59 protein-coding genes (2 of these 59 only partly in view) are annotated in these 55089 nt (G+C 66.9%); 21 read left to right on the top strand and 38 right to left on the bottom strand.

Annotated features, from left to right (window positions below; genetic code table 11):
• From OCQ_RS11625 to OCQ_RS11605, 5 genes are all read left to right on the top strand, one after another.
• On the top strand, positions 1 to 441 hold the 3' portion of the coding sequence (locus OCQ_RS11625; protein ID WP_008256518.1) for an enoyl-CoA hydratase-related protein. Its footprint begins 228 nt before the window's first position; 441 of the gene's 669 nt are visible here — the last part of the coding sequence; its start codon lies beyond the left edge, outside the window; it ends in the stop codon at positions 439 to 441.
• 153 nt (positions 442 to 594) lie between these two features.
• Positions 595 to 1521: an alpha/beta hydrolase gene (locus tag OCQ_RS11620; RefSeq protein WP_008256517.1), complete on the top strand. Its 927-nt coding sequence runs from the start codon at positions 595 to 597 to the stop codon at positions 1519 to 1521.
• A gap of 189 nt (positions 1522 to 1710) precedes the next feature.
• Complete coding sequence (locus OCQ_RS11615) at positions 1711 to 2319, top strand: TetR family transcriptional regulator (RefSeq protein ID WP_008256516.1); 609 nt, start codon at positions 1711 to 1713, stop codon at positions 2317 to 2319.
• Positions 2320 to 2618: 299 nt separating this feature from the next.
• A complete protein-coding gene (locus OCQ_RS11610) occupies positions 2619 to 3053 on the top strand; it encodes an MmpS family transport accessory protein (RefSeq protein ID WP_269147570.1) in 435 nt (144 codons plus the stop codon).
• Positions 3050 to 5953 (top strand): MMPL/RND family transporter, encoded by a 2904-nt coding sequence (locus tag OCQ_RS11605; protein WP_008256513.1) that lies wholly within the window; start codon positions 3050 to 3052, stop codon positions 5951 to 5953. The genes OCQ_RS11610 and OCQ_RS11605 overlap by 4 nt, the downstream gene beginning before the upstream one ends.
• 73 nt (positions 5954 to 6026) lie before the next feature.
• On the opposite strand, the gene OCQ_RS11600 is transcribed toward OCQ_RS11605, so the two are convergent.
• The 5 genes from OCQ_RS11600 to OCQ_RS11580 form a co-directional block, all read right to left on the bottom strand.
• The gene (locus OCQ_RS11600; RefSeq protein WP_014384665.1) at positions 6027 to 6818 is read right to left on the bottom strand and encodes an SDR family oxidoreductase; all 792 of its coding nucleotides are present in this window, start codon (positions 6816 to 6818) and stop codon (positions 6027 to 6029) included.
• Positions 6819 to 6896: 78 nt separating this feature from the next.
• Positions 6897 to 7826: a TIGR03564 family F420-dependent LLM class oxidoreductase gene (locus OCQ_RS11595; RefSeq protein ID WP_008256508.1), complete on the bottom strand. Its 930-nt coding sequence runs from the start codon at positions 7824 to 7826 to the stop codon at positions 6897 to 6899.
• A 78-nt stretch (positions 7827 to 7904) separates the two neighbouring features.
• On the bottom strand, positions 7905 to 8771 hold the full coding sequence (locus OCQ_RS11590; protein ID WP_008256507.1) for a hypothetical protein: 867 nt from the start codon (positions 8769 to 8771) through the stop codon (positions 7905 to 7907).
• Positions 8768 to 10015 carry an acyl-CoA dehydrogenase family protein gene (locus OCQ_RS11585; protein WP_014384663.1) on the bottom strand — a complete coding sequence of 416 codons (1248 nt, stop codon included), beginning with the start codon at positions 10013 to 10015 and terminating at the stop codon, positions 8768 to 8770. The genes OCQ_RS11590 and OCQ_RS11585 overlap by 4 nt, the downstream gene beginning before the upstream one ends.
• Positions 10016 to 10094: 79 nt before the next feature.
• Positions 10095 to 10484: a DUF1801 domain-containing protein gene (locus tag OCQ_RS11580; RefSeq protein WP_014384662.1), complete on the bottom strand. Its 390-nt coding sequence runs from the start codon at positions 10482 to 10484 to the stop codon at positions 10095 to 10097.
• Between the two features lie 125 nt (positions 10485 to 10609).
• On the opposite strand from OCQ_RS11580, the gene OCQ_RS11575 reads away from it, so the two are divergent.
• The 3 genes from OCQ_RS11575 to OCQ_RS11565 all read left to right on the top strand — a co-directional run bounded on the left by OCQ_RS11575 (position 10610) and on the right by OCQ_RS11565 (position 13104).
• Positions 10610 to 11416, top strand: a complete 807-nt coding sequence (locus OCQ_RS11575) for an acyl-CoA thioesterase (RefSeq protein WP_014384661.1) — start codon at positions 10610 to 10612, stop codon at positions 11414 to 11416.
• 62 nt (positions 11417 to 11478) lie between these two features.
• Positions 11479 to 11997 carry a nuclear transport factor 2 family protein gene (locus OCQ_RS11570; RefSeq protein WP_008256487.1) on the top strand — a complete coding sequence of 173 codons (519 nt, stop codon included), beginning with the start codon at positions 11479 to 11481 and terminating at the stop codon, positions 11995 to 11997.
• Positions 11998 to 12003: 6 nt separating this feature from the next.
• Positions 12004 to 13104, top strand: a complete 1101-nt coding sequence (locus tag OCQ_RS11565; protein ID WP_008256485.1) for an NAD-dependent epimerase/dehydratase family protein — start codon at positions 12004 to 12006, stop codon at positions 13102 to 13104.
• On the opposite strand, the gene OCQ_RS11560 is transcribed toward OCQ_RS11565, so the two are convergent.
• Entirely contained in the window at positions 13101 to 14078 is a 978-nt protein-coding gene (locus OCQ_RS11560) for an NAD-dependent epimerase/dehydratase family protein (protein WP_014384660.1), read from the bottom strand. The genes OCQ_RS11565 and OCQ_RS11560 overlap by 4 nt on opposite strands.
• Positions 14078 to 15049, bottom strand: coding sequence for an aldo/keto reductase (locus tag OCQ_RS11555; RefSeq protein WP_014384659.1), 972 nt, complete (start codon positions 15047 to 15049; stop codon positions 14078 to 14080). The genes OCQ_RS11560 and OCQ_RS11555 overlap by 1 nt, the downstream gene beginning before the upstream one ends.
• 96 nt (positions 15050 to 15145) lie before the next feature.
• On the opposite strand from OCQ_RS11555, the gene OCQ_RS11550 reads away from it, so the two are divergent.
• Positions 15146 to 16453: an acyltransferase family protein gene (locus tag OCQ_RS11550; protein WP_014384658.1), complete on the top strand. Its 1308-nt coding sequence runs from the start codon at positions 15146 to 15148 to the stop codon at positions 16451 to 16453.
• Positions 16454 to 16465: 12 nt separating this feature from the next.
• On the opposite strand, the gene OCQ_RS11545 is transcribed toward OCQ_RS11550, so the two are convergent.
• From OCQ_RS11545 to OCQ_RS11500, 10 genes are all read right to left on the bottom strand, one after another.
• Complete coding sequence (locus OCQ_RS11545) at positions 16466 to 17380, bottom strand: formate/nitrite transporter family protein (protein WP_014382505.1); 915 nt, start codon at positions 17378 to 17380, stop codon at positions 16466 to 16468.
• Positions 17377 to 17646 (bottom strand): hypothetical protein, encoded by a 270-nt coding sequence (locus OCQ_RS11540; RefSeq protein WP_008256475.1) that lies wholly within the window; start codon positions 17644 to 17646, stop codon positions 17377 to 17379. The genes OCQ_RS11545 and OCQ_RS11540 overlap by 4 nt, the downstream gene beginning before the upstream one ends.
• Positions 17643 to 18263, bottom strand: coding sequence for an RNA polymerase sigma factor (locus OCQ_RS11535; RefSeq protein WP_014384657.1), 621 nt, complete (start codon positions 18261 to 18263; stop codon positions 17643 to 17645). Before OCQ_RS11535 ends, OCQ_RS11540 begins: the two co-directional genes overlap by 4 nt.
• Before the next feature lie 10 nt (positions 18264 to 18273).
• Positions 18274 to 19341, bottom strand: a complete 1068-nt coding sequence (locus tag OCQ_RS11530) for an acyl-CoA dehydrogenase family protein (RefSeq protein ID WP_014384656.1) — start codon at positions 19339 to 19341, stop codon at positions 18274 to 18276.
• On the bottom strand, positions 19338 to 19823 hold the full coding sequence (gene cynS, locus OCQ_RS11525) for a cyanase (protein WP_014380078.1): 486 nt from the start codon (positions 19821 to 19823) through the stop codon (positions 19338 to 19340). The genes OCQ_RS11530 and cynS overlap by 4 nt, the downstream gene beginning before the upstream one ends.
• Positions 19824 to 19847: 24 nt before the next feature.
• Complete coding sequence (locus OCQ_RS11520; RefSeq protein WP_014384655.1) at positions 19848 to 20372, bottom strand: OsmC family protein; 525 nt, start codon at positions 20370 to 20372, stop codon at positions 19848 to 19850.
• 163 nt (positions 20373 to 20535) lie between these two features.
• Positions 20536 to 21852 (bottom strand): iron uptake transporter deferrochelatase/peroxidase subunit, encoded by a 1317-nt coding sequence (efeB, locus tag OCQ_RS11515; protein WP_014384654.1) that lies wholly within the window; start codon positions 21850 to 21852, stop codon positions 20536 to 20538.
• A gap of 2 nt (positions 21853 to 21854) precedes the next feature.
• Positions 21855 to 22937: an iron uptake system protein EfeO gene (gene efeO, locus OCQ_RS11510; RefSeq protein WP_014382499.1), complete on the bottom strand. Its 1083-nt coding sequence runs from the start codon at positions 22935 to 22937 to the stop codon at positions 21855 to 21857.
• A gap of 164 nt (positions 22938 to 23101) precedes the next feature.
• Complete coding sequence (gene efeU, locus OCQ_RS11505) at positions 23102 to 24670, bottom strand: iron uptake transporter permease EfeU (protein WP_014384653.1); 1569 nt, start codon at positions 24668 to 24670, stop codon at positions 23102 to 23104.
• 85 nt (positions 24671 to 24755) lie between these two features.
• On the bottom strand, positions 24756 to 25589 hold the full coding sequence (locus OCQ_RS11500) for a DUF3097 family protein (protein ID WP_014382497.1): 834 nt from the start codon (positions 25587 to 25589) through the stop codon (positions 24756 to 24758).
• Positions 25590 to 25812: 223 nt separating this feature from the next.
• Here OCQ_RS11500 and OCQ_RS11495 point away from each other — a divergent pair, with 223 nt between their 5' ends.
• Entirely contained in the window at positions 25813 to 26100 is a 288-nt protein-coding gene (locus tag OCQ_RS11495) for a DUF3349 domain-containing protein (RefSeq protein ID WP_009956367.1), read from the top strand.
• Positions 26101 to 26121: 21 nt separating this feature from the next.
• Here the strand turns inward: OCQ_RS11495 and OCQ_RS11490 are convergent, their stop codons facing one another.
• The 6 genes from OCQ_RS11490 to OCQ_RS11465 form a co-directional block, all read right to left on the bottom strand.
• The gene (locus tag OCQ_RS11490) at positions 26122 to 27087 is read right to left on the bottom strand and encodes a patatin-like phospholipase family protein (protein ID WP_009956368.1); all 966 of its coding nucleotides are present in this window, start codon (positions 27085 to 27087) and stop codon (positions 26122 to 26124) included.
• Positions 27088 to 27153: 66 nt separating this feature from the next.
• Positions 27154 to 28224 carry an ABC transporter ATP-binding protein gene (locus tag OCQ_RS11485; protein WP_008256437.1) on the bottom strand — a complete coding sequence of 357 codons (1071 nt, stop codon included), beginning with the start codon at positions 28222 to 28224 and terminating at the stop codon, positions 27154 to 27156.
• Between the two features lie 2 nt (positions 28225 to 28226).
• Complete coding sequence (locus OCQ_RS11480) at positions 28227 to 29021, bottom strand: carbohydrate ABC transporter permease (protein ID WP_014384650.1); 795 nt, start codon at positions 29019 to 29021, stop codon at positions 28227 to 28229.
• Positions 29022 to 29055: 34 nt separating this feature from the next.
• Complete coding sequence (locus OCQ_RS11475) at positions 29056 to 30027, bottom strand: carbohydrate ABC transporter permease (protein ID WP_009956371.1); 972 nt, start codon at positions 30025 to 30027, stop codon at positions 29056 to 29058.
• Positions 30024 to 31349, bottom strand: coding sequence for an ABC transporter substrate-binding protein (locus OCQ_RS11470; RefSeq protein ID WP_009956372.1), 1326 nt, complete (start codon positions 31347 to 31349; stop codon positions 30024 to 30026). The genes OCQ_RS11475 and OCQ_RS11470 overlap by 4 nt, the downstream gene beginning before the upstream one ends.
• Positions 31350 to 31361: 12 nt before the next feature.
• Entirely contained in the window at positions 31362 to 32333 is a 972-nt protein-coding gene (locus OCQ_RS11465) for a sigma-70 family RNA polymerase sigma factor (RefSeq protein WP_014384649.1), read from the bottom strand.
• A gap of 165 nt (positions 32334 to 32498) precedes the next feature.
• Between OCQ_RS11465 and OCQ_RS11460 the strand changes: the two genes are divergently transcribed.
• Complete coding sequence (locus OCQ_RS11460) at positions 32499 to 32849, top strand: DoxX family protein (protein WP_009956374.1); 351 nt, start codon at positions 32499 to 32501, stop codon at positions 32847 to 32849.
• Between the two features lie 11 nt (positions 32850 to 32860).
• On the opposite strand, the gene OCQ_RS11455 is transcribed toward OCQ_RS11460, so the two are convergent.
• Together OCQ_RS11455 and pncA are read right to left on the bottom strand one after the other, a co-directional pair.
• Positions 32861 to 33661 (bottom strand): nuclear transport factor 2 family protein, encoded by an 801-nt coding sequence (locus OCQ_RS11455; protein ID WP_009956375.1) that lies wholly within the window; start codon positions 33659 to 33661, stop codon positions 32861 to 32863.
• The gene (gene pncA / locus OCQ_RS11450; protein WP_158020468.1) at positions 33661 to 34221 is read right to left on the bottom strand and encodes a pyrazinamidase PncA; all 561 of its coding nucleotides are present in this window, start codon (positions 34219 to 34221) and stop codon (positions 33661 to 33663) included. Before pncA ends, OCQ_RS11455 begins: the two co-directional genes overlap by 1 nt.
• Positions 34222 to 34316: 95 nt before the next feature.
• On the opposite strand from pncA, the gene OCQ_RS11445 reads away from it, so the two are divergent.
• Positions 34317 to 35384: a DoxX family protein gene (locus OCQ_RS11445; RefSeq protein WP_014384646.1), complete on the top strand. Its 1068-nt coding sequence runs from the start codon at positions 34317 to 34319 to the stop codon at positions 35382 to 35384.
• Positions 35385 to 35403: 19 nt separating this feature from the next.
• Here OCQ_RS11445 and OCQ_RS11440 read toward each other — a convergent pair whose 3' ends face one another.
• From OCQ_RS11440 to OCQ_RS11425, 4 genes are read right to left on the bottom strand one after another with little or no spacing between them, the layout of a single operon-like run.
• Positions 35404 to 35982 carry a zeta toxin family protein gene (locus OCQ_RS11440; protein ID WP_014384645.1) on the bottom strand — a complete coding sequence of 193 codons (579 nt, stop codon included), beginning with the start codon at positions 35980 to 35982 and terminating at the stop codon, positions 35404 to 35406.
• 24 nt (positions 35983 to 36006) lie between these two features.
• A complete protein-coding gene (locus OCQ_RS11435) occupies positions 36007 to 36396 on the bottom strand; it encodes a TA system antitoxin ParD family protein (RefSeq protein ID WP_009956380.1) in 390 nt (129 codons plus the stop codon).
• A 57-nt stretch (positions 36397 to 36453) separates the two neighbouring features.
• Positions 36454 to 36741, bottom strand: a complete 288-nt coding sequence (locus tag OCQ_RS11430; protein WP_232065595.1) for a hypothetical protein — start codon at positions 36739 to 36741, stop codon at positions 36454 to 36456.
• Positions 36742 to 36768: 27 nt separating this feature from the next.
• Complete coding sequence (locus OCQ_RS11425; protein ID WP_232065594.1) at positions 36769 to 37773, bottom strand: SAM-dependent methyltransferase; 1005 nt, start codon at positions 37771 to 37773, stop codon at positions 36769 to 36771.
• Between OCQ_RS11425 and OCQ_RS11420 the strand changes: the two genes are divergently transcribed.
• On the top strand, positions 37763 to 38374 hold the full coding sequence (locus tag OCQ_RS11420) for a TetR/AcrR family transcriptional regulator (RefSeq protein ID WP_014384642.1): 612 nt from the start codon (positions 37763 to 37765) through the stop codon (positions 38372 to 38374). The two genes, OCQ_RS11425 and OCQ_RS11420, sit on opposite strands and share 11 nt — an antisense overlap.
• A 70-nt stretch (positions 38375 to 38444) precedes the next feature.
• Here OCQ_RS11420 and OCQ_RS11415 read toward each other — a convergent pair whose 3' ends face one another.
• The 3 genes from OCQ_RS11415 to OCQ_RS11405 are packed head-to-tail and all read right to left on the bottom strand — an operon-like array spanning position 38445 to position 42481.
• Positions 38445 to 38945, bottom strand: coding sequence for a gluconokinase (locus OCQ_RS11415; protein ID WP_014384641.1), 501 nt, complete (start codon positions 38943 to 38945; stop codon positions 38445 to 38447).
• The gene (locus tag OCQ_RS11410) at positions 38942 to 40945 is read right to left on the bottom strand and encodes a DUF7064 domain-containing protein (protein WP_014384640.1); all 2004 of its coding nucleotides are present in this window, start codon (positions 40943 to 40945) and stop codon (positions 38942 to 38944) included. The genes OCQ_RS11415 and OCQ_RS11410 overlap by 4 nt, the downstream gene beginning before the upstream one ends.
• Before the next feature lie 18 nt (positions 40946 to 40963).
• Entirely contained in the window at positions 40964 to 42481 is a 1518-nt protein-coding gene (locus OCQ_RS11405; protein WP_041784972.1) for a carboxylesterase/lipase family protein, read from the bottom strand.
• Between the two features lie 80 nt (positions 42482 to 42561).
• On the opposite strand from OCQ_RS11405, the gene OCQ_RS11400 reads away from it, so the two are divergent.
• Complete coding sequence (locus OCQ_RS11400) at positions 42562 to 43230, top strand: hypothetical protein (RefSeq protein WP_179960073.1); 669 nt, start codon at positions 42562 to 42564, stop codon at positions 43228 to 43230.
• Between the two features lie 73 nt (positions 43231 to 43303).
• On the opposite strand, the gene OCQ_RS11395 is transcribed toward OCQ_RS11400, so the two are convergent.
• Positions 43304 to 44527 carry a cytochrome P450 gene (locus OCQ_RS11395; protein WP_026071599.1) on the bottom strand — a complete coding sequence of 408 codons (1224 nt, stop codon included), beginning with the start codon at positions 44525 to 44527 and terminating at the stop codon, positions 43304 to 43306.
• 92 nt (positions 44528 to 44619) lie between these two features.
• On the opposite strand from OCQ_RS11395, the gene OCQ_RS11390 reads away from it, so the two are divergent.
• On the top strand, positions 44620 to 45249 hold the full coding sequence (locus tag OCQ_RS11390) for a TetR/AcrR family transcriptional regulator (RefSeq protein ID WP_014384636.1): 630 nt from the start codon (positions 44620 to 44622) through the stop codon (positions 45247 to 45249).
• A 12-nt stretch (positions 45250 to 45261) separates the two neighbouring features.
• Here the strand turns inward: OCQ_RS11390 and OCQ_RS11385 are convergent, their stop codons facing one another.
• The 4 genes from OCQ_RS11385 to OCQ_RS11370 all read right to left on the bottom strand — a co-directional run bounded on the left by OCQ_RS11385 (position 45262) and on the right by OCQ_RS11370 (position 48747).
• Entirely contained in the window at positions 45262 to 45882 is a 621-nt protein-coding gene (locus OCQ_RS11385; RefSeq protein ID WP_014384635.1) for a hypothetical protein, read from the bottom strand.
• A gap of 111 nt (positions 45883 to 45993) precedes the next feature.
• On the bottom strand, positions 45994 to 46746 hold the full coding sequence (locus tag OCQ_RS11380) for a mycofactocin-coupled SDR family oxidoreductase (protein ID WP_014384634.1): 753 nt from the start codon (positions 46744 to 46746) through the stop codon (positions 45994 to 45996).
• Between the two features lie 67 nt (positions 46747 to 46813).
• Positions 46814 to 47896 carry an NAD(P)H-dependent amine dehydrogenase family protein gene (locus OCQ_RS11375; protein ID WP_036458891.1) on the bottom strand — a complete coding sequence of 361 codons (1083 nt, stop codon included), beginning with the start codon at positions 47894 to 47896 and terminating at the stop codon, positions 46814 to 46816.
• Between the two features lie 62 nt (positions 47897 to 47958).
• Positions 47959 to 48747: an SDR family NAD(P)-dependent oxidoreductase gene (locus OCQ_RS11370; RefSeq protein WP_009956396.1), complete on the bottom strand. Its 789-nt coding sequence runs from the start codon at positions 48745 to 48747 to the stop codon at positions 47959 to 47961.
• A 209-nt stretch (positions 48748 to 48956) separates the two neighbouring features.
• Between OCQ_RS11370 and OCQ_RS11365 the strand changes: the two genes are divergently transcribed.
• Positions 48957 to 49556 carry a TetR/AcrR family transcriptional regulator gene (locus tag OCQ_RS11365; protein WP_026071596.1) on the top strand — a complete coding sequence of 200 codons (600 nt, stop codon included), beginning with the start codon at positions 48957 to 48959 and terminating at the stop codon, positions 49554 to 49556.
• A 7-nt stretch (positions 49557 to 49563) separates the two neighbouring features.
• Here the strand turns inward: OCQ_RS11365 and OCQ_RS11360 are convergent, their stop codons facing one another.
• Positions 49564 to 50667 (bottom strand): NAD(P)H-dependent amine dehydrogenase family protein, encoded by a 1104-nt coding sequence (locus tag OCQ_RS11360; RefSeq protein WP_014384632.1) that lies wholly within the window; start codon positions 50665 to 50667, stop codon positions 49564 to 49566.
• Between the two features lie 390 nt (positions 50668 to 51057).
• Between OCQ_RS11360 and OCQ_RS11355 the strand changes: the two genes are divergently transcribed.
• From OCQ_RS11355 to OCQ_RS11335, 5 genes are all read left to right on the top strand, one after another.
• A complete protein-coding gene (locus OCQ_RS11355) occupies positions 51058 to 51705 on the top strand; it encodes a hypothetical protein (RefSeq protein ID WP_009956400.1) in 648 nt (215 codons plus the stop codon).
• Positions 51706 to 51924: 219 nt separating this feature from the next.
• Positions 51925 to 53454, top strand: coding sequence for a nitric oxide reductase activation protein NorD (locus OCQ_RS11350; RefSeq protein ID WP_014384631.1), 1530 nt, complete (start codon positions 51925 to 51927; stop codon positions 53452 to 53454).
• Positions 53455 to 53476: 22 nt separating this feature from the next.
• Complete coding sequence (locus OCQ_RS11345) at positions 53477 to 54271, top strand: CbbQ/NirQ/NorQ/GpvN family protein (RefSeq protein WP_014384630.1); 795 nt, start codon at positions 53477 to 53479, stop codon at positions 54269 to 54271.
• Between the two features lie 17 nt (positions 54272 to 54288).
• A complete protein-coding gene (locus OCQ_RS27200) occupies positions 54289 to 54417 on the top strand; it encodes a hypothetical protein (protein WP_009956405.1) in 129 nt (42 codons plus the stop codon).
• On the top strand, positions 54414 to 55089 hold the 5' portion of the coding sequence (locus OCQ_RS11335; protein WP_009956407.1) for a hypothetical protein. 50 nt of this gene lie beyond the right edge of the window; 676 of the gene's 726 nt are visible here — the first part of the coding sequence; it begins with the start codon at positions 54414 to 54416; its stop codon lies off the right edge, out of view. Before OCQ_RS27200 ends, OCQ_RS11335 begins: the two co-directional genes overlap by 4 nt.

The following is a 55089-nucleotide window of genomic DNA, read 5'->3' as shown; positions in this document are numbered from 1 at the left end:
CGGGTGCACCGGCTGCTCGCGCGCGTGCTGACGCTGTCCGTTCCCACCGCCGCCGCCGTGGTCGGTCACGCGTTCGGTGCCGGAGCAATGCTGGCGATCGCGCACGACTTTCGCGCCATGCGCGACGATCGCGGGTACTTCTGTTTTCCCGAGGTCGACATCCGCATTCCGTTCAACCCGGGCATGGCCGCGCTCATCCAGTCCAAACTCACTCCTCGCGCCGCGGTGGCCTCGATGACTACGGGCCGTCGGTTCACCGGGCCCGACGCAGCACAATTCGGCCTCGTCGACGTCGCCTGTCCGGCGGACGCGGTCACCGGCACGGCCGTCGACCAGATTCGCCCATTCGGAGGCAAGGACCCGGGCACGCTCGGAGCGATCAAACAGACGATGTTCGGTCACGTCGTGCGCGCACTGACCGACAGCGACGAGGCGCTCTGAAACGGGCTGTGCCGCTTGGCCAATGCGTCCGCAGCCGGGCCGACACGTGACGGCGCGAATACCGCTGAAACTCGTTCAAATTCCCACGCATGGACATTACCTGCGTCCTGTATGGTCAGCATGTCTGCCGGCGCGAGGGAACAGAGGCATCCGATGGCAAACGGCCTTCCCGATAACGCCTACACGTCGCCCCATGTCTTGGATCCCGGTCTTCGCAAAGTGGCTCGATTCCTGCCCCGGGGTTACGCCTTGCACCGCGGTCTGAAGCTGCAGCGCGCCATCATGAACCTGATGGGCAACGCCGGCCGCATCCGCACCGTGCCGGTGGCCGCGGTCAACGAGCACGTCAGCGTCCGCCTGCACCGTCCGGCCGGCCTTGCCGACCACGCACCGGCGCTGCTGTGGATCCACGGCGGCGGCACCATCATGGGCCACGCCGCCCAGGACGACAAGTATCTGCGCCAACTGTCTCAGCTCACCGGCGTCGCGATCGCGGCGGTCGAACACCGGCTAGCCCCCGAACACCCCTACCCGATACCGGTCGAGGACTGTTATGCGGCCCTGCTCTGGCTGGCGCGCCAGCCATGGGTGGACCCGGATCGAGTCGCCGTCGGCGGCGCCAGCGCCGGCGGGCATTTCGCCGCCGCGGTGGCGCAGCGGGCGCACGACCGCCAGGACGTCAAAATCGCTTTCCAAATGCTGGTGTATCCGATGCTCGACGATCGCACCGGCGCCCGGCGTGACGGCCCCAGGCGGATCATGTGGACCGAATCCGATAACCAATTGGCCTGGCAGTGGTACCTCAATGGGGCCGATCCCGAAGAGGCGGCACCGGCCCGCCGCAAGGATTTGTCGGGCTTGCCGCCCGCCTGGATCGGCGTGGGAACGCTGGACCTCTTTTACTCCGAGAGTCTGGAGTACGCGCGACGCCTGCGCGAGGCGGGCGTCCCGGTGCAGGAGGAGATCGTTCCGGGCGCGTTTCACGCGTTCGACCAGATCGCCGACAAGGCGGCGATCTCGGCGAAGTTCTTCCAAAGCCAATGCGACTATTTGCGGGGCGCCCTCACCCCCAGCGGATGACCGGCCCGAACCCACCTCTTGCACCACAGCGGCTGGCCGAATGATGTTGCGCAAGAACAGGGCTGGTGCGAGGCGGCGAGAACGCGGAACGCCGCCGCTCGCCCTGGACGGTGCCGGGCGGCCTCGCCTCCGCACCGCCAGATGGCACCTTTTGACTGCAAACTGTGCACAACGTGCAACTATATGAGCATGGCCAATCCCCTGGGGCTACGCGAGCGCCGCCGCCGGCAGACGAGCGCCGACATCCGCGACGCCGCCGTACGGCTCACGCTGGAACGGGGATTCGACAAGGTCACGGTCGACGAAATCTGCGCCGAAGCCGGCGTCTCGACCCGCACGTTCTTCAATTACTTCCCCAACAAAGAGTCCGCACTCGCCTACGGCCCCTCTGACATACCCGCCGAGCTGGCCGAGGATTTCGTCGCCGCCGGACCCGCCCCCTACTCGGTCGTCCTCGCGGAACTGATCACCCTGGCGGCACACCACCTGCGCGACGTCCCCCCTCGGCGCGAACACGCAGCTCACATGCTCGAACTCGCGAAGACTTCGCCCGCCGTCCTGGCGGCGTTCCTCGCCGATCTGGAACGATTCCAGAACCAGTTGACGGACATCATCGTCCGCCGCCAGGCGATGCAGCCCGACGACGAGATGGCCGCGCTGATTTCCGCGCTGGCGCTGACGGCGGTGCGGTCGGGCCTGGAACGCTGGGCGAGCGGGGAGGCGAGTGAAACCGCCGACACGCCGATGCCCTATGTTGAGCGTGCCGCCGCGCTGGTGAACAGCATCTTCACGAAGTGACCTGAAACACCAGCAGCAAATGTTGCATACACTGCAAGGTATGCACATCATGTACTATGCGCTGGTGGCGTTACCCGGGGAGGCTTCAGCAACAAGGTGAGCCGGGTGTCGCCGCCGGGGACGTCGGCAGTGGGGATGGGCGACTTTCACCGCGTTTGACGGTCTTGCGCGCACGAACCAAGCAATCCACGCAATTCGTTGTTGATCGGTGCGACTGTGGGCACTCACCTGTCCACGACCTCCAGTCGCGCAAACGCTGATCCGCGTCACGTCCGCGTGATGAGGAAGGGATCACCCAGGTGCAGATATCGAGACTTGTGCGCAACGCCTGGCTGCCGCTGTTGATCGTGGCGGTGGTGCTGGTCGGCGGGTTTGCCGTCGTTCGGGTCAAGTCGTTCTTCGGCGCGCACGACACGGGCGTCATGACCAGCCCGCGACTCGATGAGTCCAAGCCGTTCAAGCCCAAGGTCGTCAAATACGAGGTCTTCGGCTCGGCCGCCCAAGCCAACGTGAACTACCTGGATCTGTCCGCCGACCCGAAGCGGATCGACGGCGCGCCACTGCCGTGGACGCTGGTCCTGAGCACCACCGCCCCTTCGGTGTTCCCGAACCTCTCGGCACAAAGCGACGGCAACTCCCTCGGTTGCCGCATCACCATCGATGACGAAGTCAAGGACGAGAACCTCACCCACGGCGTACACGCCCTGACCTTCTGCATGGTGAAATCCGCATGAGCACAACGTTCAACGACGCCCGCACCGACACCATCCCCGTTGTCGACGAACCCGTTCGGGACAAGATCCCCCGGCTCATCCGGACGTTCGCCGTACCGATCATTCTCGGCTGGATCGCGATCATCGCGGTGCTCAACGTCTCCGTCCCCCAGCTGGAGGAGGTCGGCAAGATGCGCTCGGTGTCGATGGCACCGGATGACGCGCAGTCGGTCGTCGCCACCAAGCGCATGGGCGCGGTGTTCAACGAGTACAAGTCCAACAGCTCGGTGATGATCGTCCTCGAGGGCCAGAATCCGCTGGGCGCGGACGCGCACGCCTACTACGACGACATCGTCAAGAAGCTCGACGCCGACACCAAACACGTTGAACACGTACAGGATATGTGGAGCGATCCACTCACCGGAGCGGGCGCGCAGAGCAACGACGGCAAGGCCGCCTACGTCCAGGTCTACCTCGCCGGTAACCAGGGCGAGGCCTTGGCCAACGAGTCGGTGGAATCCGTCCAACACATCGTCAAGAGTGTGACCCCACCCAAAGGGGTGAAGGCCTACGTCACCGGTCCCGCGGCGTTGTCGGCGGACCAGCACGAGGCCGGCGACCGCAGCATGCAGCTCATCACCGCGGCCACGTTCACCGTCATCATCGCGATGCTGCTGTTGGTCTATCGCTCCGTCATCACGGTGCTGCTCACGCTGGTGATGGTGGTGCTCGAGCTGTCGGCCGCGCGCGGAATGGTCGCGTTCCTAGGCTATTTCCAGCTCATCGGGCTCTCGACGTTCGCCACCAACCTGTTGGTCACCTTGGGGATCGCGGCCGCCACCGACTACGCGATCTTCTTGATCGGCCGATATCAGGAAGCCCGCTCTATCGGCGAGTCCCGAGTAGATGCGTACTACACGATGTACAAGGGCACCGCGCACGTGGTGCTCGGGTCGGGCTTGACCATCGCCGGCGCCACCTTCTGCCTGCACTTCACCAACCTGCCCTACTTCCAGACGCTGGGTATCCCACTGGCGATCGGCATGGTGGTCGTCGTCGCGGCGGCGTTGACGCTGGGTCCCGCGGTCATCTCCGTGGTAATCCGCTTCGGTAAGACACTGGAACCCAAGCGCACGCAACGCATTCGGGGGTGGCGCAAGGTGGGTGCGCTCGTTGTGCGCTGGCCCGGCCCGATCCTGGTCCTCACCATCGGCGTGGCGTTGGTGGGCTTGCTGACCCTGCCCGGGTACCGGACCAACTACAACGACCGCAACTACCTACCGACGGACCTGCCGGCCAACGAGGGGTATGCGGCCGCGGATCGCCACTTCTCGCAGGCGCGGATGAACCCCGAGGTGCTGATGATCGAAAGCGACCACGATCTGCGGAATTCGGCGGACTTCTTGGTGATCGACAAGATCGCCAAGACGGTCTTCCGGGTCCCGGGCATCGGGCGCGTGCAGGCGATCACCCGCCCGCAGGGCACGCCGATCGAACACACGTCGATTCCCTTCCAGATCAGCATGCAGGGCGTCAGCCAGCAGATGAGCCAGAAATACCAAGAAGATCAGATGGCCGACATGCTGCACCAGGCCGACATGATGCAGACGACCATCGACAGCATGGAAAAGATGTCCAGCATCACCGTGCAGATGGCCAACGACATGCACGTCATGGTCAGGAAGATGCACGACATGACCATCGACATCAACGAATTACGCGACCACATGGCCGATTTCGAGGACTTCTTCCGGCCGATGCGCAGCTACTTCTACTGGGAAAAGCACTGCTATGACATCCCGGCGTGCTGGTCGCTGCGCTCGGTGTTCGACGGCCTCGACGGCATCGACACCATGACCGACGACATCGAAAGTCTGCTGCCGGTCATGGACCACCTGGACACCCTGATGCCCCAGATGGTGGCGCTGATGCCTTCCATGATCGAAAACATGAAGGCGATGAAAACGACCATGCTGACCATGTATTCGACCCAGAAGGGCCTGCAGGATCAGCAGAAAGAGGCGCAGAAGAACTCCAGCGCCATGGGTAAGGCGTTCGACGCCTCCAAGAACGACGACTCGTTCTACCTGCCCCCGGAGACCTTCAACAACAAAGAGTTCAAGAAAGGCATGAAGAACTTCATCTCCCCCGACGGGCACGCCGTGCGCTTCATCATCAGCCATGACGGCGATCCGATGTCGCAGGAAGGCATTTCGCACATCGGGGCGATCAAGAAGGCCGCCTACGAGGCGCTCAAGGGCACGCCGCTGGAGGGCTCCAAGATCTACCTCGCCGGCACCGCGTCGATCTACAAGGACCTCAGCGACGGCAACACCTACGACCTGTTGATCGCCGGAATCGCTTCGCTGTGCCTGATTTTCATCATCATGCTGCTCATCACGCGCGGTGTGGTGGCCTCGGCGGTCATCGTGGGAACGGTTTTGCTGTCGCTGGGCGCGTCCTTCGGACTGTCGGTGCTGATCTGGCAGCACCTCATCGGCATCGAACTGCACTGGATGGTGCTCGCGATGTCGGTGATCATCCTGCTGGCCGTGGGCGCCGACTATAACCTGCTGTTGGTCGCGCGGTTCAAGGAAGAGATCCACGCCGGCCTGAACACCGGCATCATCCGCTCGATGGGCGGCACCGGCTCGGTGGTCACCTCAGCCGGCCTGGTGTTCGCCTTCACGATGATGACGATGGCCGTCAGCGAGTTGACGGTCATCGGCCAGGTGGGGACCACCATCGGGCTGGGTCTGCTGTTCGACACCCTGATCGTGCGGTCGCTGATGACACCATCGATTGCGGCGCTACTGGGCAAGTGGTTCTGGTGGCCACAGCACGTGCGTCAACGGCCGGTCCCCTCGCCGTGGCCCAAACCCGCCGCCAAAGAACGCGAATCGGTAACCGCGCACGCCTGACGCTCGAGAGTGCACCTGCCGACGGTCCCACTCGGGATCCCGTCGGCAGTTGCGCTTTCGCGGCAGATGACTCCTACGTGACCCAGTCCGGCTGCGCGTCGGTCTCCACGTTGGCGAAGTCCTTGTGCCCCAGTCCGGCGGTGGTGCCGCCGTCGACGACGAACTCCGAGCCGGTGGAGTAGCTGGACTCGTCGCTGGCCAGATAGACCACGAGGTTGGAGACCTCCACGGGTTGGGCGGCCCGGCCCAGCGCCGTTTGGAAGATGTCGTCGGGGACCCAATCGGTCATCGGGGTCTTGATGAGCCCGGGGTGAATGGAGTTCACCCGGATTCCGCTGGGCCCCAGTTCCAGTGCGGCCGACTTCGTCAGCCCGCGCACCGCGAATTTGGTTGCGGTGTAGCCGTGGCAGGCGATGGTGCCGGCCATGCCTTCGATCGAGGAGATGTTGATGATCGATCCCCGGCCCGCTTCCTTCATCGGCTTCACCACGGCGCGGATGCCGAGAAACACCCCCGTCAGGTTGATGTCGAGAATGCGCTGCCACTCCGAGAGCGCGTAGTCCTCCAGCGTGCCGATGTTGATGATGCCCGCGTTGTTGACCAGCACGTCGATGCGGCCGAACTCGCCCAGGGCGGTCGCCACCGCCGCGTCCCAATCCTGCGGCTTGGTCACGTCGAGGTGCAGGTAGCGGACCGCTTGGAAATGGGGGTCGACCTCGGCCGCCACCGCCTTGCCCTCGTCGTCGAGGATGTCACCGAACACCACCCTGGCTCCCTCGGCGACCAGCGACCGCACGTGCGATGCACCCATCCCCCGGGCGCCGCCGCTGATGAGCGCGACCTTTCCCGCCAACCGTTCTGCCACTGCGCTTCTCCTGTCCTCTGAGTTCGTCTCTGCACCATACGTTCCGGAGGCAATGTATGGCCATAGCCAAACGCCGGGTCAGGAGTCGTAGGCGCGCAGCAGCGCCCGAGTGCGGGCCCGGCCCTCCGGTGACGGATCGAATGCCGCCGCAACATACTCGTCGACGCCCGCGGCGCGCAGCTCGTCGAGCCGGCCGCGCACGGTGTCCTCGTCGCCGATGATGGCGGCATCCTGCGGCCCCGCGTAGCCCTCGCGGTCGAGCATCGCACGGTACGACGGCAACTCGCCGTAGATGGCGAACTGTTCGGCCGCCTGCTTGCGGACGGCGTCGACATCGTCGGTGACGCTGACGGGCAACGACGCGGCGACACGCACCTCGTCCTCCCGGCCGGCATCGGCGGCCGCCCGCCGCAGCGTCGGGCCGACATGTTCGGCCAGCGTCTTGGGGCCGGTCATCCAGGTGCAGGTGCCCGACGTGCGCCGCCCGGCGACCTTGAGCAGCTGCGGGCCCAGGGCCGCGATGTACACGTCGGGCTTCGGCGCCCCGGTGATCATCAGGGCACCGCGGGTGGTCACAATCTCCCCCGCGGCGGCGGCGGGTTCACCGGCCAGCAGGGGCAACAACCCGTCAAGGTACTCGTTCAGCCTGCGCACCGGCTTGTCCCACGGGATGCCCCACATCCCTTCGGTCACCGCCTGATGGGTCATGCCGAGCCCGAGCGTGAACCGACCACCCGAGGCGAGGCTCAGCGTGAGGGCACGCTGCGCCATGAGCATCGGATGCAGATTCTGGATCGGCACCACACCGCTGGCCACCTCGATCGTGTCGACCTCGTGCAGCGCGATGGCCAGAATCGTGAGAAGGTCTGGCTCATAGGGCAATTGGCTCATCCACACCCGCGTGAAGCCCTCGTCGCGCAGCATAGCGAGGTTGGCGATCGTCGCGTCGATCGGCGATTGACCGCCCGATCCGCTGAGTTGCCCGAACATGGAGATCTGCATGACCATCACGCTCCTTCGCGTCGCCTTCGGGAAGGTTATCGCCCTTCCCCGGGGCGCACCCGAGCGGAGGTCGCCAAGCCCGGCTCAGCCGACGACGTCGAAGACCGCGGCAGCGGAGGTGACGGCCTTGTCGGCGTTGCCTTCGTCGTGCAGCAGCATGCGCACGCCGACGCGCCCGGGCCCGCCAGGATGCGCGGTGCCCTCGACCCGGAATGGACCCACCTTGCCGCGCGACATGAACATCACGTGCCAGCTCACGACCTGCAGCTTTCTGCTTCCCGCGACCTCGGCGGCCAAATCGATTGCGGCGGTCTCGAGAACGACGTGCTGGGGTCCGATGTGCAACGCCGCATCCGGTGACGCGAGTTCGGTGCTGAGCTCGGGCAGGACCCAATGGCCGTCGCCGCGACGGCTGGCGCCGAAGGCCCGCCACAGCGGCGGCAGATCCGGAGAGTCCTCGATCACCAGCTCCGTGCCCGAAACATCCATCCTGTCCAGGCCTTCGGGCGGGATGCCGATGATCGCTCCCTGCCCCTCATTGAACGCGATCACCCGCTGCGGGTTATCGGCGTCGACGATCGTGCAGCGCCCGTAGCCCATGGTGCGGCCCTGGTGCACGATGCCAGACCCGACGATCTCCACCCGCGTCACGTCGTAGCCGGGGTCGACGATCTGTACCGACGCGATCACCGGGTTGGGCACGGCGACCATGTCGGTCTGACAACCCTCCGGGGAGGAAATGGCCAACGGCGCCACCATGATTCCGCCCGCCTCGTTGCGCATGTCGCGGCGGATGGTGACGGTGTCGTCGGTCTCGCCGAGATTCATCGACGAGTGTTTGCGGCCGATGTAGCGGTAGCTCAGCAGGCCCGTCCAGCGTCGGTACAGTTCGTCGCGGTAGGCGTCGGTGTCCCCCGCCAACTCTCGGATGTCACGAAGCTGGTCGCTCAATTCCGTTCTCCTCCCGGGCTTTTGCCGCGTCGCACCTGATTGAACGGCACGCCCCGGTCATCGGCGCGCTCGCGCGGAAAATTCAGCACCCGCTCGCCGATCACGTTGCGCGCCATCTCGGTGGTGCCACCGCCGATGCTGGCGGTCTGCCGGCCCAGATAGCGCGTCCCGATGTCGAGGAGTGCACCGTCGTCCGCGACCACGGCCGACGTCCCGGACACGGCAAGGGCGGTGTCGGTTTCCACGTCGTGCACCGCGGCCATGGATAGCCGGATGATCGATCCCGCGGCTGGCGGCAGGGCGCCGCCGGCGACGGCATGAAAGACGTGCTCGCTGAGCTGGCCGTGGACCGTGCGGTGAACCAGGGCCCGACCGATCATCTCCCGGACCCGCTCGCTGTCGTGCTGGTCGGTCTTGTCGACCAATGCCAGCAGGTCGACCGAAACATCTTCGGCCTCAGCGATTCCCGGCCCGCTGGTGTACTCCGAACCGTCGCCCATGCTGCGGCGCTCGTGGTAGAGCTGGCGCGACGCAACCTCCCAGCCCTTGCCCGGCTCGCCGACAACGGCGTCATCCCCCACGTCGACGTCGTCGAAGAACTCTTCGCAGAACTCGATCGACCCGTTGACCTGTTCAACGCGGTTGATCGTGATGCCGGGATGCCGAAGCGGCACCAGGAACATCGTGAGACCGTCGTGCTTGGGCACGTCCCAGTTGGTGCGGGCCAGGCACAGCCCGTAATCGGCGGCGAATGCCCAGGTGCTCCAGGTCTTGGCGCCGTTGATGATCCACCGGCCGTCGCGGCGTTCGGCGCGGGTGATGACGCCCGCCAGGTCAGATCCCCCGCTGGGCTCCGAGAGCAGCTGCACCAGTACCTCGTCGCCGCGCAGCGCGGCCGGGATGTGGGTTTGCTTTTGCTCCTCGCTGCCCATATCGAGGATCGTGGCGCAGCAGATGGCGAAGGACGGGACGTTGAGCAGAAGCGGCGTCTCATAGCCGAGCGACTCGGCGTCAAAGGCCTTCTTGTATTCGTAGCTCAGCCCCAGGCCGCCATACTCACGCGGGAAACAGATGCCGGCGAATCCGCCCTCCCACAGGAGCTTCTGCAATTCGCGGGCCCGGTGCCAGGCCGGCAGCTGATCTCGCTGAAGCGACACCGCCTCGGCCGGATCGAGTCGCGGCATGTTCGCGGCGAGCCAGGCCCTGGCCCGGCGCCGAAATTCCTCGACCGACTCGGAAGTCACCGGCTGGCCTCTCACTCGACCGTCGTCCTTGTGCTGGGCGACTGTACAGCAACGGCGACGGCGCTGTACAGGTGGCGCCCTACGACCTGTTCAGGTCGACCGCGGCCCGAATGAGCGCCGTCAACGCGTTCTCGTCGATCGTGTCGCCCTCGTGGAAATCGATTGCGCGTCTGGTGTTGCCGTCGAGGCTCGAATTGAACAGACCCGCGGGATCCTGCAGCGACGCCCCCTTCGCAAACGTCATCTTCACGACGTTCTTGTACGTCTCGCCAGTGCAGATCATCCCGTCGTGATACCACACCGGAACGCCACGCCACTTCCACTCTTCAATTACGTCGGGGACGGCCTCCTTGATCAGTTGCCGGATCCGGGCGAGCGTCTCGCCGCGCCAATCCCCCAGTTCCTCGATCCTGGCATCGATCAACTCGGCGGGAGATTTGGCTGCGGCTTCGTGCTTGGAGTTGGTCATCGCGGTTCGCTTTCGTTCAGGCTGTCGCTCGCCGGACCGTATCAGGGGAGGTGATTCGCCGGTCGGGTGCAACGACCCCGTGTCCAGCGGCGAGTTCGACCGCAAGTAGTCTGCCGTCGACCAACATGACCGACACACATCCCTTCGACGAAGCCGTCCGCCTCGACACCGTCAGCGCGGACGTCCGACGCGGTCGCACGCACGCGGAGTGGGCCAACATGGTCGGGCCATTCGGCGGGATCACGGCCGCCGTCATGCTGGCCGCCGTCGAAGGGCAGCCCGACCGCATCGGCGAGCCGCTCGCCCTGACCGTCAACTTCGCCGCACCGATCGCCGACGGCGACTTCGACATCGCGCTTCGGGCCGCGCGCACCAACCGCACCAACCAGCATTGGATTGTCGAGCTCAGCCAGGATGGGGTGGTCAAGACCACGGCGACCGCGATCTTCGCGATCCGGCGCGAGAGCTGGGCCGACACGGAAGCGCACCCGCCGAGCGCGCCCGCCCCGGAGCAGTTGTCCGCCGTCGATCCGGGCCTCGTGCGATGGACCGGCCTCTACGACACGCGCTACGTCGAGGGGGCGATGCCCGGCAAAGGCGGGGACCCCAGCCCCTCTTCGACCACCACGCTGTGGGTGCGCGACCGCGCGCGCCGCCCGGTCGACTACGCGGCGCTCGCGGCGCTGTGCGACATCTTCTACCCGCGGGTGTTCCTGCGTCACGGCGGCTTCCTCCCGTCCGGAACGATCTCACTGACCACGTACTTTCACGCCGATCAGCAGCAACTCGAGGCCGTCGGAGACGACTTCGTGCTGGCCACCGCCCACGCCAACCGCTTCGCAAACGGCTATTTCGATCAGAGCGCGCAGGTGTGGACCCGGGCGGGCGGACTGCTGGCCACCACACATCAGATCGTCTACTTCAAGGGCTGACAGGTTTACACTTCGCCAGTGAAACGTCACGCCGGGGCCCTTACGAGCAGAATCGAGCCGCAATGACAGAGCGCGCGGAAAACCTGGTCACCGACGGCTTGCCGGCGATCGAGTCCATCAAGCAGCTCAAAGCGCGCTACTGCCGCTACCTGGACACCAAGGATTGGGCGGCCTGGCGAACGATCTTCGCCGACGACTTCGTCAGTGACACCTCCGAAGCGGGCGGCAAGGTGATCGCCGGCGCCGACGACTTCGTCGCCTTCACCCGCCAGGCCCTGGGCCGACCCACCCAGGCCACCGCGCACCAGGTGCACACCCCCGAAATCGAGCTCACGTCGGCAACGACGGCGCGTGGGATATGGGCGCTGCAAGACGTCGTTCGGTTCGGGCCCGGGGCAACCTTGGTCGGCTACGGCCATTACCACGAAACCTATGAAAACGTCGCGGGTCGCTGGCTTATCAAGAGCTCCAAGCTAACTCGGCTCCGCGAGGACATCGTGACCCCGTTATTCTCGATTTACGTGTCCCCCCGAATCCGCACGGCGATCGCCAAGATCGCCGGCCGGCTGATGGATCGGTGACGCGTCGTGGCTGTCGACACCGTTCTGGTCACGGGCGCATTCGGACAAGTCGGTAGGCGCTGCACGCAGCTCCTGCTCGACCGGGGGCACACCGTCGTTGCGATGGATCTGCGCAACGACAACACCGTGGCCGTCGAGAAAGAACTGGCCGCCGCGGGCCAATCCGGGACGCTGATCCCCGCCTACACCGATTTATTGGACGCCGACGCGGTGCGCGATCTGGTCGCCGCCCACCGTCCCGGGGCCGTCGTCCACCTGGCCGCCATCGTCTCCCCGCCGTCGTATCGCAACCCCGCATTGGCCCGGCGCGTCAATGTCGGCGGCACCGAGAATCTCTTGGCCGCCTGCGCCACGCTCCCGCGCCCACCGCTGTTCCTCATGGCGTCCAGCGCAGCGGTGTACGGATCGCGGAATCCCTTCCGCCAGCCCGAGCGGATCACCCCGGATACCCCGGTGAATCCCATCGATCAATACGGCCAGGACAAGGTGCTTGCCGAGGCGGCGATCCGTGCCAGTGGCCTGCCCTACGCGCTCTACCGGCTTGCGGGTGTCATCTCGCCGGACACCCAGGCCGGCATCAACGGTGACTACCTCGTCCTGATGCGGTCGATGCCGAGCGATAACCGCATTCACGCGGTGGATGCGCGCGACGTGGCACTGGCGTTCGCCAACGGCGTCGACCGCGAAACGGCCATCTCCGGCAAGGTGTTGCTCATCGGCGGCAACGAGACGTATGTGATGCTGCAGCACCGGCTGCAAGACGACCTCATGACCGCGGCGGGGCTGGGCCCGCTCGGCCCCTCGGCCGGCCTGCCCGGCGACCCGGGCGACGATCGCGGCTGGAGTTTCACCGGCTGGTACGACACCACCGAAGCGCAGGCGCTGCTCGAGTTTCAAGAGCACGACTGGCAGCAGACGGTGGCCTGGCTCGCCGACTCGCAGGGCCCTGTGCGCAACGTGCTGCGGCTGCTTGGCCCGCTATTGCGGCCGATTCTGCGCGCCGTCTTCGTGGTGCAGCGCCGGCTGGAAGGGCGCGGCCCCTACGCCGACCCCTGGGGATTGATCGAAAAGAAGTACGGCACGGCGGCATTGGCCAGCGTCGACTAGCGCGACGCAAACCAGACGGCGGCCTTACGGATCGAGTCCTCGACGGGTTCGGGCGTCCATCCCAGTTCGCGGGTGGCCTTGGAGTGGTCCAGCGGCGACATCAGTTCGGCCATCCGGATTCCCGCGTAGGCGAACGGCAGGTCGCGGCCCAGCAGCCAAGCCGCCGCGTCGTTCACCCGCGCCCCGGCCCGCAGCACCGACATCGGGATGCCGATGCGCGGCGATCGCCTTCCGACGGCGGTGGCGGCGATCTCATGCAGCTCCCGGATGCTCATGTACCTGTCGGACACGATGTAGCGTTCGCCGTCGCGCGCGTGCTCGGCGGCGAGAAGCATTGCCCGGGCGGCGTCTTCGATGCCCACCACTTCGGACGAGTAGTCGAAATAGAACGGAAAACGGCCCTTGGCGACCCGGGCGAGCAGCGCACCGTGCGGGGTCGGCGCCCAGTCGCCCGGCCCGTAGGTGGTGGAGATGCACATCGCCACGCCCGGCAGGCCCTTGTCCCGCGCGTACGACAGCAGCAGGTCTTCGCCGGCCACCCGCGCTTCGATGTAGGCGCCGCCCTGATCCCAGTTGTGCGGGTCCTCCTCGGTGACCGGCTTGCCGTCGCTGATCGCCAAAGAGCCTGTGGTGCTGGTGTATACGAATCTCTTCAGGTCGGCGCCCAGGGCCGCGTCCAGAACATGGCGCAGGCCCTCGACATTGGTGCGGAACAGCGGCGCCGGATCACGCAGCCACATTCTGGCGTCGACGACGCAGTAGTAGACGACGTCGCAGCCCGCCATCGCGGCGCGCAGCGCGGCGTCGTCGAACACGTCGCCGTAGCAGCGCTCGACGTCGAGATCGTCGATGCCCGCGGTGGAGCTGGTGTGGCGCACCATGACTCGCACGTCTTCACCCGCCGCCACCAGTTGCCGTGTGACATGTGATCCCAGAAACCCGCTCGCGCCGATCACCAGCTTCTTGTCGGCCACTAGCGGTCTATCCATGCCATTTGCGCCTGCGCGTGATGCCCTCCCACGGGTGGGGTGAGGCGGTCGAGCCGCGCCAGTTGGTCCGGGGTCAGCTCTAGCGCGTCGGCCCCGACGTTTTCTTCCAGGCGGGTGACCCGTTTGGTGCCCGGGATGGGCACGATGTCGGGCCCTTTCGCGAGCAGCCACGCCAATGCGACCTGGGCCGCCGTGGCGCCGACGTCAGCGCCGATCTCGCGCACTTCGTCCGCGCATCGCAGGTTGTGCTGGAAGTTCTCGTCGAAGAACCGCGGATTGGTCTTGCGGTAGTCGCTGTCGGGGAGCTCCTCGGTGGAGCGGACCGTACCGGTGAGGAAGCCGCGGCCCAGCGGTGAGTAGGCGACGAAACCGATTCCCAGCTCGCGCAGCAACGGCAAGATCGCCGGTTCTTGGTCGCGCGTCCACAGCGAATACTCCGATTGGACGGCCGTGACGGGATGCACCGCGTGCGCGCGGCGGATGGTGTCGACGCCGACTTCGGAAAGGCCGATGTGCCGGATCTTCCCTTCGGAAACCAGCTCGGCCAGCGCGGACATCGTTTCTTCGATCGGGGTCTGTCGGTCGAGGCGATGCTGGTAGTACAGATCGATGTAATCGGTTTCCAGCCGCCGCAGCGAACCGTCCACGGCCAGGCGGATATTGGCGGGGCTGCTGTCGAGCCCGTCACGGCCGGTATGCGAGATGAGACCGAACTTGGTTGCCACCACCACCTGATCGCGACGGCCCCGCAGGGCACGCGCCAGAAGTTCCTCGTTGACGTAAGGGCCGTAAACCTCGGCGGTGTCGATCAGGGTGACACCCAGGTCGATGGCGCGATGGACGGTGCGGATCGATTCGGCGTCGTCGCTTCCGGCGCCGGCATAGGCGACCGACATTCCCATCGCGCCCAGTCCCAGGCGCCCGACCCGCAGCTCACCGAGTTGAGCCTGTTTCATGGCCCTTCTCCTCTTCTTGACGTGGTTCAGCGAGGCCTCGCTGAGCGCTGGACGGTACCGTGGCGCTGTGTCCCGCGTCGAGCTTCCCCCGATCTGATGGGCGGCGCAATCAGCCCGCGCCCGGCCCGCGATCTGGCGGTTGACTATTACCGCGTATCCGGAGTGGTGCTGATCGTGCTGGGACACTGGCTGGCCGGGTCGGTGACCTACCACGACGGACAGTTCGGCCGGCAGAACCCGCTCGTCGACATGCCCTGGACCCAGTGGCTGACCTGGCCCTTCCAAGCGGTTCCGACGTTCTTTTTGGTGGCGGGTTACGCCGGCGCGGTGTCGTGGACGCATCGGCGCGACACCGGCGGAGTCTCGCGCCAGACCTGGTTACAACACCGGCTGGCCCGGGTGCTCGGGCCGACCGCGGCGTACACCGCGTTGGTGTCGGTGGCGGTGGTTGTGCTGGGCGCGTGCGGTGTCGCGGGTTCGGTGCTCGAGTACGCCGGCTGGGCGGTGGCGATGCACCTCTGGTTCCTGGCGGTGTATCTGGTGGTGGTGTCGCTGACGCCGGTTGGGATTGCCGCACACCGCCGTTGGGGCCTTCGGGCGCCCGCGGCGCTCGTGTTGGGGGTCGCGGTCGTCGATGCCGCCAGGCTCAGCACTCACGTGCACTACCTCGACTGGCTGAACTACCTGTTGGGCTGGGGAGCCCTGTATCAGCTCGGAATCGCCTGGCGCGGTGGGCTATTGACGGGCCGCAGGCCCTGGTTGCTGGCCGGTGCCTCGGCGGCGGGGCTGGCGGGGTTGATCTGGCTGCGAGTCTATCCGGTCAGCATGATCGGCGTTCCCGGCCAGACCATCGACAACACGACACCGCCTACCGTGGCGCTGATGGGCTTTGGTGGCGCGCAAACGGGCATCGTCATGGCGCTCGCGCCCATGCTCAACCGCGCGCTGCGCGCGGCCCGCGTCGAGCGGGCTCTGTCCATCGCCAACAACAACATCATGGCCCTCTATCTGTGGCACATGATTCCCGTCGTGATCGTGGCGATCGTCGGGTATCCGGCCGGACTCTTGCCGCAACCCCCGGAAGGAAGTGCCGCCTGGTGGCTGGCCCGGCTGGAATGGGTGGCCATCCTCAGCGTCGTGACGGCAGCCGAGATCGCGCTGTTATGGTGGGCGCGAAGGGTTTTCGCCGCTCCCCTGCCACTGCTCGGTGTCCCGCTCAGCGAGCGCCGGGCCGAGCCCGTGATGCTCACCGGCGCCGCGATGACCGCCTACGCCCTGGCCGTGGTCGCCGCCAAGGGCTTCGCCCCAGACGGGCGGTTTCCGTGGGTGATCGCGGTGGTCTTCGCCGCCGGGGCGCTCTTCGCGGCGTTGCGCCCCACGGCCCGGCGCACGAACGCTACATGACGACGCCGGCAATCAGATTTGGCGGTGCTGCAGCCGCGCGATGATCCAGAACGGCAGCGCCACGAAAACCGTACCCCCGATGAGGTTGCCGACGGTGGTGATGCCGATGTTGGTGAGCAAGCCGTGCGCGCCGAACCCCCAGCCGATCGCGCCGCGGGGCGCGGTCGGATGGAAGAGGTTGAGCAACAACGGAAGACCGAGGAATCCGACATTGGCAATCACGTGCTGGGTGCCGCCGATCACGAATGCGAACGGGCCATAGAACGCGAACGTCATCCTCGCGACGTCGCTGCGGGCCTTGAAGAACATGCACATCGAGGTCTGCAGGAACCACGTGCAGACGACGGCGAGCAGGAGCGCGGTCCAGAAGGGCTGGCCCGCCTTGAGGGTGCCGACGGTCGCGGCGCGCTCGGCAAAGGCGCCCAGGTAGGGACCGCCGGCCGCGGCGCAAATGGTGACGAATATCAGTGCGCCGGCGATGTTTCCGACGAGTCCGACGGTCACCAGGAGGGCGTAGTTACCGACGCTGAGTGTGCGTTTGAGCACGGCGAGGAAACCGGCGGCCATGTCCGCGGTGATCAGCGACATGCCCGACACCAGGATGAGGACGAAGGACATGCCGAACGCCAGGCCCATCAACAGGCTCGCCACCCCGGGCGTCTTGACGCCGGTACTGACCACCAGGGCCAGCAGTGCCCCGAACGCCACCATCACGCCACCGACCAGGGAGCGCATCAAAAAGGCCCACGGATGCGCGGCTTTTTCCACTGCCATGGCCGCTACCCGATCCACCATCGCTCCCACCGTCAGCGGCTCGAAGGGATCCTCGGGGGCGCGGTCAGTGGTGACGACGCCGGTGGGCAACGCGGTGACCGTGCCCGCCGTTGCCGAGCTCGGCAGCGGCTGCGCTGGAGCGTTGATGGTCATCCGTGTTCGCCTTTCCGTAAGGTGTTGATCGCGTGGAGGACTCCAGAGACGTGGTCCTCGGTGAGGCGCTCGCCGTCGAAGACGTGGCTGAGCAGGATCTTGAGGTCGAGCATCTGTTGCAGGTAGACCAGGCACGGGGGGCATTCGTCGAGGTGCTTGGCCACGATCGGTCCCCATTGCCGCGGGTCGGAGTCGACGAGGTCGTCAACCAGGCGGACGAAGTCGACGCAATCGATGGCGGGGACGGTGTTGTCGTGAACGGTCATCGTTGATACCGCTTTTCCAGTTCGTTTCGGAGATTTCCGCGGGCGCGGTACAGCAGCGCCCGCTGCGCCTCGGAGGTCAGATCGAGGAGCTCGGCCGCCTCGTCGGCGGGGGCGCCGACGATGTCGCGCAGGATGACCAGTTGCCGTTGCCGCTCGGGCAAGGCGTCCAGCGCCGCACGGACGTACCCGACGAGTTCGCTTTGGACCGTGTGATCTTCCGGCAGAAAGCGCCGCGACGGCGGCTCGCGCCAGTGTCCGGCATCGGGGTGGCCGTCGGGGTGCATGCGGCCCGATAGGGGGTCAGCATCCGCGGTCGCCAGCATCTCGTGATGACGGATCCGCGATTCCCGGCGCCGGTGGCGCGACGCGGTGTGCTTGACAATCCCGAACAGCCAGGTGCTCACCGACGAGCGCCCCTGGAACGAATCCGGCGATTGCAGCACCTGCACCCACGCCTCCTGCACGGCTTCTTCGGCGACGGCCGGCGAATCCACCATGGTCCGGGCGAAATTCACCATGGGGCGGTGGTAGTCGCGCACCAGGCTGGCCAGCGGAACCCCGCCGACCAGCCGTTGTGATCGGGTGCCCTCGGGCGGCACCGCCACCGGGGTCACCATCGGTCCATGCTCAGGCGCATCGGGCCAACTCCCAGCGCAGCTGGCCCTCGGACGGCGACTGGACGGGGATGAACGCGGCCTCCCGGTAGCGGCGACTCACCGAGGTCCGGCTCGCATATCCCTTCCCACCAGCGGTTCGCATCTCCAAATCAGTGCTGGCGCTGGATAATTCGGCCGCGGTGAGCCTCAGCGACAGCAGCTCCTTCTTGACCGGCGACCGGGGGCCGCCCACCGCGGCGGCCAAGTGGGCCAACGTCGCCTCGGCGTCGGTGAGCCTTTCGCAGACGCGGTCGACGTCGGTGCCGAACACCGCGTTGACACCGCCGAGCCCCAGCCTGGCGTGGTCGATTGCCGCCCTGGCCAGCCCCAGACACATCGCCGACTGCAGCACAAGGAAAGTCGGGCGGACCGCGTGCAAAAAGCCTTCGAAATCGCGCGACAGCACCTGGCCGTCGGGCACGTGAGCGCCGTCCAGGTTCAGATACGACGAGGCCGTGCTCCCCATGGCCAACAGCTCGAAGTGCTCACCCAGGAGCACCCCGGGTGTGTCCAACGTCATCGCGACGATCAATCTCTCGCCGGCATCGGTGCGCACCGCCGTCACCATGGTCGAGTCGGGGTAGAGGTTGCTGGCCCACCTGATCGGGCCGGACACCCGGTAGCCGCCGGCTACCGGTGTGGCGGTCAACTCCACGCTGCCACAGCCCGCGGCCTCTTTGAAGGCCGCGGCCATGCCGGTGACTCCCAGCACGGTTCCCGAAAGCAGCCGGTCGGCGGCGGCCGCGCCGAACGGTGTTGCGGCCGTCAGCAAATACTCGACCGCCATGCGATGGGCCCACAGCGAAAAGCCTGTGCTCATGCACGTCCCCGAGATCAACCGGATCACCTCGGCCATCGCCGGGAGCCGGCCGTCGGCGTTGGCCGGGGCGCCGATGCCGAGCAGACCGGCCTCCCCCAGCGCCGTGAAGCTGCGACGGGACCGGTGCTCGCCGCCGTCCAATGCCGCGGCGTGGGCCCGAATGTCTTCCAACAGGCCGACATCCAGCCGGCCGGCCGCGGGATCCAGGGTCGCCGTCATTTCGCCACCTCCTGCGCCTGCTCGGCGGAGTGTTGCCACGCGTAATCGAGGAACTTGCCGTCGAATGTGACGACGACTCTGTCGCCCTGGGGGTGCGGACGGCGCTGCACGCTGAGCTGAAAGTTGATCGCGCTCATGATGCCGTCCCCGAATTCTTCATGGATGAGTTCTTTGATCGCCGGACCGTAGACCGCCAGCGCCTCGTGGAACCGGTAGATCGTCGGATCTTTCGCTATGGTCGCATCGGATCCCCGGTGCGGCATCATTTGCAGAACGGCCACCGCCTCCTCGTCGAGGCCGAGGAGCGATGCCACCGCCCGGGCGTCGCCGGCCGAGAGCGGATGCTGCCCGAGCAGCGCGGCGACGGTCCATGCCGGGTCCTTGCCGATGGTTTCGGCGATTTTCGCCCAGCTCAGTCCGTGCTTGACGCGGGCGAGCCTGATCGTCTCGGCAAGGTCGGATTTGGTCAATGTTTTTGCCATGGTTCTGGTTTGAGGTTGCGATGCTTATCCGGCGCGCAGCGTCGATTCGAGGCTCACCGGGTTGCGAAACGTGTTCACGACCGGCGACCACGCGATGGCGTTGTCGTGGATCTCCTTGAGCGTGGCTTCGTCGGCGTCGCCGGCGAGGCTCACCGTGCAACGGACCGCGCTGAACCCGAGGCGCTTTCGTTCGGGGGTGTCCCCCACGCCCCACACCGCGGAGATGTCGATGTCGCCTTCCATCTCGACCTCGATTTTGGTGAGGGTCACGCCACGATGTGTGGCGTTGGCCAACAGCCCCACGGACACGCACGAGCCCAGCGCGGCCAGGGCGGTTTCGGAGGGGTTGGGTGCCGAGTCGTCACCGAGCAGCGCGGGCGGCTCCCCCACCAGCATCGGCGCCAGGTCGCGGACGTAGGTCATGTTGCGAAATCCGGTCTCACACACCGTCTTGGCCTTGAGCGTTTTCTTGCCGGTCTCGGGGTTGGCCTTGGCGTTACACGACAGCCGGTCGAGGCCTTCGGCGTCGATGACGAGCGCGTCGGTCATGGGTGTTCTCCGTTTCTCGCTGATTGTGCGGTTTCACGGAATTAGTGTTTGGCGGGCACCGATGCGTGACGGCGGGTGGGATTGATTTACCCGCGCGCCACGAAACGTCACATGGGTGAAACGCGGCGGCGCTCAGCGGCCGTCACGGCGCGGCGAAGTTTGCTCAGCGGAACAGGCTTTGCCCGATGTAGTGGCCTTCAGCGGGCGCGGGAGGAACCGCGAAGATAGCTGATCCGATGTGGCGGATGTATTCGTTGAGTAGGTCGTGGGCGCCCAGGCGGTTCTGGAGGCGGATAAAATCTTGCGGATCGTTTTGGTAGGAGATGAACAGCAGACCGGCGTTGAGTTGGCCGTTGGCGTCCAGACCGTCCGTGTAGTTGTAGGACCGCCGGCGGATCATGATGCCGTCGTTGTTTTCGCGGGCGGCCAGGCCGACGTGGGACATCGGATCGATGAGCGGGTTGCCGTCGGCGCCCTTGGCGGTGAAGTCGGGTGTATCGAATTCGGCCTTGCCGCTCAGCGGTGCGCCTTCGTCCTTGGTTCGGCCGAAGATCCTCTGCTGGTTGCCGATCCGGTCGACGTCCCATGTTTCGAGCAGCATTCGGATCTTGCGGACGACCTGGTAGGTCCCGCCGTTCATCCAGGGCTGGTCGCTGTTATCGACCCAGACGAATTTGTGGTATTCGGCGTCGGTGGCGACATTGCGGGTTCCGTCTCTGAATCCCAACAGGTTTCGCGGCGTGTGCTGGCCCGGCCCTGCTGAGGCGCGGCCGAATCCCAGCACCGCCCAGAACGGGGAGACGATGTTGCGTCCGAGCCGGGCCAAGTTGCGCACGGCGTGGTAGCAGACCTGGGGGTCGTCGGCGCACGCCTGCACGGACAGGTCGCCGCCGTGCAGGCGGGGATCGAGGTTGTCCCCGTTGAGCGGTGGCAGGTCGGTGAATTTGGTGGGGCGTCGCGCGGCCAGTCCGAAGCGGTCACCGAACAGTGCCGGGCCCAGGCCGATGGTGACGGTCAGGCTGGCCGGGCTCAGCCCGTAAGCCTCCCCAGTGTCGGCGGGCGGCTGCACATCGACCTGCGGCTGCACGGTACCGACCGGCTTCCCCTGCTGCAGGATCGCGGCCGCGGCCGACCATCGCGCCAACAGGGTTTGCAGCTCGGCGCGGCCGGCGCCGGCGGCCAGGGAGAACGACATGAACATGGCGTAACGCTGTGGCGGGGTGTCGATTCCGCCCTGGTGCGTCTGCCCGTAGAACGGGTAACTGCGACGCAGGTCGACGGTGTCGTCGTCATCGCCGCGCTGTCCGGCCGCCATCGCATGCCCGGCGAGGCCTCCCCCGACGGCACCGAGGGCCGCGCCGCCGAGCCCGGCCAGCATGGCGCCGCCGAGCGCGCGCCGGCGCGACACCGCTGCCGAGTCCGGCTGTGCCCCAATGCCGTCCGGGCCGTCGTCGGCCAAACCGGTGCTGTCGTCGGTCACGATCAGCCGCCCGCGACGACTTTTTGGGCGACGGTGGACAGGCTCTGATGGAGCGGCTGGATGACCGCGGTCAGCTTGGGCGCATCGCTGGCCTTCAGCGCGGGGGTGTAGGTCCGGTAGCCGCCCAGGGCGGTGGGGTCGCGGTACCCGTCGAGCGTGGCGAGCACGTTGCGAAACTGCTGATCGATCTGCTTGACGAGATTGGCGTCGATCCTGTCCAGGCCCGGGCGCAGCGACGCGTACGCCTGCTGGGCGCCTTCGACGTTGCCCGAAAAGTCCAGCAGGTCAATGTGACTGAACGCCTCTTCCTCGCCGGTGATCTTGGTGTTCTGGATCTCTTCGATCAGGTCGCTGGCGCCGTTGGCCAAGTCCTCGGGTTTATACGTCAGGGTGGTGATGATGCCGTTCAATTTGCCGACGTTGCCGACCAATTCGGTGCTGAACGCCTTCGTTGCGGGGGTGATCGCCCCGCCCTGCCACAGGTCACGCTCGATGGCGTGGAAACCCCTCCACCCGACCTTGGCGTCGACCGGGGTGGACTCGCGCATGTCGATCAGATAGTCGAGGCTGCCGGCATTGTCACCGACCGCATAGCCTGGCAGCACGAAGCCCTCGACGGTGGACTCCGAACGCTCCCAGAACAACCGGGCTTTGGCGTAGGACGTCTTCGCGGCGTCGAGGTTGCCCGACTGCACCGCGGCGTCGAGGACCTTCACGCCGTCGTTGAGTTGGGCGATCTGATTGACGACGTAGGCCGCGTAGTCCTTGGTGCCCTGGCTGAGGATGCTGGCCACGGTGCCCGTCGGCGTCGCCGGCGCGGTACCCGTCACCGTCAGGGTCTGGTATTCGGTGCTCGCCCCCGGGCAATAGAGCTGGTAGGCGCCGCCGTCCAGTGTGACGGTGAACGACACCGGGTCCAGGCCCGGCGCAAGGTTCTCCTTCTCGCCGATAATCCGCTGGTCCCTGAGCAACTCGACTTCGTTGATCCCGGGGGCGTTCGCGTTGGCCACCGTGAAGGTCACCGGGCCGGCGGGCACGGTGGCGGTGTCCAGCGCGCAGCCGTCCTTGCCGGCGTCGTTGGTCATGGTGACCTTGACGGCGCTGGTGCCACCCGGCCTCGGTTGCGCCGCGGGGCCCGAGTTAGTGCCCGGGTGGCTGCAGCCGGTCGTAGCCGACAGTATGCCGGCTACCAAAGCCATTGCTGCCAAACGCATCTCAAAGATGTGGTGCCTCGCGGTACGCTTCACCATCAATCGTTCCCTCTCGTGTTGCCGGCGTGCCGGCGCCGCATCGAGGCTATAGCGCCGAGACCGCAGAGCAGGGCGAAACCGCCGAGCGCCAACGGAAGCCAGACATTCCAGAGCTGCCGGTCCGCGCGATTGCGTCCGCTGGTGGCGATCTCGGCCGCGGTCGAGTGGTCTTCGGCGCAGGACGTGGACCAGTCGGTCGCCAGCCCGCCCAGACTGACGGTCTTGGCGCCGGTCAGCCCGCCGCCGGTCAAGATCGCCGTGCGGTTGCTCGTCGCTTGCGCACTTACCACGACATCACCCCGGGCGAGCACGGTGTACACCGTGGTCGTCGACCATTGACCCTGAAACGGCCCTGGAGTGCGGCCGACCCCGAGACCGACGGGCAGCCGACCCCCCGTCATGCTCAGCAACTGATCCAGCGTGACGTCCGGCGCACCGTCGGCACCGGCGGCCTCGGAAGCCTGCCATACCTGTACGGGCACGCCGTCCACGGTTTGGTGGTCCGCCGGGACGAGCACGACGCTGTGGACGGTCGCGGCGCCCGCGGGGGCCACGGTCAGCTCGCGTCCGTGCGGCCCGGTCCCCATCGACACCGCGGCGGTGTGGCCCGAACGGTCGGTGACGGTGCGCGGCCGCGCGTTCGGCGACGAGCCACCGGCGGGCGCCATGATCGCCAGCCCCGCCGCCGCGACGAGCAGCAGCGTCGAGGCGGTCGCCAGCAGCCGGCTCCGGGCTCGCGGGGCGGCGGCGACGCCGGCGGGCCACAGGAACACGATGAGCACTGGCACGGTATACAGCAGCCAGCCCAGCACCTCGATCAGGCGCGGGTCGGCGGGGATGCCGAATACGCCGGCGGTCACCGCGCCCAGGACGGAATTGCTCGGTATCCACCCGGACAGGTCGAGCACCTGCTGCTGGCCGATGCTTACCCAGCCCGCCTCGTGTGCGGTGCGCAGGCCGCCCACCACCAGCCCGGCGGCGATCAGCACCAAGAACACCCCGGTCACCCGGAAGAATCGGCCGAGGTTGAGTCGCACGCCACCGAAGTACAGGCCCACGCCGAGCCCGATCGCCGTCGCGATGCCCGCGGCGCCGCCGAGCAGGGCGAACCACCGGTTGCCGTGCGACGTCTCGGCGGCGGCCAGCAGGAACACCGACGTCTCGAAGCCCTCCTTGAGGACGGCGAGAAACGCCATCGCGGCCAGCGCCAGCGCGCCGCCACGATGGACCGCCCGCCCGGCGTCGCGCTCGAGTTCGCCCTTGAGCTGCGCGGCGTTGCCGTTCATCCAGATGATCATCGACGTCACGAACACCACGGCGATGGCGTTGATGACGGTTTCCATCATCTCTTGCTGGACCTGCGGCAGGCTCGCGGCGAACAGGTCGAGGCCGACACCCACCGCGACGCTGAGCACCACGGCCACCGCCACGCCGGCGAACATCGGCCGGATCGTCTGGCCGTTGCGCTTGAGGAAGGCGGCGACGATGCTCACGATGAGCGAAGCCTCGAGGCCTTCGCGGAGGCCGATGAGGAACGTGCCTACAAATACGCCGAATACGCCCTGCATGCGCCCTGTTTCTGTCCCGCCGATCTGCGGCTTAGCGTAGCCGACCCGAAAGGCCCCTGGCGGCCTGGCCGTTCGGGCGCCGAGGTCAGCGGGCCGGATGCGTCACGAAGTCGATGAGTTCCTCGACCCGGCTGATCAGCGCCGGCTCCAGATCGTTCCAGTCGCGTACCCGCGAACGGATATGCCGCCACGCCCGGGCGATGTCGGCCTGATCGGCGTGCGGCAGGCGCAGCGCCTGGCACGCGCCGTGTTTCCAGTCCACCTGCCGCGGCACGTCCGGCCAGGCGGCCAGCCCCAGCCGCTGCGGCTTCACGGCCTGCCAGATGTCGACGTACGGGTGACCGACGACGAGGGTGTCGGCGCCACCCGGGCCCCGCCGCACCGCGTCGGCGATGCGGGCTTCCTTGGAGCCGGTGACAAGGTGGTCGACGAGCACTCCGAGACGGCGCCCCGGCCCGGGAGCGAACTCGGCGACGATGTCCACCAAATCGTCGACGCCGCCGAGTTGCTCGACGACGACACCTTCGATCTTCAAGTCCTCGCCCCACACCTGCGCGATGAGTTCGGCGTCGTGACGGCCCTCGACATAGATTCGGCTGGCGCGGGCGACCCGTGCCCGGGCACCGGGCACCGCGACCGAACCCGACGCCGTCCTGGTCGCGGCGGCGGGCGCCGCCCGTCGCGGCGCGGTGAGGATGACGGGCCGGCCTTCGAGCAAATACCCAGGGCCCAAAGGAAAGCCGCGCACATGACCTCGCCGGTCTTCCAGATCCACCCGACCGTATTCGACGCGCACCACCGCGCCCACGTAGCCGGATTCGACGTCCTCGACAACCAGGCCCAGGTCGGCCGGGTGTTCGGTCGAGCGCGGCTTGCGTCGCCCCGCGGCCAACACATCGGTCCCATAACGATCCACCACGCGGCAATCCTAGAAAGCCTTGCGACCAAACAGTGTTACGGCGCGCCCGGGGGTGTGGCGATAGTCGGCAAGATCACTCTCGGCGCACCAGCGGGGCACGCCGCAAAAACCCGCGTTTAACTGTGTGGCGTTACCTGGCTGATCGCGTCGGCGATGGTACGTTGCTAGCTAAGGCAAGCACTGCCGCTCATGCGCAACTTGCGGCGGTTAGCGAGGTGGACGTATGGACTTGTCGCATTGGGTGACAAGCATTGTCGCGTTTGTGCGGGCCGGCTACCCCACCGGCATGCCGGCCCCCGGTCACGTGCCGTTGGTGGCCCTGACGCGCCGACGACTCTGCGGCCACGACATCAGCGCCATCGCAAGCGATCTCATCGCGCGTCGCGTCTGGCCGACCAACCCGATCGACATCGGGGTGGAGATCACCCGGATCACCAACCAGCTGCCGACACCCGAGGACGTCGAGCGTGTCCAGCGTCGCGTTCATGTGATGCGATGCTCGCGCGGGTAGCCACGTCCGAATTCAGCGCCCTCATGTTGATTTAGGCACCGGGCCGCCGCACGCGGCGAGATAGTCTGCGTAGTTCCAGGTCTGCAGAAACTGTTGGCCCGCTTGCAATCCTCGTTGGTAGAGGGCCTCACGCTGCTGCACGGTGATGTCGAAGTCGATCGGGCTGACTTCGTCGGCGGCCACGAAGACGGTGCGCCGGACGGTGCAGGGATCGTCGATGTAGGCGTTGTCCTGGTTACTCACCAGCGTCTCTATCGCGGCGAGCCCCAACGACACCGGGCCGTGGACGGGATGCGTGGGCGGGATGCCGGGACGTGCCGACAGCCGGATTCCGAATGTGGGCCAACGTGGTTGGCCATCCGGCCGGTCAAACAACTGCACCGGAAAGTCCGACAGCAATCCACCGTCCACCCATGTGGCGCCGGCGACCCGAACCGGTTCGAACACGTACGGGATGGCCGACGACGCGTGCACCGCCCGCGCGACCGAAAAGTCATCGGGGTCGATGCCATACGTGCTGAGGTCCCAGGGGATTCGCACCAGCCGGCGCCGTGACAGGTCGCTGGCCGTCACCACCAGGGACCACGCGAACTGTTCGGGCTGTTCGCCGGTGCGCAGGTCGCCGAACGTCCGCACGCCCAGATCACCGAGCAGCCCGGCGAGCAGCTGCTCGAGATAGGCCCCCCGATACACACCGTCCGACGTCAGCAGGGACAGGGCGCCGCCGATCAGTGGAACCCGCCCGATCAGGTTGCGGTCGAGGAACTTCCGGTAATCGATGGAGCGCATGATGTCGGCCAACCGGCTGATCGGCTCACCGGCGACCTGCAGGGCGGCCACCAGCGAGGCGACGATCGCGCCCGCGCTGCTTCCCGCGACCCGGGGAAACCGGTACCCGGCCTGGTCGAGCGCGTCCACCGCTCCCACCAGTCCGATCCCCCGGACACCGCCGCCTTCGCACACCAGGTCGGCACGCACGTCACTCACTGCCACCAGCCTAGCCGGACCGGGCGGGGCTGTCCCGGCGCGGCACGCCGAAAACCGCGAGCACGATCAACACAGTCGGCGACCATCCACGCCGAAGAAATGCACGTGTCCCGGCTCCGGGTGCAGGCGCACCCTGCTGCCCCTTGCCGGTGGATTGCGTCCGTCGGCGCGCGCCACGATCGGCGCATCGATTACCTTGCCGGAGCCGGTGATTCGCCCGTACAGGTAGGCGTCCGCACCCAGTTCTTCCACCACGTCGACCTCCATTTCGACACCGAGGCCGCCCACCTCGAAGTGTTCGGGACGGACCCCGACGACGACCTCCCCCGCGGCACCGGCGATCTCCCGCGGCACCGCGACGGGCCAATCACCAAGCGACACGGCGGAATCCACAAGCGGCAGGGTGAACAAATTCATTGCCGGCGACCCGATGAAACCCGCCACAAAGACGTTGGCCGGGTTTCGGTAGAGCTCCCGGGGCGGGGCGAACTGCTGCAGCACGCCGTCGCGCAGCACGGCGACGCGGTCACCCATGGTCATCGCCTCGACCTGATCGTGGGTGACGTAGACGGTGGTCGTACCCAGCCGCCGTTGCAATGCGGCGATCTGGTTGCGGGTCTGCACCCGCAGTTTCGCATCGAGATTGGACAGCGGTTCGTCCATCAGGAACACCTGCGGCCGGCGCACGATCGCGCGCCCCATCGCCACTCGCTGACGCTGGCCGCCGGACAGGTCCTTCGGTTTGCGATCGAGATACGGTTGCAGGTCAAGCAATTTCGCCGCGTCCAACACCCGTTCACGGATCTGCGCCTTCGGGGTTTTGGCGATCTTCATGGCAAAGCCCATGTTTTCGGCCACCGTCATGTGCGGGTAGAGCGCATAGTTCTGAAAGACCATCGCGACGTCGCGGTTCTTGGGATCGACACGGGTGACGTCCCGGTCACCGATCCGGATGCGTCCGGAGTCCACGGTTTCCAGCCCGGCCACCATCCGCAGCGAGGTGGTCTTGCCGCATCCGGATGGCCCCACCAGAACGACGAACTCGCCGTCGCCGACAACGAGATCCAGGTTGTCCAGCGCCGGGCGATCCGCTCCGGGATAGCGCCGCGTCGCCTGCTCGAAGCTCACCGAGGCCACGATCAGCCACCCATCCCGGTGACCGCGATGCCGCGGACAAACGAGCGTTGCGCGAACGCGTAGATGACGACCAACGGCAGCATGATGAGTATCGAGGTTGCCATCAGGACCGGCCACCGGGCAACGTATTCACCCTTCATCCGGACCAGCCCCAGCGTCAGCGTGGCCAGGCTGTTGCGCTGAATCATCAACAACGGCCAGAGAAAATCGTTCCAGACGTTGACCCAGGTGAGGACCGCGAGCACCATGACCGCCGGCCGGGCGTGGGGCAGCAGGATGCGCCAATAGACCTGCCATGGCGAACAACCGTCGAGTATCGCCGCCTCCTCCAGATCGGTCGGTAGGGTCCGGAAGAATTGCCGCATCAGGTACGTGCCGAACGCGCTACCGAAGAAGCCCGGCACGATCATCGCCCACGGAGTGTCGACCCATCCCAGGGTCCGCATGACGAGGAACTGCGGGATCACCGTCACCGTCAACGGCACCATCAACGTCCCCAAATACACCACAAACAGGGCGTCGCGGCCACGGAAATCCAGTCGCGCGAACGCATATCCGGCCAGCGAGCAAAAGAACACATGCCCCGCGGTGACGCACCCCGCGTACAGCACGGTGTTGAAGAACATCCGCCCGAACGGCAGCAGCGCGAACACTTCGGTGTAGTTGGACCACCGCGGGTGCGCCGGCAGCAGGGTGGGCTCGCTGACCTCGCCCTCGGTTTTCAGCGAGCCCGACACCGCCCACGCGATCGGGAACAGCGCGCACCAGGCGATGCCGAGCAGCGCGGCATAGACCATGCCGCCGCGCAAGGCGGTGCGCCTGATGACCCCCTCACTTAAGCCCACGCGAAGTCTCCAAAGAACGTCGATGGCTCACTTTCAACTGCACCACGGTCAGCACCAGCAGGACGGCGAACATCACCCACGCCAGCGCGGACGCGTATCCGAACTCGAGGAACGAAAACGCGTGCTGGAACAGCATGATGCCCAGGACGTAGGTCGCCGATTCCGGTCCGCCGTTGGCGCCGGTGAGGACGTAGACCATGTCGAACGCCTGAAAGGCGTGGATCACCGAGATGATGACCACAAAAGAGATCGATCCCCGGATCAACGGCACCGTGATCGAGACGAATTGCCTTATCTCGCTTGCTCCGTCGATTTTGGCCGCCTCGTACACCGTCCCCGGGACGCCCTGCATCGCGGCCAACAAGACGACGGCGGCGAACGGTACACTGCGCCACACGCTGACGATGCACAGCGAGACCATGGCCCAGTGGGGCTCGACCAACCATGGGACGGGGCCGAGCCCCACCCAGCCGAGCATGATGTTCAGCAAGCCGTTGTCGGTGTTGAAAACGAACTGCCACACCACCGCCATGACCACCGACGAGATGGCCAATGGGAGGAAGACAATGGTGCGGAAAATGCCGATGCCCCTGGCCTTCTGGTTCAGCACACCTGCGACAACCAAACTGATGACGACCGTGGGCACCACCGTCCCCAGGGTGAAGATCACCGTGTTGCGGATCGCGATCAGGAACAGCGGATCCGCGGTGAACAGCTCCCCGAAGTTCTTCAGCCCCACGAATTTCGGCGGTGTGAACACGTCCCACCGCTGAAAGCTCATGTACAGCGAGAAGCCCAGCGGAAAGAGCATGAACACGGCGACGGCCACCAAGTTGGGAGCGACGAACAGCCGGCCCGCCCACGCGTGGCGGCGCCATGGGCTCGGGTTTTCCGGGGCCGTTGCGCCCGCCTTCGGCGCAGGGGCGGCGGCCGCGCCACCCGAATGAATCGCGGTCATGGGCTGCGCAGCACTTCGTCGACGGAGCGGGACAGGCCGGCCAAGGACGTCGCCGGTTGGCGTCCGCGCAGGACGGGGCCAAAGTTGCGGTCGATCAACGCGTTCACCTTCTCCCAGGCCGGGGTGATCGGCAGACCCTGCGAATACGCCGGGCCCTCGGTGAGCACGCTGAGATTGCCGATCCGCCGATGGGCGTTGGCGAATCCTTCCGAATTGAGCGCCGACCGCAGCACGGGAACGAACAGGCAGGATTCACCGATCAGCGCCTGGCCGACCGGACCCGTCGCGAATTTCACGAACTCCCAGGCCTGCTCCTTGCGTGGACTGGTCGACGAGATGCCCAGCCCGGTGGCGCCGATGTCCGAACACGCCGCACGCCCGTTGGCGAGCGCCGGGCCGACCGGCAACGGCGCGACATCGAAATCGAGGTCCTCGGCGCGAAGGTAGGTCTGGTAGCGCCAGTGCCCGCCCAGCGCGATCGCCGCCCGCCCCACCGCGAACAGGTTGGGGGTGGACATCGACTGCGTCTCCGATGCATTGGGCGCGACCCGGTGTTCGTTGGCCAGGTCGGCGTAGAACTGCACCGCCTCCTGGAAGGCGGCATCATCGAAATTGAGGTGGGTCGGATTCAGCCGCGGGTTGGACCAGGGGACGCCGTTGTTCATCGCGAACAGTCCCGCCGAGTAGGTCGACACCCAGGTGTTGACGAAGCCATACTGCGCCGCCCGCCCGGAGGTGTCGCGCTTGGTCAGCGCGCGGGCGGTGTCCAGGAATCCGCTGAAATCCCAAGGCCGTTGCCACGTGGTGGGCGGGGCGGGCACCCCAGCGTCGGCGAACAGCCGCTTGTTGTAGAACAGGTAGTTTCCCGACCATTGTTCGGGAAGGGCGAACTGGCTTCCGTTGAACGCAAACGTCTCATACAGCGCCGGGATGCTGTCCGCCTTGAGCTGCTGGGCGAACGCTTTGTCCCGCGCCAACAGAGGATTCAGATCCAGCAGCACACCGCGGTCGGCGAGTTCGGCGTAGGACAGTTCCCACGTCATCAGCACGTCGGGGCATTTGCCGCCGACACAGAACGTCGAAAGCTGTTGCATGACGCCCGGCCCGGACAGCACCGCACGCACCTTGATGTCGGGATGGCGGCGCGCGAACTCGTCGATGATGCGCATCCTCGCCTCACGCTCGTCCGGATTGGCCGCGAAGAAGAAGGTCAGCGCGTCGTCGTCGGGAGCGCAGCCGGCGGACCACGGTGCCAGCGCGACGGCGGACAGCGCGCCGGCGCCCCGCAGCAGGCTGCGCCGTCCGAACGGCTTGTCGAGCATGGCTCTCCCGGTCTAGCCCCGTTCCCGGCCGCTGGCCGGTTGTATCTGACGTCCTTGGTACCCGACGAGCTTGTGATGTTCCTGGATCGGCCTGGCCGGCAGCCTAAGCGCCGCCCGGCGGATGCGCTCGGCATCGCCGGTGATGTCGATCGTGTGGATGCGGTCGTCGGCTCCGATGCCGATCACCAGCAGGACCTGAGCGCGCCCATGGGTGGCGATCACGATGCCCGGTGCCCCGTCGATGAGCATGACAGCGCCGGCGCGCGCCCGCCGGGCGAAGCGGCGGGTCTCCTCGGCGACCTGCCGGGCGCCGCGCACCGTGGTGGGCACGTCCGCGGGGACCAGGGAGCGGTCAACCGTGCGCACGACGTCGGGTGCGAGCAGCTCGAGCAGGCTGGCGATGTCGCCACCGCGGGAGGCCGCCAGGAACGCCTCCACCACCTCGAGGTGACCGGCCGTGCTGCGGGGCTGGGCGGCCGGGGCGGCCTGCAGCCGGCCGCGGGCCCGGCTGGCGAGTTTCTTCGCCGCGTCCGGCGACCGATGCAACAACTCGGCGATCGTCTCGAACGACATGGCGAACACGTCGTGCAGCACGAAAGCGACGCGCTGTGCCGGTGAGAGGCGGTCGAGCACGACGAGCAGGGCGCTGCTCACCGACTCCGCCAGCAGCGCGTCCTCGTCGGCAGGCGCCGACGCCGCCTCGGCCAGCCGGTCCAGCTCGTCGGGTTCGGCGAGGGGTTGCTCGGCGCGGCGCTTGCGCGCCCGCAGCTGGTCCAGCGCCTCGCGCGCGGTGATCGTCGTGAACCAACCGGAGAGGTTGTCGACGGCCCGAAAGTCCGCGCGGCTGGCCTTCAGCCACGCCGACTGCACCGCGTCGTCCGCGTCGGCCACCGAACCCAGCAGCTGGAACGCGACCGATCGCAGGTGCCGCCGATCCGCGTCGAAACGCTCCGCGAGAGCCACCAAATCCGTTGTTGCGCCCATGGGTCACCTTTTCTGCACGGGAATCGTCAAGGAGATGACCGCATCCACTGGACTTCCTGTTGCGAAGGAGACCAACACCATGACCCTACCGATTGTGCGCCGCGGCGCGCTCAGTAACCAGACAATTCGCCGCGGAACTCGCTGCGCGACAAGGGATTGATCCACATGAACACCGCACTTGTCGTGGTCACCCTGTCGACCGCGGCCGTCACCGCCGCGATCGCCATCGCCGATCTCGTTCCGGCTCGATTCGTGCTGGCGAACTCCGCCCAAGTCGGGGTGCCGCGTTCGTGGTTACCGGCGTTGGGCGCCGTGAAGCTGGCCGGAGCCGCCGGGATCGTGGTCGGGCTGCTGGGCGCACGCGAACTGGGCATCGCCGCCGCCGCAGGCCTGGTCCTGTTCTTCGTCGGCGCGGTGTTGACGCATGTGAAGGCGCGGGTCCTGTACAACATCGCGTTCCCCGGGGCCTACTTGTGCCTGTCCGCAACGTCGCTGGCGCTGATGCTCGCCCGCTGAACATCGTCGGATCAGCAGGGAAAGTACCGGATCCGCTCGATCGCGTCGCCGCGCCGCGTCACATCGGCGAACATGATGGCGCGCCCGTGGTCCGAGTTGATGGAGACCGCGACCGTCGGGCCGGCGCTCTTGGTCTTGGTCGCGCCGGCCCCGTCCAGTTGTTCCACCAATTCGGCCAGCTCGAGCGGATCGCGATCACCCAAAGTTATTGCGGCCGTTGATGATAGCGCACGTGCCGCAGCGAATGCGTCTCCTCGCGCGGCGGCGGCGAGGAAAGTCCGCACCAGCCGTTGGTGGCGCGCCCCCGCCCGACGGAATCCGGCCATGAATCCCGCGCTCCCCCGCCATCCCTGATTGGTCAGCAGGCCTTTGGACAGGTGCAGCGCCGGGCTCACCGCGCCCGGTCCGGTGCGCAGGAACTGCGCCATCATGGCGGGCAGTTCCCAATACGCCCGTAGTTCGCCGATCAGCCACTCGCCGTTGGCTTCTCGGAGGTCGTAGCGCAGGAATGCGGGGATGTACATGGTCACGGCGGGGCCCATGGCGACCTCGAGCTCGAGATCGCGCAAGACCGTCGTGCCGACGACGATGTCGAGATCGCGGTGGAATTTGATGTCACGCGGGCCGATGAACGTGTCGTAGAAACGGCCGATCTGTTCATGCCCCACGTGGGGCCGCGAGCCCACCGGATCCTCGACGCGGCCGTCGCCGGTGAACAGCCCCACCCATCCGGCCCGATCGTGCGCGGCGGCCGCCTGCGGTGAGCGCTCCACCGCCGCGAGTAGACGTTCCCGGTCCAGCGGCACCACCATTACGATCCCCCCACCAATTCGACGCCGACGGATTCCAATTCCGCCAGCGCCTGGGCGGCCGCATCCGCTGTGGTGGCCGCGGTCAGGTCGACGAGCACCCGGGTCTTCAGGCCCGCCCGCGCCGCGTCCTCGGCGGTCCGCCGGACGCAATGGTCGGTGGCGATGCCGGCCACGTCGACGTCGTCAATGCCGCGCTGCCGCAACCACTCCAGGAGGGGGGTCCCGTTCTCGTCGGCACCTTCGAACCCGCTGTACCCCGCGGAGTACGCGCCTTTGCGAAAGACGGCATCGATGCGCGCGGTGTCCAAGTCGGGCCGAAATTCCGCGCCCGCGCTTCCGGCGACGCAGTGCGGCGGCCAGGTCGAGGAATAGTCCGGCCGGTCGGAGAAATGCCCGCCCGGGTCGATGTGGAAGTCCTGGGTGGCCACCACGTGGCGATAGCCCGGCGCGCTAGACAGGTAGGCGTTGATGGCGGGCGCCACCGCGGCGCCGCCGGCCACCGGCACGGCGCCGCCCTCGCAGAAATCGTTTTGCACGTCGACGATGATCAACGCTCGCACGGGCTCCACACTATCCCGCCGGGCCAGAGCGCCGCCCTAGCTGCGCAAATCGGCGTCACGGTTTGCTCGACAGGCAGTCGGGTAATACACCGGCCATGGTGATCAGGAGAATCGCGCGACCCCTGTTGTCAGTCGCATTCATCGGGCAAGGAGTCAATTCACTACTCAACCCCAAATCGGCGGCCCAGGCGGCGGCGCCGGCAGTGGACGGCTTGCAGGCATTGCCGGATTCGGTGAGCGCCAACATTCCGAGCGACCCCGAGACGGTCGCCCAAATCACCGCGGCCGTCCAGATCGGTGGTGGCCTGCTGCTCGCCAGCGGGAAGCTTCCGCGCATCGCTTCGGCCGCGCTGGCGGTGACGGTGTTACCGGCCAACATTGGGGCGCACTCGTTCTGGAACGAAAGCGATCCGGCGGTCAAAGCCCAGAAACGGCAGCAGTTTCTGACCGACCTGAGCCTGTTGGGCGGACTGTTGATCGCCTCCGCCGACACCGCGGGTAAGCCGTCGCTGGGGTGGCGTGGACGCCGCGCGGCCGAACGGCTCTCCGAGCGGGTGTCGTCGGCGTGGCCCGGATCCGACGATTCGGCCTTCGACAGCGACTTGTCGGAGCTGGGCGACCGGATCGCGCACGGCCTGCACGTCGGCGCCGAACGCGGCCGCGAGCTGGCCAGCACCGCGGCGGAACGGGGTGCGCCCTACGCCGAAGCCGCGCTGGAACGCGGCCGCGAATTGGCCAGCACGGCGGCGCAGCGCGGTGCGCCGTATGCCGAGACCGCGCTGGAGCGCGGCCGCGAGTTGGCCAGCACCGCGGCCGAGCGCAGCAAGCCGCTGGCGAAGAAGGCCCGCAAGCGCGGGGAGGAATGGGCCGATGAGGCCGCCGACCGCGCGGCCTATCTGGCCGAGAAGGCGCGTAAGCGCGGCGAAGAGCTCGCCGATGAGGCCGCCGATCGGGCCGCACCGCTGGCGAAGAAGGCGCGCAAACGCAGCGAGAAGCTCGCCAAGAAGGCGCGCAAGCGCAGTGAGAAGCTGGCCGACACGGCGCGGGCGCGCTCCGAGGAACTCGCCGAGACCGCGCGCAAGCGCGGCGGCCACTTGGCCGACACCGCACGCGAGCGCGTCGGCGGGCAGGTCGAGACCCGTCGGCGCAAGCTGTCCTGGTGATTGCGTCGGGCTGGTGCAGCTAGTCCGGCCAGCGCGACCGCAAGATCTCCGGAGCCCACGCCGGCCAGTCCGGTGAACCGATAATCATGCCGCCGCTGAGGCGGGCGACAATGCGCGGCCCGCGCAGCCGGCCGTTGTCGTAGACGGTGGCGACGTCGGAAAGCGCGATGGCGTCGGTGACCGGTGTCCACAAGCGACGATGGCGCTCGCGAACCTTGGTTTCCGGTACGTCGTGGCCGCCGGCCCGCACGCGGTGCCGGACACGTTCGACGGCAAGGTCTTCCGGGATGAGCATCGCGTGCAGGACGACGGTGAAGCCCGCTCGGAGGGCGGTGCGGATGAGGTCCAGCTTCGACGGGTGGGAAAACACGGTCTCCGCGATGAACGACCGCCGCAGGTCGATCAACTTCGCGCGCGTGGCGGCGGCGATTTGCGCGGCGTCGTAGGCGCGCCCCGCCGCATCCCCCGGCCAGCGCTGCCTTGCGATCTCATCGGCGTTGACGACCGGGCTGCCGGGCAACAGCGGCGCCAGCGTGAACGCGATGAAGGTCGACTTGCCGGCACCGTTCGGCCCGACCACCAGGTCAAGTCGCTGCATCGGACCGCGCCGGCGAACGCCGGGTCAGCGCCCGCGCGCCAGCACCACGGCGGCGCCGTCGGGCCGGTGCTCGACGATGTCGCCGTCCTCGTTGAGGGCGACCGTGGTGACGCCATGCCCGGCCAGCGTCGCCCCGTAGTCGGCGTGCACCAGGCTTTCTTCGATGGCGGCGGAGATCTCGGCGTTGAACACCACGCCTTCTTCGACGGTGAGTTCGCCGGTCGCCAGCTGGCCGGCCAGCGCGGCCTCGACCCGCCGACGCGAGGCGGTGTGCTGGCTGGACACCGCGCGCCCGACACGCGCCCAGTGGTCGAGTTGCTGCTTGGCCGAACGGCTCTGGCGGGCGCCTTCGGAGGCCGCGCTGTCCATCAGGTCGGACGCCACGCGGGTCACACGATCGGGAGCGTCGGCCATGACTTCCTCCGTGATGCAGCACCCCGTTACAACTTGTAGCAAGATGCTACACCGGCGTCACCGGATCTGTCGCTGCCCGTACCACACCCCCTCCGGGGCGCCGATCGCGCCGGCCTTTTCGCGGGCTGTGGCCAGTTCCCGCGAGGTGGCGAATTCGCGTGCCTTGTCGAGGTCGTGCATGTCCATGACGACGATGACCGTCCTGGCATCGGCGGCATCCATGTAGGTCCCGGTGACCACCAAACCGTGATCGCGGCGCACGGCATCGAGCGCCGGATCGCGGAAGACGGCGCTCCATTGCTCGACGCTGGCAACTTGTTGTATGACGAGCATTACCCCGGCCATGACGAATCCTCCTGACAGCGTTGGCTTTTACGGCGTGGTTTTCGCTGCGGTGACCAGCCAGGCGCGGCTGGCCCCGTCGCGGCCGGATTCGAAGGCGGGCGGCGCGTTGCGGCCGTAATCGGCGGCGACCTGACCGACGTCGCGGATGTCGCCGCGCCAACCATGTTGATTCAGCCAAGGGCCGAGATCACCCGACGGGCCGCCCCGCCACATCGAGACGAGCTCGGGTGAGATCGCCGCGCGCGCGGCGCGAAGGAGCTCGGAGTCCTCGTTGTGATCCAGCGCCAGGATGCTGCCGAGGATCGAGCAGGAGCTGATCCGACCGAGCAAGCCGTCCGCGGCATCGGCGTCCAGAGCGTAGAGGATCCCTTCGGCGAGCCAGGCCGTCCGCTTCGCGGGCTCGAACCCCGCTCCCACCAAGCGTGCCGGCCAATCGGTCCTCAAATCCGCCGGCACGACGACACGACGGCAGCGCGGCTGGGCGTGCATCTCTTGCAGCACATCGGATTTGAAGGCCAGAACCTCGGGCTGATCGATTTCGTAGACCGTGGTGCCGGCCCGCCAAGGCAGACGAAATGCCCTGCTATCCATGCCGCAGGCGAGCAGGACGACCTGGCCGATGCCGGTCGCCGCGCCATCGAGAAGCGCTTGATCGAAGAATCGGGTGCGCACCGCGACTTGCCCGGCCATGAGCCGGAAAAAGTCACGGGCCAGACCCGCGGCGTCCCACATAGATCCATCAGGATCAGCGCGGTCGATGAATGCGCGCGCATACGGGTCGTTGAACAATCGGTCCGTGCGTGAGCTTTCCTCGGCCCGCAGCACCGCCCCACCGAGGGAAGTCGCGCCAATGCCCGTTGGTCCTGAACCCGTTTGCGGACGCTCAGCCATACGGTGACCCGCCTTCGATGCCTGGCCGCCGGCCTCATCGGCAGCATGTCTACAAACGTAGACATTGCCAATGTTATGCCGCGCCGGCCCATCATGTCTACAGTTGTAGATAAATTTCTGAGGGAGCACGATGAAGCGCACGTCGACCGGCGTCGGCCCGGACGCGAGCCCGCCGCGGCGCGATGCCGCCGCCACAAAAGCGCGCCTGCTGACGGCGGCGCGCGAACAGTTCTTGCGACACGGTTATCGGGCCACCTCGCTGCGTGCGATTGCTGCCCAAGCCGGCGTCGACGTGATGCTCATCAGGCGCTACTTCGGTTCCAAGCAACAGCTATTCGACGAAGCCACGAACATTTCCGGCAACGTCGAAGCCATCCGCCGGGCCACCGACAGCGCGGTGGGCCAGACCCTGATCGAACGAGTGCTACAAGCCCGGCAAGACAGCGACGCCCCGCTGTTCGCGCTCCTGCGCTCGAGCGGGGACCCCGACGTCGTCGCACGCCTCAACGCCCAGCTCGAAAACGGCTTGACCCGCAACCTCTCCCGCCGGATCCGGGCCGACGAACCTCGACTCCGCGCCGACATGGTCGCCGCCCTGCTTCTGGGCATTGGCGTCTTGCGCGTCCTCCTGCACAAGGAGCCGATCGCCACCGCCAGCGACCGCGACATCGCCGCCCTGTTCACGGAGGCATTCGAGGCATTGACCGAACTGCCCCAGGACGCCGGGGGCGCCGGCCACTAGCGGCGGCGGAATGTCGCCGCGCGTCGACGCGAATCGCTTTCACCGGTAGGCATTTCGATCGGCCGCGTCGTCAGGGGTCCCGCCGTGACCTCAAGACGGCGTCGATGATCGCCTCGACGTCTTGGCCGGCGTCGACGGTCATGCCCGCCTCGTCCGGGCCGAGGGCCTCAAGGGTGTCCAGTTGCGAGCGCAGCAGCGCGGCCGGCATGAAGTGGTCGGTCCGGGCCGCCAGCCGGCCGGCGATCAGTTCCGCCGAACCGGACAGATGCAGGAACTCGACGCCCGGGCAGTGCGCGCGCAGCCGGTCGCGGTACTCCTTTTTCAGCGCCGAACAGCTCACCACCCCGCCGTCGCGGTGAGCCGCCAGCCATTCGCCGACCTTGTCCAGCCAGGGATAGCGGTCGTCGTCGTCGAGCGGTTCGCCGGCCGCCATTTTGGCGATGTTGGCGGCCGGGTGCAGCGTGTCGGCGTCAACGAACGGGACCCGCGTGCGTCGCGCGAGCGCCGCCCCGACCGTCGACTTGCCCGATCCGGATACGCCCATCACCACGACGGGAGCCGATCGGCTCACCCGGATTGTTCGCCGAGGTTGCGGTTCCATTCCAGCCAGCCGACGCCGCTGCGCCCGTCGGCGGTGGTGATCGTGGCCCAGACGCGGGGGAACTGGCTGACCCGCCCGTCGGCGGCGACAAGCCGGACCGGCGCCTGGCCGCGGACGTCCACGTTGGCGGTGATCTCCCCCGGGTTGAGCGTCAGCGTCGCCTCCAGCGGTAACCCGTTGTCGTCGAAGGACTCTCGTGAGTCGACGGTCTGCAGCTCGGTGACCCGGCCGTCGGCGCGCTGGGTGTAGCCGATGCTGAATGCCGGTGCACCCGGGATGCGGATGTTGACGCCGTGCAGATGGGTGCCGTCGTTCAGGTGCAGTGCGCTCCAGATCCAATCCATGCTCCACCAATCGCGCACACCCCAGGAGTGATCGCGCTGGCCGGGCACCGCGTCGAGGCGGTAGCTGGTGTCGCCGACGGTGACGGTGCCCGAGACGGTGCAGGGAATCTCATATCGCGTCGTGAGCCCGTACTGGTATGGGGTGCCGTCGGTGTCCCACACCAGGTTCATGGACATCGCGACGGGCGTGCCGGATTCCCCACGCAACAGCGCAGCCGGGTCGGGGTAAGCCTGAGCCCTCGCCCGCACATCGACGCGGTAGCTCTGCAACGGCGTACCGGCGGAATGTCCGAGCTCGAACTCGTCGGTGCGCACCGTCCACGGGTCCGCCGGCAGCGGGACCTGCGCGTCGACCGCGACGGTTGGCATGTCGGGGCCGCACAGCAGCACGTGTACCCATGCGGTTTGCTCGTTGGCCACCAGGCCGAGGCGGAACCAGCCGCCCAATCCCTGTGCGGTGTCGGCGAAGTCGGCGTACCAGCTCTCGCTCCACAGCGGTTCGGCGGTCGGATCGTGGGCGAGCTCATCCTCCGGCACCGGTTGCAACGGCTCGGATGCCACCGCCGCCGGCAGCGTCGCCAGCGCGTCCGTGTCAAGGACGTGATCGCAGTGCCGGCGCAGCATCGTCATGAACATCTGGTCACCACGGTCGGTGCGCTCCACCAGCATCGAGGAGACGATCGCCATCATCACGCCGAAAAAGCTCTGCCGGCGCACGCCGTCGGCGACGTCGGCCAGGGTCAGGGGCGCGTCGGGTCCCAGCGCCTCGTGGTATGCCCGCAGCAGCGCGTCGTAGTGCTCGCGGCGGTCCTCGGTGGGCAGCGCGCACCCGAGGAAATAGGACAGGTCGGTCAGTGCCGGTCCCCACGACACCGTCTGCCAGTCGACCACCGTCAGCGCGCGGTCGGCGCCCGAGGTACCGAACAGCATGTTGTCCAACCGGTAGTCGCCGTGCACCAGACCCTGTATCCCGGACGCCTGGGCCTCCTGGTCGAGGTAGGCGTCGAACGCGGCAACCAGGCGCTCGCACACCACGCGGTGCTCCGGTGCGATCTGGTCGCCGTAACGGTCGACGAACCCCGCGTACAGCGGGGTGATCATCGCCTGGTTCAGCGGCGCGTCACGGTTGAGCCACGGCGCTTCGGCCAGCGAGACGTCGCCGAGCAACGGGCCGTGCAGCCGTCCCAGCTCGACGGCGCCGAGGCGGGCCTGTTCGATTGTGGCGCCGGCGATTTCATCGCCGACCACGGCCGGACCCGCGTCGCCCAGCAGCAGGTCGAACACGCCCGTGGAGGTGTCGACCGCCGCGTGATAGCAGGGCGCGATGGGCCCGCCCAGCCGCGGCGCGATGTCGCCGTAGAAGCGGACCTCCCGCTCGTAGAGTCCCAGAGCCAGCCCGGTCTGCCGGCTCACCGGGTCGGTGGCGGCGACCTTGAGCACCACCGACGCGGGCCCGCCGTCGGCCTGCGCGTAGTTGAGCCGGATGCGGTAGCACTCGCTCATCTGCCCGGTGCCGATGCGCTCGACCGAGAAGTCGGCGATGGGTCCGGTGCCGATCACCGCGGCCAACCAGGAGGCGGTGAGGTTACTCGGGGTTTCGATGACTTGCTCGGTCTCGGCGTGCATGAGGGTTAGCGTGCCAGGTCAGTGCGCGAGTGAGAAGCCGTCCCAGGCCATCCGGCGGTGCGGGTGTGGATCGAACTCGACCCGCGATTTGCGGTCGAAGACCATCACGGCGCGGTCGGTGGCGTTGTAGCGGGGCCAATCCTCGCCCGGGACGCCGGTGCGGCTGAAGGCGCGCCACCGCCGTTGCACCTGGTTGCTGACCCGCAACGCGGCGCGCCGGTCGGCCGCCGCGGTCAGCAGGGCGCCGAATCTGGTGCGGTAGACGTCGAAGACGGCCAACAACTCGGTGGCATGGGTGGCGCCGAAACCCGACCAGCGCAACGTGCGCGGGGCGTAGTCATACCGGTAGAGGTAGGTCGGCGCGTGCGCGCTGTGGGCCTCGGCGATCTGCCAGGCCGCCGATCCGAACGCGAAGTCGCCGCCGAGCTGGATGCACGCCGCCCGCTCGGGGTAGTCCGGGTACGCGGCGGTAATGCGTTCGCGGATAGCGGGGTCCGCCTCGGCCAGCAGCTCTTCGACCATCGATTCGTTGGTCGGCAACATCGCCAGGAACCGGGTGAACAGCCGGCCCTCTTCGGCGTTGGTGCCGACGATCAGCGGTACCGGGTGCGCGTCACCGCGCCGCATCGCCTCAACGGGATCCATCGGCAGCACGTCGTCCCCGACGACCGGGCCAATCGGGAAGGCGCCCAGCCTGTTCTGCATGCCCTCGTCGATCAATGCGTGCTGGGTTTTCACCAGTTGGGCGGCCGACGCCCGCATCAGAGCGTCGGCGGCGTCCTGCTTGCGCACGCCCAGCAGGCCGGCGAAGCGGTTCGCGAACTCGGCGGCAACCTCTTTGGATCGCGTCAGGCCCGATGCGGGACTCTCCGAAATGGCCCGGGCGAACAGGCCTTTGGCGGACGGCACGGCCAGCAGGGAGGCGGTGATGCACGCGCCGGCGCTCTCGCCGAAGATCGTCACATTGTCCGGGTCACCGCCGAATCCGGCGATGTTGTCGCGCACCCACTGCAACGCCAGCACCAGATCGCGCAGATACAGGTTGCTGTCAATGGTGATGTCGGGCGTCGACAGCGACGAGAAGTCCACACATCCCAGCGCGCCCAGCCGGTAGTTCACCGACACGTACACGCATCCCCGGCGTGCCAGGGCCGCGCCGTCGTAGAGCGGTGTCGCCGAGCTGCCCAGGAAGTACCCGCCGCCGTGGATGAAGACCATCACCGGCAGCGGCCCCTCCATGGCACCCTCGGGCGCTACGACGTTGAGGGTGAGGCAGTCCTCGCTCATCGGCTGATAGCGGCCGCCCAGCCCGGACAGGCCGAGCAGGGTGTAACGGCGCTGCTGGGGTGCGCAATTGGCGAAGCCGTGGCAGTGCCGCACTCCCGACCACGGTGCCGCCGGCTGCGGCGCCCGGAAGCGCAGGTTTCCCACCGGTGGACGGGCATACGGGATCGACCGCCACCGATTGACCCCGTCCCTGGTGAAGCCCTCGACGGTGCCGGTGGCCGTGTGTGCGCGGACAGTCCGGTGATGCATAAACCCGACGGTAACCGACATGACGGCGTTAACGCGCGCGCAGCGCCTTATTTGCCCGGCGCGGCGGTTAGCCTGACTGGATGCGGATAGCTGCGATGATCGCCGCGTCGGTACTGGTCGCCGGCTGCTCACACACCACGGGCAACCATTCCGAGCCGACGCCGAGTTCCACCCAGACCTCCGTTGGCCCGTCCGGAAGCAAGACGCCAGGAGCATCCGCCGCGCCGGCCGCCGGCGCCGCGGTCTCCGACGTCATCGCGTGGATAGAGGCGGCCCACCCCGCCGATCCTGGCCGCTACCACACGGCGGCCCGCGACGGTGTGGCCACACCCCTGGGCAGCGACATCGCCCTGGCGGCGGTGGGCGGCAAAGTCTCCTGCATGACGGATGCCGCGCACACCGACGGCGCGCTGAATTGCCTGGTGAACCTGGCCACTCCGGCGCCGGCTCCCGCGACCGCCTATGGCGAATGGCAGGGAGGTTGGGTCACCTTCGACGGGGTGCACCTGCAGGTGGGAGCCGCGCGGGCCGACCCCGGCCCCTTCGTCAACGGCAACGGACCGGAGCTGGCGAATGGGGACTCGGTGTCGTTCGGCGACTATCGGTGCCGCGCCGACCAGGCCGGCCTGTATTGCGTGAACTACGCGCATCAGTCGGCGGCGCGTTTTGCGCCCGCCGGCATTCAGCCCTTCGGCTGCCTGAAGTCGGTGCCGCCGCCCGACGGGGTCGGCGCGGTGTTCAGCTGCTGAGGATTTCGCTGCCCAACGTCGAGTTGTTGCGTGAAATCGCGGCATTCGACACCAACACTCCACGTTCGGCGGTTCACCAGGTGACCGGAAGCTCTTTCATGCCGTAGATGTCGGCCTCTTTGAACCGCAACTCCTCCGGCGGAACGGCCAGCTTCAGCCCGGGCAGCCGTCGCGCGAGGGTGGCGAACGCGACCTGCATTTCCACGCGGGCCAGGTTGGCCCCGATGCACTGGTGCACGCCGTACCCGAAACCCAAGTGTCCGCGCGTGTTTCGATGGATGTCGAAACTCTCTGGGTCGTCGACGAATTCGGTGTCCCAGTTTCCGGCGGGCAGGTTCATCATCACGAACTCCCCCGCCCGGATCAACTGGCCACCGATCACCAGATCTTCGGTCGCCACGCGGTCGACCTGGCTGTGCACGATGCTCAGATAGCGCATCAGCTCTTCGACGACGTTCGCGATGAGGGCGGGATCGTCGGTCTGGCCGAGCCGCTCGAAGGCGCTCGGATGTTGCAGCAGCGCAACCGTTCCCAGTGAGATCATATTGGCGGTGGTCTCGTGACCCGCCTGCATCATGATCACACTGTTCATCGCCGCGGTCGCGTGGTCGAGTTGACCCGTCGCGACGTACTCGGTGATCATGCGGCTGATCAGATCGTCACCGGGCTCGCGCTCCTTGCGTTGCACCAACTCCTGGATGTAGGCGTACATCGCCCCGAAGGCCTGTCCCTTTTCCGCCTCGGACGTCTTCTGGTCGAGCCCGGCAGTGGTGTTGCGCTGAAAAAGCTCGAGATCTTCGGGCGGCACGCCCAGCAGCAGCGCAATCACCAATGATGGCACCGGCAAGGCGAATTCACGCACCAGATCGGCAGGCGGCCCCACCGCGATCATCTCGTCAAGAAAATGGTCGACCATCTCCTGGATCTGCGGCCGCATCGATTCGCAACGCCTGAAGGTGAAGTTGCCGGTCATCATCCGCCGGATCCGGTGATGCTCGGGATCGTCGGTGCGCGCAAACATCACCGGGACCTCGTTGTCGGCGTTGGTGGGCATGATGGAGTCCGGAATGGTCTTCGCGGACAGCCGCGGATCGACCAGCGCTGCCCTGATGTCGGAGTAGCGGCTCACCACCCAGACCGGATTGCCGTGGAACATCGCCTGTCGTAGCCCGGGCTCTTCCCGCCAGCTCGCGAACTCTACCGGCGTTGCGAGCGGACAGTGGGCGGGACGCGGCACGGGCAGTGCCGGAAGCTCCGCGTCCGAGCAGGAGTCGGACGCCTCGAAAGATATTGACATAAGCCGCGTTTCCCATTAACTGTCAGTTATCTGCCAGTTGTAGAGCGTAAAGGGACCGTTGTCGGTAGTCAACTGTCGGTTACGCTGTCACGATGACCGCGGTGGAGGACCGGCCGTTGCGGGCGGACGCGGCGCGCAACGTCGAGCGCATACTGCGCGCGGCGCGCGAGGTCTACGGCGAGTTGGGCCCGGACGCCCCGGTGGAGGCGGTCGCTCGCCGGGCCGGCGTCGGCGAACGAACCCTCTACCGCAGGTTTCCCACCAAGGCGGATCTCGTCCTGGCGGCGCTGGAACAGAGCATCGCCGAGGATCTCACGCCGGTGATCGACGCCGCCCGCCGCGCGAAGGATCCTCTGCGCGGTCTGACCCAATTGATCGAAGCGGCGATCTCGCTCGGCGCGCGCGAACACAGCCTGCTGGCCGCCGCCCGCCGGGCCGGGTCCCTCACGTCCGACATCTCCATGTCGCTCAATGCCGCGCTCGCCGAGCTTGCCCGCGAGGGCCAGCGTCTCGGCAGGATTCGCGCCGACCTGGTCAGCGACGACCTGCCTCGGCTGATCGCCATGCTCTTCAGCGTGCTCTCGACGATGGATTCCGACAGCGACGGCTGGCGACGCTACGTCGCCCTGGTCGTCGATGCCATATCGGTCGATGAGCGGCGGCCATTGCCCCCGGCGGCCGAACTGCGCTACACACTGCAGCCGGACGGCTGGCCGCTGTGAAGGAACGGCCGCTCAGCTAGCCGGCAGACCCGCCTTGACCGCGGCGTCCTGTTTGCCCGCGAGATCGAGCAGGATGTCGGCTGGCGTGGGATTGCCTATGACACAGTCGAATTCCATATCGACCATGGCCCTGCCCTCGACGAATACCGCCTCAGAGATCTCCATCGGATTGGCCGGGTCGGTGCTCTGCCCGATCACCATGAATCCGTTGGTGCCGACGTCGATGGGCTGCTGCTCGCCGCTGACCTTCTTGCCGACGACGTCGCGCATGTTCGCGGCCGTCTTGTCGGCCGTCGCCGCGTCGGGAAAGACCGCGATCGTGTCGATGATGGTGCGCTTGCCGTCGGGGTTCTTGAAGACCTGCCCCACGCCGACGATGCCGCCCGGATTCTGGCTGGGCGGCCCGTCAGCGGTGGCGTGCGGGCCGACGTCGGCGGCCTGGATGAGCAAGGAGCTGTAGTTCGCCGGCGCCCCGGGTGAAGACGGGGCGCTCGACGAGACGGCCGCGCTCGACGACGCGGCCGGACCCGATGGCGCAGTCGAGTTCTTGTCCTCGCCGCAGCCGGCGATCGCGGCGCTGAGCAGCATCGCGGCGGCAGCCAGGCCGACCGCGGACGTCCGGACCTTTGTCATGAGCCCTCCTTTGTGAGGTCAGCTATTTGTAACCCGTACCCGGGCCACCCGCAGTGTGAACACGCAAACTATGTGGGCCGGCGGGCAAATCGCCATCGGACGAGTTTCGCTTCAGTTGATGGTGACGCCCGCGTCGACCTTGAACTCCAGCCCGGTCACGTATCTGGACTCGTCGGAAAGCAGGAACAGCACTGCGCTGCTGACGTCGGCGGGCTCGACAGCCGGCGCGGGCATCGCATTGACGAAGATGGGAATGAGATCGGAACGCTGCTCTCCCAGGAGAGGCCCGAACGACGGCGGAACCATCCCGGTGGGCACGCCCGTGGGAAGCACGGCGTTGACACGCACGTTCTGCGCCGCCAGCTCGTTGGCCAAGGCCAGCGTCAAGCCGACGACGCCGTGCTTGGCCGCCGTGTAGGGCGTCTGCAGCGGGAATCCCTTGATGGCGCCGGCGGAGCTGATGTTGACCAGGCTGCCTCCACCTTGCTCGAGCAGGTGCGGTATCGCGGCCGCACAGGTGTTCCAGACGCCGATCAGGTTCACGTCGACCACCGTGCGCCACTGTTCGGCAGTGGTCTTGTCCCACGGCGCCACCGTGAGCACGCCGGCGTTGGCGACCGCGCCGTCCAGGCCGCCCAGCTCGCCGACTCCCTCGTCGACCGCGGAACACAGTTGCGCCTCGTCGCGGACATCGACAACGCGACTCACGCATCGGCGACCGAAATCCCGTACCAGCCTTACTGTTTCGGTGAGGTCATCCTCGGTGGCCAACGGATATTCAATCTGCGGCATGGATTGGCAGATGTCGACGAGGATGAGGTCCGCGCCCTCCTGCGCAAGCCGCAGCGCATGGCCGCGCCCCATGCCGCGGGCGGCGCCGGTGATCAGAATGCGTTTACCGGCAACGCGTCCTGGAGCCGGGGTGGTCAGTTCAGTGCTCGTTCCACATCAATCCGCGCATCGTCGCTGACAATGGGATGTCCTCGACCCCGATCAGCCCTTGGGGCGCGCGGCACACCCAGTCGATCGCGTTGACCGCCCGGCCGGCGGTGGAGATGCAGCCGGCATCGGTGGAATCGTAAAGGGGGTGGGATACATGGGTGTTGATCTCCACCCGCGGCTCGCCCTCCACGACGACGCGGTGCACACCGGTGTGGCCATCGGGCGGGAATTCCCAGTCGGGCGCGGCGGCCGGGGTGAGCCTGGTGACGTGCTCGAGGGTGATGACCGGCTTGCCGTCGCGCACGCCCTCGGTGGCGAATCGGACCGCGGCCATCTGCCCCGGCTGGACGGTCATCATCGTGCATTCGATGCGTTCGGGCGTGTACCACGGCTCGCAGCGCTGGCGCACGTCGTCGAGCGTGATCCCGAGATGGTCGGCCAGACTGCGGACCTGACCGCCCCACATCGCCACGATCACCCCGGGCAAGAACATCATCGGCGAGTCGTCGTCGGGCGTGGTTCCGAACCCCATTGCCGCACCGGTGAACTCGGCATCGTCGTAGTTTCCGTAGTCGAAGATCTCCTGCACGGTGATCGACGAGATCCGCGTGGTCAGGCTGGCCGCCGAATGCACCAGCGTATCGCCGGAGAAGCCGGGGTCGATGCCGTTGACGTAGAGCGAGGCGTTGCCTGCCGCGCACGCGCGCTCCAAGGGCTCGCGCAACCAATCGTCGGCATGGCGGGGTGTCACCAGCCAGACCATCGATGTGCCAACGACGTTGATGCCCGCCGCGAGGAACTTGGCCATCTGTTCGATGGCTTCCATGGGTCGCGTCTCACCCTGAGACGTGTAGACGACGCAATCGGCGCCAAGATTGAGCAGTGCGTCGATATCGTCGGTGGCGATGATGCCGGTCGGCTCGTCCAGCCCGCAGAGCTGCGCCGCGTCCTTGCCGATCTTGTCGGCGCTGGCGGCGTGCACGCCGACCAGTTCCAGATCCGGTCGGCCGATGATGGCCCGCAACGAGTGCCGGCCCACATTCCCGGTGGAAAACTGTATGACTCTGCGCACTTACCCTCATCCTTCCGACCGTGGGCGATGACCCATCATGGCGCGTTGCGTCGCGGTCCAGGTCAGTAATCGGGGATTGGAAGCGGCGAGTTGTTCGAGTCGATGCCGCCGTCGACGTGGAAGATCGCGTTCGTCGCGTAGCAGTCGCGCGTGCACAGGTACACCGTCAGCCGCCCGAGATCCTCGACGTCACCGAGCCGATGCAGCGGGGTGGCCTCCTGCATTTTCTCCAGCGATCCGGGCATCAAGTCCAGGCTGCCCCGCAGGCCGTCGGTGGCGAACGATCCCAACGCAATGGCGTTGACGCGGATCTTCGGCGCGAGTTCCTGTGCCATCGCGCGGGTGAGCGCCTCGAGGCCGCCCTTCGCGACGCAGTAGGCCGTCAACGCGCGGATGCCGAACCGGGCGGAACCGGACGAGATGTTGACGATGGATCCGCGTCCCGCGCTGATCATGTGCGGGGCGACGAGCTGGCTCATGATGAACGCTGATGTCACGCACCAGTCGAAGGTGTGCCGGAAGTCTTCGTCGGTGATGTCCAGAAAGCGCGCATAGGTGGAGCCGCCGACGTTGTTGACGAGAATGTCGATGCGCCCGAAGCGTTCCATGGCCGTGTTCACGACGCGCTCGCCGTCCGGGCGGCTCATCGCGTCCGCGACGAGCGCCAGCCCTTTGCCGCCCGAGGCCTCGATGCCTTCAATCGTGCCAACGATATCCGCCTCGGTACGCGCGGTCCCCACAACCGTGGCGCCGGCCTCCCCCAACACCCGGGCAATGCCCGCCCCGACGCCTTTCCCGGCGCCCGTCACGATCGCGACCTGCCCATCAAGCTGGAACTGTTCCAACGCCATGCCGAGCTCCTTCGATCGTGCGTGGGGTGCGCCGTTCAATCTATGAACTGGGCTGACTAAAGTCAACGAATTCGCGTGATCGGCGTCCGCGGTACCGTTGAGTGTCTGAGAATGATCAAGTTATGCAAGCGTTTTTGGCGCGGACACGGCATAATGGGCCGTTGAGCCCCGCAACTCTTGCATGAGTCGGGTCAACTGTGAGGAAACACATGGCTGTGACGGATCGGCTGTCGACCCGAGAAGCGAAGCGTCTGCAGACGAGGGAGCGTTTGATGGGGGCCGCGATCGCGGAGTTCGCCCGGGCCGGCATGGCCGAGGCGGACGTCAGTGCCATCGTGGCCGCCGCGGGCGTGGCGCACGGGACGTTCTTCTTCCATTTCCCCACCAAGGAGCATGTGCTGCTGGAGCTCGAGCGCCGCGAAGAGGACCGCATAGCCAAGCAGTTCGCCCAATTCCTGAAGTCCAAGCACGATCTCGCTTCCGCGTTGGGCGAGGCGGTCCGCCTCGTGGCCGGGTTGGAACGCCGGCTGGGCGATCGGCTCTTCAATGACTTTCTCGCGCTGCATTTCTCGCAGACCCGTCCGCAGACCGAGGACGGCCGCGATCACCCGTTGATCGTCTTGGTCGCCCAGGAAATCGCGCTTGCGCAGGAACGCGGTGAGACGGATCCGCACGTCAATCCCATGAACAGTGCGGTGTTCTTCTTGCTGGGTCTCTACGCCCTGTTGATCACCACCAACCACTGGCCGACCGGACATGCGCTGCTGGAAGACTACGTCGCGAGGACGTTGCGAAGTTTGAAACCCTGACCCGCCGCTAGGGGCGTATGACGCCGCGCAGCGGCATCAGGCCGAGTTCCTTGTGGGACATGAACCCCGGCGGAGCGTCGCAGACCGCGGGTATGGCGTTCGCGGGGCCCATCGCGGTCCAGGTGTATCCGGGCAGCGCGTATCCGCCGTTGGGGTCCTGCGCGCCCTGCAGGATCAGCTCGGTGGAGGAATCGCCCTCGATCACAATGCGGTAGTGGTAGTGCTGGGGCCAATCCTCCTGCGGTTCAATGGCGTCGAAGGTGTCCATCGTGTAGATCTCGTGAAAGACGATGAGGGGTCTGCCGTCCACCCACGCCGTCCACTTGTGGTGCTGGCGAGCGACAGTCCCCTTTTTGATCACGCCCTTGAAGCCCGGCATGTCGCTGCGCTCCCCTCCCTCGAAGGGGATGTCGCGGGTGGCGCTCCCGAGCTCCACCTCGGTCGTGTATCGCTCGACTGTTTTGCCCAGTCCCTCGACGACCATCGCCATCGACTGGGCGAACAACGGCCATGCCTGTCCCAGCAGATTCGGGCCATCTTCGAACCCGGCCGGGTCGCTGCCCATCCCCATCTCGAACAGGTACTTCAGGGTGTCGCGCCCGAAATTCACCACCTCGTAGATGTGAATTGTGTCGATCTGACTGATGATTCGGGCCAGCGTCAGGACGAGCAGGTCTCCGGCGAACCCGGGGTTGACACCACCCGCATGAAACGACGTGCCGCCCTCGTGGCACGCGGCATCGATCTTGTCGATGTCCGCCTGACTGTGCTCGGTCCGATACCACCACGCCCCACCCGAAGCGACGACATTCTTGCCGCCGCGCAGCAGGCGGCACACCTCGTCGGGGTCGGACCATAGCGGCGCATAGAACACGCAATCGGCGTCGAGTGCCTCGATGGCATCCTTGTCGGTGGTCGCCCGCACGCCGGTCGGCGGTTTGCCGCAGAGCTCACCGGCGTCCTTGCCGACTTTCTCCGGTCGATTGCACAGGACGCCGACCAGTTCGTAGGCAGGGTTGTGCACAAAATGACGCAGCGCGATCGTTCCGACATTGCCGACGCCCCATTGGATTACACGATATTTCTTCTCGGCCGGCGACTTGAGCGTCATCGCTACTCCTTTGCATGGCCAGAATGCCTGAGCGCTCGCTGAGCGTAGGCGTCTGGCAACGGGCGTGTCAACGAATACCAGCTGACTTTCGTCAGTACTGTCGCTCCGCTGGTGGGGCGTGGACAGGCGGCGTGAACTCCGCATTAGCCCTGTGGCACGCACGAACTGCGGGAATTGGGGCGAATCTCGCTGACGGTTCGTCGCCGACCCGGTGCGCGTCTTCTGCTGACTGTAGTCAGCCTGTTATAGTGCACTCGCCGGTCCAATCAGTGTCGATGGCGGGGAGGGTTCGTGAATTTGCCGAAGCTGCATCAGCGCGACGCCGGGATAGGTGCAGCCACGCGCTCGCCCGGCTCTGCCCCATCGCCGGGTCTGGCCATCGACGAGCACATGGAACGCTCACGGCTCGCGCAGCAGCGGGCGGACAAATGGCTTATCTCCGGCAGCCTCCTGATCGGCACGGCAGCCCTGGGTGTTTTCGGGCTGCCGCTGTTCCTCTGGGGGGTGCGGCTGCTGCGCCGGGCGCAACGCGACGGCCTCTCGGTCCGGCCGATGCTGGTCACCCTGCTCGGCTATCTCGTCATCATCGACGCCGCCATCAACACCGTAGGGTGGGCGCTTGATCTGGTGGCGAACCACACCATCCTCGCGCGCGTGCTGCTCAACGGGTGGGGCAACATGTTCGACGCCGGCTACTTCTGGCACTACAACGAGCTGTGGGTCGGCGGCGCGGCGGGGCCCGGCGAGAAGGCCCTGGAGGTCGGGCTGATCCTGACCGTCTTCACCATGCGGATCGCCGCCGCCATCGGGTTTCTGCAGATGAAGCGGTGGGGCCACCAGTGGATGGTCATCACCTGCTGGATGGGCGTGGTCATTTGGATCACCTACGTGTTCAACATGACGATGTTCGCCGACGTGCGCTTCGCCGGCGTCGTGCTCCCGGTCGTCGGCTGGTGGCTCTACGACATCTTCTACATCACCCCGTTTTTGGCCATCCCCTATCTGCACACCGTCAACCGCGAACTCTTCTCCGACTGAAATGCCCGACGCGCCTTCGGTTCACGAGAGTTCTCGACATCTCAGCACGCATCAACTGACCACGGCACCGAGGAGGTCACATCGTGGGCTATCTGTGGGAGATCCTTCGCTATGTCGCCGCGTGGGGCGGCACCGGACTGATCATCTGGTTCTGGTACTGGCTGTTCTCCAACATCGGCACGTTCTGAGCCGGGGTTCGCGCAGCGCGGGATTGGGCCGATGACTGAGCATTCCGACGGCCATGCGATGGCGCTGGAACGCAGTTGCGCGGTGACGGCGGTCGCGCTGAGCGAGCAACGCCGAGAAGGCGTGCGGCTCGTCACCGGCGAGCGGCGGGGCTTCGGGTTGAACGCGGGGCTCACATTCGTCCACGTCCCCTACCCCGCCCCCTCCGACTGGACACGCAGAACCCTCACCTGCGGCGTGGCCCTGCAATGCTCACCATCGAAGGAACGCGTCACCGAATTTCGGCTGAACGAGCTGTCCGCGCGCGAACTGCGCGCGCTCACGCTCGTCGAAGGCGGCGTCGCGCTCGGCTGGATCGCGTCGCGCTGGCCCGGCCTGCTTCCCGAGGTCCAACGGCTGCTCCCCGACGTCCACCCCGACGCCGCGGAAATGGACGGCGCCCAGATGCTCGACAGGGCAATCGGATTGGCGGCCACCGGCCGGGAGTTGGCGGTCCCACCGCTGCTGGGCGCTTTGCCGCTGGCCTACACGGCGCCGCAGGGATTGACCGATAAGTTGCGACGCAGCTTCGGGAGGATGCCGTGGACCACGACGCAGAAGCGTCTTCCGCGGCCATACTCGGTTCCGGTCGGCGGTGACGGGGGCGTCCGCAACCCGAACCTGCCGCCGCCGAGCCGGCCGCCGGACAACGATCTCGACGTCACACCCCAACACCGGCCCGGGATTCCCTATCCCGAGTGGAACATGTGGACACAGCGATTCATGCACGACCACGTCGCTGTCGTCGAGCACGCCGACGGCCGGCGCCTGCGCCGTCCGGTGCCGGTGGCCGTCGACGTCCGCAAGTGGTTCGAAGAACACACCCACCGTGCAATGACCAGCCGACTCGAAGACGGCTCCGACCTCGACGTCGACCAATACGTCAGCCACTACATCGACCTGACGACGGGCGAGGCCAAGGAGCCGCGGGTGTTTCGCGACCTGCTGCCCAGCAGCCGCGACGTCACCACCGCATTGCTGCTCGACGGCAGCTCGTCGCTGGGGGTGCACGGGGGCCGGGTGTTCCAGCTCGAATTGGCCTGTGCCGACGCGCTTTCGCGTGCCATGACGCTGGCGCGCGAACGCCATGGCGTTTTCGTGTTCACCGGCAACACCCGGCACCGGGTCGAGGTGCGGTGCCTGAAGGACTTCGAAGACCGCCGGTTCGTGCCGCCGAGCGGGCTGGGCCTGTCCACCCGCGGCTACACCAGACTCGGTGCGCCGCTGCGCCATTTGACCAGCCGCCTGCTGGCCCAGGCCTCCGAGCGGCGCCTGCTGATCATCATCGGGGACGGGCTGATCTCCGATGAAGGCTACGAGGGCCGTTACGCCTGGGCCGATGCCGCGCACGCCGTCGAGGAGGCCAACGAGGCCGGGGTGTCGATGTATTACGTGGGCGTCGGGCCGACCCGGGTCGACCCCCTCCCGGAGGTGTTCGGGCCGCGCCGTTCGCAACGGATCCGGCGCATCGAGGAATTACCCCGGGTATTGGCCCATGTCCATCGCGAACTGGTCGCAGCGTGAATGCCGACCGATTGAGGAAGAGATGACCACCGACACATATTTCGCCAACGGCAACGAAGTTCAGCTGTTCGAACAGGCCTTTCAGCGGCGCCTGCCGGTGATGCTGACCGGCCCGACCGGGTGCGGCAAAACCCGGTTCGTCGAACACATGGGCTCGCTGCTGCAGCGACCGGTAGTCACGATCAGTTGCCACGACGACCTCACCAGCTCCGACCTCGTCGGCCGCTTCATGGTGACCGGCGGCGACGTCGTCTGGACCGACGGCCCGCTCACCCGGGCCGTCAAAGCCGGCGCGATCTGCTACCTCGACGAAGTCGTCGAGGCCCGCCACGACTCCTTGGCGATCCTGCACTCGCTCACCGATCACCGACGATCGTTGTACCTGGACCGCGCCGGCGAGGTGGTGAAAGCCCCCGAAGAGTTCATGCTGGTGTGTTCGTACAACCCGGCCTATCGCAGCTCACTCAAGGAGCTAAAACCCTCGTTCCGCCAACGGTTCGTCACGCTGGCGATGCACTATCTGCCGCCCGACCGCGAGGCCGACGTGATCGTCGCCGAATCCGGAATCCCGTTGGCCACCGCCCAGCGGCTGGTCGGGTGCGCGGTCGCGATCCGCACGGCCGACGAAGCCTTCCACTTCGAGCCGCCGTCGACCAGGGTGCTGGTCACCGCCGCCCAGCTGATCGCGGCCGGTGCAACCGAATTGGACGCCGCCGACGCGTGCATACTCGCGCCGCTGAGCACCGATGGCGCGGTCACCGACGGTCTGCGTGAAGTCGCGGCAGCCAGCCTGGCCACCTCGAACAGTTCGCCCTAGGGAAAGGAGCAACCGGCATGGACCGACAGGAGGCGAAGCGCAAAAGGGCGCTCATCATCTTCCAGATCTTCATCTACGGCTATCTGCTCGCGATGTTCGGAGTCCAGCTTTACATGTCGTTCGCGCGGGGCTGGTGGGATCTGTGAATGTGCCGCTGCTGAAACGGAATTCGGGAGACGCGCCGGAACGTGCCGACGGGTCGCGCAGCCTTGAGGATCACCACGACGAATCACGCCAGGCCCAGCGCCACGCCGACAAGTGGATGATCGTCGGCGCCGCCCTGATGGGCATGTGGGCACCGGGCCTGATCGGATTTCCCATCTTCATGCGCGGGGTATGGCTGCAGCGCCAGGCCCTGCGCGCCGGGCTGTCGGTGCGGCCCATGATCGTGACCCTCATCGGCTATCTCGTCCTGATCGACGGGATGCTCAACAGTCTGGGCTGGGCACTTGACCTGGTCGCCAACCACACATTGATCAACAGGGTGCTGATGGTCGGGTGGGGCAACATGTTCGACGCCGGCTACTTCTGGCATTACAACGAGTTGTGGATCGGCGGCGCGGCGGGCCCGGGCGAAAAGGCCTATGTGGCAGGCCTGATCCTCACCGTATTCTCGATGCGGGTCGCGGCGGCCATCGGGTTTTTACAGATGAAGCGTTGGGGCCATCAGTGGATGGTCGTCACCTGCTGGATGGGCGTGGTGATCTGGTCGGCCTACGTCTTCAACATGACCATGTTCGCCGACGTGCGCTACGCCGGTGTCGTGTTCCCGGTCATCGGCTGGTGGCTCTACGACATCTTCTACATCACCCCGTTCC

The organism is Mycobacterium paraintracellulare (assembly GCF_000276825.1).
Classification (GTDB): domain Bacteria; phylum Actinomycetota; class Actinomycetes; order Mycobacteriales; family Mycobacteriaceae; genus Mycobacterium; species Mycobacterium intracellulare.
The sequence above is the reverse complement of the archived record's forward strand: the minus strand, read 5'-3'. Positions and strand labels throughout refer to the sequence as shown.

Excerpts from the sequence above, each read along its gene's own strand:
- OCQ_RS11545 (WP_014382505.1), bottom strand. The coding sequence starts at position 17,380 with ATGACCATCAACGCTCCAGCGCAGCCGCTGCCGAGCTCGGCAACGGCG.
- OCQ_RS11540 (WP_008256475.1), bottom strand. The coding sequence starts at position 17,646 with ATGACCGTTCACGACAACACCGTCCCCGCCATCGATTGCGTCGACTTC.
- OCQ_RS11615 (WP_008256516.1), top strand. The coding sequence starts at position 1,711 with ATGGCCAATCCCCTGGGGCTACGCGAGCGCCGCCGCCGGCAGACGAGC.
- OCQ_RS11605 (WP_008256513.1), top strand. The coding sequence starts at position 3,050 with ATGAGCACAACGTTCAACGACGCCCGCACCGACACCATCCCCGTTGTC.
- OCQ_RS11570 (WP_008256487.1), top strand. The coding sequence starts at position 11,479 with ATGACAGAGCGCGCGGAAAACCTGGTCACCGACGGCTTGCCGGCGATC.
- efeU (WP_014384653.1), bottom strand. The coding sequence starts at position 24,670 with ATGCAGGGCGTATTCGGCGTATTTGTAGGCACGTTCCTCATCGGCCTC.
- OCQ_RS11470 (WP_009956372.1), bottom strand. The coding sequence starts at position 31,349 with ATGCTCGACAAGCCGTTCGGACGGCGCAGCCTGCTGCGGGGCGCCGGC.
- OCQ_RS11465 (WP_014384649.1), bottom strand. The coding sequence starts at position 32,333 with ATGGGCGCAACAACGGATTTGGTGGCTCTCGCGGAGCGTTTCGACGCG.
- OCQ_RS11355 (WP_009956400.1), top strand. The coding sequence starts at position 51,058 with ATGGAACGCTCACGGCTCGCGCAGCAGCGGGCGGACAAATGGCTTATC.
- OCQ_RS11445 (WP_014384646.1), top strand. The coding sequence starts at position 34,317 with ATGGTGATCAGGAGAATCGCGCGACCCCTGTTGTCAGTCGCATTCATC.
- OCQ_RS11350 (WP_014384631.1), top strand. The coding sequence starts at position 51,925 with ATGACTGAGCATTCCGACGGCCATGCGATGGCGCTGGAACGCAGTTGC.
- OCQ_RS11370 (WP_009956396.1), bottom strand. The coding sequence starts at position 48,747 with ATGGCGTTGGAACAGTTCCAGCTTGATGGGCAGGTCGCGATCGTGACG.
- OCQ_RS11365 (WP_026071596.1), top strand. The coding sequence starts at position 48,957 with ATGGCTGTGACGGATCGGCTGTCGACCCGAGAAGCGAAGCGTCTGCAG.
- OCQ_RS27200 (WP_009956405.1), top strand. The coding sequence starts at position 54,289 with ATGGACCGACAGGAGGCGAAGCGCAAAAGGGCGCTCATCATCTTCCAG.
- cynS (WP_014380078.1), bottom strand. The coding sequence starts at position 19,823 with ATGGCAAAAACATTGACCAAATCCGACCTTGCCGAGACGATCAGGCTC.
- OCQ_RS11380 (WP_014384634.1), bottom strand. The coding sequence starts at position 46,746 with ATGGGGCGCGGCCATGCGCTGCGGCTTGCGCAGGAGGGCGCGGACCTC.
- OCQ_RS11430 (WP_232065595.1), bottom strand. The coding sequence starts at position 36,741 with ATGGCCGGGGTAATGCTCGTCATACAACAAGTTGCCAGCGTCGAGCAA.
- OCQ_RS11390 (WP_014384636.1), top strand. The coding sequence starts at position 44,620 with ATGACCGCGGTGGAGGACCGGCCGTTGCGGGCGGACGCGGCGCGCAAC.
- OCQ_RS11495 (WP_009956367.1), top strand. The coding sequence starts at position 25,813 with ATGGACTTGTCGCATTGGGTGACAAGCATTGTCGCGTTTGTGCGGGCC.
- OCQ_RS11345 (WP_014384630.1), top strand. The coding sequence starts at position 53,477 with ATGACCACCGACACATATTTCGCCAACGGCAACGAAGTTCAGCTGTTC.
- OCQ_RS11575 (WP_014384661.1), top strand. The coding sequence starts at position 10,610 with ATGACCGACACACATCCCTTCGACGAAGCCGTCCGCCTCGACACCGTC.
- OCQ_RS11535 (WP_014384657.1), bottom strand. The coding sequence starts at position 18,263 with ATGGTGACCCCGGTGGCGGTGCCGCCCGAGGGCACCCGATCACAACGG.
- OCQ_RS11480 (WP_014384650.1), bottom strand. The coding sequence starts at position 29,021 with ATGGTCTATGCCGCGCTGCTCGGCATCGCCTGGTGCGCGCTGTTCCCG.
- OCQ_RS11530 (WP_014384656.1), bottom strand. The coding sequence starts at position 19,341 with ATGACGGCGACCCTGGATCCCGCGGCCGGCCGGCTGGATGTCGGCCTG.
- OCQ_RS11555 (WP_014384659.1), bottom strand. The coding sequence starts at position 15,049 with ATGAAACAGGCTCAACTCGGTGAGCTGCGGGTCGGGCGCCTGGGACTG.
- efeO (WP_014382499.1), bottom strand. The coding sequence starts at position 22,937 with ATGACCAACGACGCCGGCAAGGACGGCTGCGCGCTGGACACCGCCACC.
- OCQ_RS11475 (WP_009956371.1), bottom strand. The coding sequence starts at position 30,027 with ATGACCGCGATTCATTCGGGTGGCGCGGCCGCCGCCCCTGCGCCGAAG.
- OCQ_RS11360 (WP_014384632.1), bottom strand. The coding sequence starts at position 50,667 with ATGACGCTCAAGTCGCCGGCCGAGAAGAAATATCGTGTAATCCAATGG.
- OCQ_RS11420 (WP_014384642.1), top strand. The coding sequence starts at position 37,763 with ATGAAGCGCACGTCGACCGGCGTCGGCCCGGACGCGAGCCCGCCGCGG.
- OCQ_RS11385 (WP_014384635.1), bottom strand. The coding sequence starts at position 45,882 with ATGACAAAGGTCCGGACGTCCGCGGTCGGCCTGGCTGCCGCCGCGATG.
- OCQ_RS11580 (WP_014384662.1), bottom strand. The coding sequence starts at position 10,484 with ATGACCAACTCCAAGCACGAAGCCGCAGCCAAATCTCCCGCCGAGTTG.
- OCQ_RS11520 (WP_014384655.1), bottom strand. The coding sequence starts at position 20,372 with ATGACCGACGCGCTCGTCATCGACGCCGAAGGCCTCGACCGGCTGTCG.
- OCQ_RS11435 (WP_009956380.1), bottom strand. The coding sequence starts at position 36,396 with ATGGCCGACGCTCCCGATCGTGTGACCCGCGTGGCGTCCGACCTGATG.
- OCQ_RS11595 (WP_008256508.1), bottom strand. The coding sequence starts at position 7,826 with ATGGTCATGCAGATCTCCATGTTCGGGCAACTCAGCGGATCGGGCGGT.
- OCQ_RS11405 (WP_041784972.1), bottom strand. The coding sequence starts at position 42,481 with ATGCATCACCGGACTGTCCGCGCACACACGGCCACCGGCACCGTCGAG.
- OCQ_RS11400 (WP_179960073.1), top strand. The coding sequence starts at position 42,562 with ATGCGGATAGCTGCGATGATCGCCGCGTCGGTACTGGTCGCCGGCTGC.
- OCQ_RS11455 (WP_009956375.1), bottom strand. The coding sequence starts at position 33,661 with ATGGTGGTGCCGCTGGACCGGGAACGTCTACTCGCGGCGGTGGAGCGC.
- OCQ_RS11410 (WP_014384640.1), bottom strand. The coding sequence starts at position 40,945 with ATGCACGCCGAGACCGAGCAAGTCATCGAAACCCCGAGTAACCTCACC.
- OCQ_RS11620 (WP_008256517.1), top strand. The coding sequence starts at position 595 with ATGGCAAACGGCCTTCCCGATAACGCCTACACGTCGCCCCATGTCTTG.
- OCQ_RS11550 (WP_014384658.1), top strand. The coding sequence starts at position 15,146 with ATGGGCGGCGCAATCAGCCCGCGCCCGGCCCGCGATCTGGCGGTTGAC.
- OCQ_RS11395 (WP_026071599.1), bottom strand. The coding sequence starts at position 44,527 with ATGTCAATATCTTTCGAGGCGTCCGACTCCTGCTCGGACGCGGAGCTT.
- OCQ_RS11460 (WP_009956374.1), top strand. The coding sequence starts at position 32,499 with ATGAACACCGCACTTGTCGTGGTCACCCTGTCGACCGCGGCCGTCACC.
- OCQ_RS11440 (WP_014384645.1), bottom strand. The coding sequence starts at position 35,982 with ATGCAGCGACTTGACCTGGTGGTCGGGCCGAACGGTGCCGGCAAGTCG.